The following is a 57671-nucleotide window of genomic DNA, read 5'->3' as shown; positions in this document are numbered from 1 at the left end:
TCCGAGTCCAGGCCGACCACGCCGGTGCGGCATTGCATCCGCTGATCGGATTCAAGGGACAGGAACCAGTCGGACTCTTCCCGGTTTTCGAGATCAGAAAGCAGCTCGTGACAACTGCGTTTTCGCCGCCGCCGCGCCTCCGCGTGCCATATCTCGGCCCCGCTTTCCTGAACATGGGGAAACTGAAACAGCGAAAGCGCGAGCGGCGGCGACAGCGGTTTCTGGACGGCTGCTTCGAGTGGATCAGTGCCGAACTGAACCCGAGGTACGGTCACGTCCGCACCGCGACGGCCGTCGATGACTCGCGCCCGTTCAAATGGAACGAGTACGACGCGACGCCGGAGTACACCTACGCGGTCGATCTCTCGAAAGACAAGGACGACCTCCTGATGTCGTTCAGTAGCGACGCGCGAAGTAACATCCGGAACGCCGACGAAGACGCTTACGAAATCGCCGTCGGCGGTCCCGAAGAGATCCGCCAGATCCACGACCAGGTCGAAAATCGGTACGAGTCACAGGGGATCAGCTTCGGCGTACCGGTCGAGTTCGTTCTCGACCTCGCCGACCGGTCGCCGAACGGCCACGTCCGTCCGTACAACCTCACCGTCGACGGTGAGTTCGTCGGTGGCATCCTGGCCCTCGAGTACGGCGACACCACCGGACGGTGGCTCGGTGGCGTTCGCACGGATGCCGATGTCGACCTACCGACGAACGATCTCCTCGACTGGGCGATCATGAGCGACGGCATCGATCGGGGTCTCGAGACGTACGACCTCGTCGGTGCCGATACGCGGCGTATCAACCGGTACAAGGCGAAGTTCAACCCCGAGCTGGAAACGTACTACGGCCTCGAGTACGGCTCGTGGGGCATGCGAACGGTCGCCTCGCTGTACGACAGCGTGAAGTGAGGATCTGTGCCTCGCGTAACGGATTCGGAACCGAACGCACTACGCTCCGGTTCGAATTACCACCGGTATGGGGTCGTTTCTCTCGTTGGACGAAGACGCTACAGGCAGTCACTCTGTGGCGTTGGATCGGTTCGAACACGATAAACGAGTCAACCCGCAGTAATTTCGTCTATAACCAAGGCTCGATAGCATGACGGTCCCGTCGATGGACGGCGAATCTTCCCTCCAGACGTTACTCGTCGGGATCGACGCAGCCTGCGATCGGATACTCGCACCGCTGTTCGACGACGGCGACGTCCCGACCCTCGAGTCGATCTACCGGGACGGAACGAACGGCCCGCTCGAGTCACAGATCCCGCCGTGGACGGCGTCGGCGTGGCCGTCGCTGTACACGGGAATGAATCCCGGAAAGCACGGCATATACGGCTTCCTCTCGTTCGACGGTTACGATTGGGATGTCGTCAACGCCACGGACGTCCGCGAACGAACGCTGTGGGAGCTGCTCGATCGCCACGGCATGACGAGCGTGGTCGTCAACGTCCCCGTCACGCACCCGCCGCGGGAGTTCGACGGTGCACTGATCCCCGGCTACACCGCACCGGAGAATCCGGACTGTCACCCCGCCGGGTTGCTCGAAGAGGTCAGAGAATCGATCGGGGAGTACCGCGTCTACCCCGACGAGGACGCGGCCGATCTCGGAAGTACATACAGTGACTGCGTGCGCATGCGAGGCGAAGCGTTTCGCTATCTCGCGGATCGGTTCGACCCCGATTTCGGCTTCGTCGAGTTCCAGGCGACCGATTCGATCTTCCACGAGCGACCCGATGACGACGCGGCGATCCGCGCCATTTACCGCGAGGTCGATCGACAACTCGGAGAAATCCTCGAGGCCCACGATCCGGCGACCGTGATCGTCGCGAGCGATCACGGAATGGGACCGTACGACGGACGAGAGTTCCGCGTCAACGAGTACCTCCGCGAGACGGGGATTGTCGAAGTCGAACGCGGCGGATCGGGAATGCCGACGTGGGCGACGGTTCGCGACGACAATCTCAAGCGAGGAGAGGATGCCACGAGGTACGAGCCCGGCGTCGCAGAGCGAGCGATGGCGACCGCCGCTGGGATCGGTCTCACGAGCCAGCGGATCGGAGCTGTCCTCGAGCGCCTCGGCATCGACGACTTCGTAGCAGCATACGCCCCTGCCGGGCTCGTCAACGCGGGCGCAACGCAAGTCGACTTCAGTGAATCGACTGCGTACGTCCGCTCGCGGATCGAACTCGGCGTTCGGATCAATCTCGAGGGACGCGAACCCGACGGCGTCGTCCCGCCCGAAGAGTACGAGACGGTCCGGACGCGAATCATCGACGCTCTGGGGTCGGTCACGACGCCCGACGGGGATCCCGTTTTCGAGACCGTTCGTCCTCGAGAAGAGTACTTTCACGGCCCCGAGAGTGAACACGCAGTCGACGTCGTTACCGTTCCGGCCGATTTCGATCACTTCCTCTCCGCGACGCTGCGAAACCAACAGTTCGGGCCGCCAAGCGAACCGTGGAACCACAAGCTCACGGGCACCGTTGCGGCCTACGGTGACGCGGTCGATCACGGCGTGTCTGTCGGGACTCCTCACCTCTTCGACATCGCTCCGACGGTCCTATCGACCCTCGACGTGCCGGTCGACGAGCGAATGGACGGCGAGCCGCTTCCAAGCGTCGACGCTGGCGAGACGCGCCGATATCCCCGGTTCGACGGGGATCGATCGATCGAAACGGACGACGAAGCGGTCGAAAAGCGGCTCGCTGATCTCGGCTACCTCGAGTGAGCCAGAGCCGGACGGTGCCGGATCGGGTACCGATCAGGGCTCCCGAACGGGGAGCATCGTCGAACCGACTGAACCGATCAGCGGCGATCCTTATTTGTCCGACCGGACGAGACGAAGGCCCGCTTTCGCCGCCGTCCAGGCCGGATACGCGGTGTTGTAGACCGCGTTCGGTGTGTTCCGTGCGCCCGCACGGAGGAGCCGATGGGAGAGCGGCGGCTCCGACGCCGAGATCAGGTCGTCCAGATCGACGGACTCGAGCCACTCGAAAAAGGTCCGTTCGGCGGGCGTCGCGGGCGCCGTGTCGCGGGCGCGCTCGCGAATGTCCGCCCACATATGTCGCTCGTCCTGCCCGAGGACCCACTCGCCGCGCTCGAGGGAGCGACGGAGGCGGTGGTAGTCGCCGTCGTCGAAGGGATACCCGTGATCGTCGGGCTCGAGGCCCGAGAGGCGGAGGCCAACTGCGGTTCGGTAACACTTCTCGCATGCGCCGCAGTTGCCGTCCATCCGATCGTTACAGGTCTGCAGCTGGAGCGTCGGCGCTTCGGTCCGGACGTAGTCGGCGATCCGATCGAGGCGCTCCTGGCGAGTGAGGTCGTAGCCGTCGTGGTGACACTGCGTCCCGGCCCACCGGACGCGGTCGTCGATGTCGGGACGAGAGCCCCACTCGAGGTCGATCCCCTCCCAGTGGGTCGCGGCGACGTAGAGGTCCGTCATCCCGCGTGCGTAGGCCATCGGCGCGCAGAGTCCGAGCAGCCCCAGACCGTGACCGACGGAGCTGTACCAGCCGCCGTCGACGTGGCGCTTGTAGTGGGCCAGCAACATCGGGTGGTCGAGGAAGGAGAGCATGTTCGACTCGACGAACGCCGTCTCGCAGTCGTGCTCGCGGGCGAAGCTCGAGACGCGCGTCCGGAGGGCGTCCCATTTCTCATCGTCGCCGGCGTCCGGGGTGATCGTCCAGCCCCGGACGCTGATCAGGGTCGGCGACTCCTCGCGGTGGCGAACGTACGAGTACGTCGAGTCGACACCGCCGGTGAAGAGCAGGCCGGTCTCGTCGGTTCCCTCGGGGTCCGGATCGATCGTGCTGCGGGCATAGAGCGTCCCACCGTCGATGAAGTCGTACATCGCGGACAGCGACTCCGCGACGTCCTCGAGCGCGCGGGCGAACGTCGCGTCGACCTCGTCGACGTAGACGTCGGCCCCGTTGGCCCACGCGACCGGACAGATCTGCGCGAGGACGGGAATCGCGAGCACGCCGTCGGGGACGTCCGCGATCGGGACGTCGTAGCTGGTTCGGAACGGTTCGTCGGTCACGAACCGCTCGAGGTCGGCCGAGGCGCGAACCGAACACTCGAGCGTCCCGTCGTCGGCGGTGAGCCGGTCGATAATAATCGATGACATAGATAGGGTCGTCTCGCTCTCGAGCGAGGGTATTACGATCGACTACAAAAACCACTGGAACCGTTGATCGGGCAGCGCTCGAGAAGTCGACCCGTAGCCGACCGTCCGGAGTCGATAGGAACACCGTACAGCGTGTCGACGGTTGCAGCGGTCGGTCGCTCGTGACTGGGGAGACCCCGCCCGTTCGTGTGGGACGGGTGACAGGGCCCGTGATTGTCCGATACTGCGGTTCACGATCCCGTTATCGACGCGTACTGCTGTTCTCGAAGGTAGGAGACGGATAACAAACCGCGGCAGTGACGACGGGTCGGGCAACACATGCGTTTCGAGAGTGGTTCGGTCGAAGGCGGTGAGACGGCATGAGACGATCGACGCTCGACGCGACGCTCACGTTCGGCTTTCTCGCGATCGCACTGGGCGTTCTCGCGGCGAGAGCGAACCCGGCAACTGCCTACGAGTCGTCGGTCTATACCGGATCACCGACGGTCACGTGGGCCCTGTTCGCACTCTCGCTCGCGATCGCGGTCGCGGCGACGCTTACCTGTCGCGGCCGACGGCAGGGACTCGGCATCGGGCTCGGTGCGACGACGGTGATCGCGATCGTGAGCCTCCCCGTGATCCGAAACTACCACTTCGCTGGGATGGGCGACGCGATGACGCATCTGGGCTGGACCCGGGACATCGTGTCCGGCGGGACCCCTCCCCACGAGCTGTTCTATCCCGGACTGCACACCATCGCGACGGTGCTTCACTTCGTCGGCGGCGTCTCGATCGAGCGCGGGTTGTTGATCGGCATGGTCGTTCTCTTCGTCCCGTTCGTCGTCTTCGTCCCGCTCGCCGTTCGCGCGATGGGGGCCGGTGAATCGGCCGTCGGCCTCGCCGCGATCACCTCCTGGATGGTGTTGCCGGTCAACAACATCGCGACGTTCATGGGCGTCCACACCAACTCGAACGCGCTCTTTCTCGTTCCCGCCGTGGTCTTCGCGTTCGTCGCCTACCTCCGACGGCGGTCGACTCGGGACCGACTCCCGCTCGGACTCTCCCCGTTCAGCGTTCTCGTCTTCCTGACCGGTCTCGCGCTCTTGCTGGTCCATCCACAACAGATGTTCAACGTCGTCATCCTCGTCGGCGCAATCAGCGGCGTGCAGTTCCTCGCCCGCTGGCGGTTCGACGACCATCCGATGCTCGAGCACCCGACGACGTACGTCCACACGATCGGGCTGGGCGCGCTGTTCGGCCTCTGGGCGCTGAGCAACGAACGGTTCCGAAGCGCCGCGGCCGGACTCGTCTCCGGGCTGCTCGCACAGGACATCGGTGCCGGGACCGAAGTCGCCCAGCGGGGAACGTCGCTGACCGATATCGGCGGGAGCCTCACCGAGCTCTTCGTGAAGATGTTCCTCGACGCGGCGATCGTCGGCCTGGTCGCGGGGCTGTTCGTGCTGGCCGTCTGGCTCGGTCGCTCGAGCCTCGACGCCGAGACCAGATCGTTCGTCAACTACCTCGCGCTCGCGCTCGTTCCGCTCGGCGCCATGTTCGCGGTGTACTTCGTCGGGACGCCGACGATGGCGTTCCGACAGGTCGGATTCATCTACGTGGTCCTGACGATACTCGCCGGTGTCGCGCTGGCACAGCTCGCGGGCGGCCTCTCGCGCGTGGTCACGAGGCCCGGCGCGAACGCGGTCACGGCGCTGGTACTCGGCGCCTGTCTGGTGCTCGGACTGATGACCGTGTTCACGTCGCCGCTGATCTACAATCCGAGCCAGCACGTGACTCCCGAAATGATGAGCGGGTACGAGGACGGTCTGGATCACGGTGCCGAGGACGTTCCCTACGCGGGCATGGGGTACGATCCCTACCGATACGACCACGGAATCAACGGGATCCCCGGCGGCGGTGGCAATATCGGTGGCGGGTCGGCAACGACCGGAACCGTCAACGCCAGCGTGTTCTCGGCGGGCAACTATAGCGGGGCCTACCCCACCGACGAGTACTACCTCACCGTCACGGAGTGGGACAGGACGAAGGAGTTCGACGTCTACGACGAACTCAACTACCGCGAGGCCGCATACGAGGGACTCGACACCGACCCGAGCGCGAATAAGGTGATTTCGAACGACGAGTTCGAGATGTACGCTATCAGCAGCGAGTCGTAGCGACGCGAATCGCTAGTCGCACGCTGACTCGCGCTACCGATGGTGCTGACGCGCTGTCCGGCGGTTCCTTCGGCCAACCCACCGGGACGCCGGAAGCGACAGTCTTCCACTCCGCTCGAGGAAGCAGCAGACTCAGTTTCGTGCGCACGCGTGTGAGCACGGGCCGACGAACAGACTCTGTCTCCCCGTTCCGCTCGAGGATCTGCCCGTGAAAACCACTCTCGTGGACCGGCCGAGCAACGATGAGATCCGGTGAAACCCCGGGTAATAGCTGATTACGGGCCCGGAAATACGTAACTGCGGCGTCGGAACGGTCGGTCCTCCCGGATCACTGCCGTTCTCACCGATCGCTGATCAGAGCCTCGTGCACGGTCTCTCGAGGCATCAATATCCGATTTCCGCGGCAAAGACGCGATTACGGGATCGGAATTCGTCACGAATTCGTTCGTAATTTCGTGACATTCTATCGGTAGATTGTGGCTCAATAACCAGTGTTAGAAAAATATTCTGTAAATTTAAGCCATAAGGGCAAGAAAAAGTTTATGAGTGTAAGGCGGAGTTACGCAAGTGTATGGCGCAGAACTCCCGTACGTCCGAGACGGAATCTACTCCGACTGCAGGCCGTAACAGCGAATTAACCCGCCGCAACTACGTTCGCTCGCTCGCCGCGGTGGCGACCGCGGCGACCGCGATCGGTGGCGCCGGCACCGCTGCGGCACAGGACGACTACGAGGTCATCGAGGCCCAGGGTCAGACGATCACCATCGGCGCCGGTGAGACCTGGGAGAACAAGCTCATCGACATGACGACCGGGCAGGACATCGTCGTCACCGCTCACAGCAGCGACTGGACGATCCGAAACATCGGCTTCAAGGGCGAAAACACGTCCGGAACCGGTAGCGCGACGTTCGGCGTCTCCGATACGAGCGGCGGCACCTGCACCGTCGAAAACGTCTACCTCGGTGACGGCTCGAGCGACGGGAACGGGAATCCGAACGGGCACGGCCAGACCGCGTTCTGGGTCGCGCCGGACCATAACGGACACATCGACTTCAAGAACGTCAACATCCAGAACTTCGCGGACAACGCGATCTACGGCTCCGCCCCCGGGAACAGCGGCGGCGGGACGATCCACATCGACAGCAGCTTCGCCGCGAACTGTTACGTCTCCCACTTCCGACTGGGCACCGAAGGGAGCAAGGTGACGAACTCCAGCGTCTACGTCGACGGTAGCGAGGGCTACGTCGGCCGCGGTATCTGGGCGTGGGCACCCGGCACGGTCGAGGTCGAGGGCTGCCAGATCGAGATGAACGGGCAGAACAACGCCATCGTCGCCGGTGCGAACGGGAACCCGACGGAGGTCACCGTCACGGACTCCGATTACGACGAGCAGGCCGGGATCTCCGAAGCGGCCGGCTCGAGCGTCCAGCTCGGCGACGGCGTCGGCACCGATCCCGAAGCAGTCATCCCCGAGGGCGTGCCGACGAGCCCCGAAGAAGCGGCATCCGGCTCCCAGAACTGAGCCGACCCTGAACGACTCCCCGCTGACGCAGGCCGTCCGACGCACCGCCCACGCAGACCCTCCGACGCCCCGCTGACGCGATCTGCCATCGGGCGATCGGATTCCTCCATCCACCATCGTACGCGTTTGCGGTTTTTTCTCAGCGTTCGATCGGCCAGCTACGGCAACCGACGGACACCGTGAGAACCCGCTTCGATACCGATAGCGCCGGGCCACCGGATATCAAAGGCGGAGTTGACGAGCCAGCGCACGGTGTTTCCGTTCGCGTCCGGAGATGGCGTCGCAGGCTGCTGCGCTTCGTGATCGGTATCCGGTGCGAGCGCGGATAGTCGACTTCCAGAGACCGGTGCAGTCGGCGGGGAAGACGGGACGAAGTGCCATCGATCCCCGAGAGGACCGGTATCGATCGGGTGGTCCCCACGAGCGCGAGCTCACTCCGGTGGCTCGAGCGGGAGGGCTCCGTTACCCTGTGCGAAGTATCACCGCAGACGCGACTCACGGAACTGTCTCCGCAGCCGGTCGACGACTCTCTCCGAGGAAAGCGACGACGACCGCCGCGTGAACTGGGCTGAAACGAACGAGTTCGGTCGAGAAACGTGACGTACCAAGTTCTCGAGCGCCGGGAACCGGGAGAAAGAGTCTGACTTCGGCAAACCGGAGGCGAGACGGCGCTCGGCTAACCCAATCTACTGCTCCCGCGCGTTGTACTGCACGTCGACCGTCGCGTCGCCGAGGATGGTGAAGTCCTCGATGTCGCCGTCGAACCAGTAGGCGTCGAGCCAGTTGCCGACGCCGCCGCGAACCGTCGTGTCCTCGACGACGTCGTCATCGTTTACCGACGCGTCGCGGTACTGAGCCTGGATGACCCTGCCGTCGACGCGGAACGAATACGTGCTCGGCTCGGACGTTTCGGTCCCGTCGAAGACGACCGCGTGAGGGAAGAGTTCGGGGTCGCCGTATTCCTCGAGGTCGATCTCCTCGTCGTCGACCGTGATCGTGGGCGTCCCGTTAGTCAGCGACACGTCGGTCACCGTTCCGGAGAATCGGAAGCGAAGACTGTCGTCGGTGACGGTGCTCTGTACCGTCGACCCCGAGATCGTCGTCGCCTCGTCTTCCGGGTCCTCGTTCCCTGCGAGTTCGATGTCGCCGTCCACCGTGATCTCGAAGCCGACCGGTTTTCCAGGGCCCCGTACCGCGAGAACGTGCGGGAGGTCGGCACCGAAGTCGGACGGATCGACCTGCTCGCCGTTCACGGAGACGGTTCCCGGGCCGTCGACGGTCAGTTGTTCGATGTCGCCGCTGTAGCGGAACGCGTCCTTCCAGTCGGCGACGGTCCCGTAGACGGTGCCGTCCTCGATGGCATCCTCGTCGTCGATCGAGGCGCCGTCGTAGCCGCTTCGTTCGGCCTCGCCGCTGACGGTGAATTCGTAGCGGGTGACGTCCTCGGAACTCCCGTCGATCAGGACGACGTTACCCAGGACGTCGTCGATGTCGGCGGGGTCGATCTCGACGCCGTTGACCCGGACGGTCGCGTTGCCGTCGACCGACAGGCGCTCGATCTGGCCGTCGAAACGGAACGCGTCGAGGTAGTCGGCGACGGTGCCGCTCGCAGTGGTGCCGTCGACCGTCGCCGCCTCGTCGATCGTCGCGTTCTCGTCGGTGCTCGGCTCGACCGCATCGCTGACCACGAATTCGTAGCTCGTGGTGTCGGTCGTGCCGTTCCCGTCGAAGACGATCGTGTTCGCGAGCGACGAATCGCCGGTCTCTTCGTCCGAGTCGTTACTTGAGGGAGACGGCGACGATCCGCCGCTCGCGGCCTCTTCCGCGGACGTCGGCACGCCCTCGGGCATCGAGAGGTCGGGATCCGATCCGAGCCCGCCCTCGCGTGAGAGCCGAACGTCTCCGCGCTGGCTGATCCCGTCGAAGCGCGTGTCTTCGATCGTGACCCGCGTCGTCTCACCGTTTCGACCGAGGTGGATCGCGTCGTTGTAGGACCCGGAGCTGAAATCACAGCCGGAGACGACCATCCGTCCCGGGTTCCAGCCCCAGAAACATCGCCCGTTGTATCGGCCGTTGCTATCGTTGTACGCGACGGAGTTCGTACACTTCGACCCGTCGGAGCTCAGCCGGAAACTCGAGACGTAGTTGTTCGCCGCGTAGCAACTGTCGATGTGGACGGTCCCGCCGCTCCCGTTGTAACCGGGTGCGGACGCGTAGATCCCGTTGTTCGGCCAGTCCTGAACGTTACAGTTTCGAATGTCGATGTGGCCGTTGTGCTCCGGCGCGACCCAGATCCCACACTGCCCGTGTGAACTGTAACTGCTCGGGCGTATACAACCGTCGCCCATGTAGACGTTCTCGATCGTCGACGTATTGCCGCCGACGTCGGCCACCGCGATCGCGTGATTGTCGTAGCGGTGAGTTCCGACGAACCCGACGTTCCGGATCGTCCAGTTCGTCGACTCTCGAGCGTAGAGTCCGAACCAGTTCCCGTTGGAGAAGTCGATAATCTTGTTCTCGAAGACCTCGCCGTCGTCGATAGTGTACCACTCGTTGGAGGCTTCGATAACTTCGTACTCCTCGGCGGCGGCGGTCGCACTTCCCGTCGCCAACCCGCCACCGACGACGGACGCCGCACCCGTCAGTTTCAGGTACGAGCGTCGATCGAGTAATTCGTTATTACCGCTATTATCACCGCTTTCGGGGCCGCTACCCGATGAAGAGTCGTCATCCGCTACCGAATTGTCGCGTGCCATGCGGTCGGGTAATACCAGCATGCGCCCATAAACTTTCCCCTTAATTCTGTATAAAATAAACAGACTTTCAGAGCTTTAGCCAATATATTCCATTATTTTATAGCATTTTAATACGTATGTTTTATACTGGAACTGCTAGGCGGCGACTGGGTAATACCGTATTACCGCTGTTCCGGCCGGGAATTCGGACCCTCTCCGTGACGATACGTTTCAACGGAACGGGAGGACCAGCGCTCGACGCGAGAGAGAGAGAGCGCAGTGCCCGAAGCGGATCGAACACGAGGACGGTTCGGATCGGCAACTCATCGCGAGAAACGAAAGACGAACAATGCAGAGCCGTGACGGCAGAATCGAAATAGTCCGTCCCGGCTCCGAGTCGTCAAACGAGTTGCCGAACCGAACGCGCGTCGGACGGATGACTGGTCCCTGGTCCGGCAGCCACCGAGGCGCTAGACGCGCGTCCCGATCTCGGAGATGTCGACGAGACCGCTCGCGACGGACAGCGCTGCCCACACCGTTACGCCGGCAGCAACCACGGCGAGCAAGGTGGCCGGCCCGGTGACGAACGGCTGCAACGCGACGACGGCAGCGGTCATCGCGACGGTCACGCCGGCGGCGGCCGCGATCGACGTCGCGAGACTGCGCCAGTGGAGGTCGAGTTCCCGATCGATGAGGAACACGTTGTAACAGACCATGAGCCCGTAACAGAGGGCCGTCGACGTCGCCGCGCCGACGACCCCGATCGACGGAATCAGGACGAGGTTCAGTCCGAAATTCAACGCGCCGGTGACCCCTTTGCCGATCGCCCGCTCCGTCGCCCGCCCCAGATAATCGAGGCTGTCGTTGGTGATCTTGTCGATCGCCTGAAACAGGACGAAGACGCTGAACACCTGCAAGACGGGCGCAGCACCGGCGTATGCGTCCCCGAAGACGAATCGAATTCCCGGGTCGGCCAGGAGCACGATCCCAGCCATCGCCGGCAGGTAGACGAGCAGGACGTACTCGAGCGATTGTTCGTACACCCGAGCGGCTCGATCGAGCCGTTCGTCGGATTTGCGTTCGCCGAACGTCGGTGCGAGCGTGAAGCCCAGCGAGTCGGCGGGCGCGATCACGAACGTCGAGACCTGTTTGGCGAGTTCGTAGAAGCCGACCGCGACCGGCGTCAGGAAGAAGCCGACCATCAGCGTGTCGACGCGCTTGTACAGGACGTTCGCACCCTGTGATGCGGTTAGGGGGAGGCTGTACCTGGCGATTCGCGTCGACAGGCCGGGTTCGCTCGAGTCGGCGGTCGGATACGACGACACGATCCGATAGAGGAGGACGCCGCCGACGACGACGGACAGGAGATAGCCCACGACGAAGCCGGCCAGCGCGCCGTAGGCACCGAAGCCGGCGATCACGAAGAGGACGATGAACCCGAGTCGGCCGACGCTCGAGACCGTACTGGTGGCCGCGGTCAGGGTGACTCTCCCGAAGCCCTGGAACGCGATCAGCAGGTAGCCCTGCGCCACCTTGACGACGATGTAGACGACCCCGAGCGCGAGCAACGGCTCCAACCGGGGTTCGCCGTACGCGGCGGCGATCGGGTCGCGAAAGCGGACGAAGAGAAGGCAGACGACGGTGACGGTGACTGCGTTGAACGCGATCGACGAACGGACGATGTGCGGGATCTGGGACTCGTCGGTCTCCCGGTACTCGGTGACGAATTTCGCCATCGATTTCGGGATCCCGAGGGTTCCGAACAGCGTTGCGATCGAGAAGACGGAGATGGCGAGGAAGATGAGCCCGTAGTCGTCGGGTGAGAGGAACACCCGCGTGAGCAACAGGATGATGGCCCCCTGTGCCCCGAGTCGGAGCAGCTGCGCACCGAACGTGGCCGTGACTCCGCGGACGATACGGTGTGAGAGAGACATCGGTAGCAGTGAGTGGCGCTATCGAGCCCGATTAGAGGTCGGCGGAGACCGACGACTCGTCGTCTCGCGTCTCCGACGGTTCTCCCGCGTCCGCCACGTCCGGCAGGTCGGCTCCCTCCTGCGGGCGAGCGGACTCCCGAATCGCTTCCATAATACGGATCGTCCATTTCGACTGCTCGAGCGGGACCGGCACGTCGGCGTCGCCCTCGATCGCGTCGACGAACCCGTCGAAGATCGCACAGTGGGAGTTCGTCTCGGTTTCCGCCTCCCAGCTGTCGTCGAACCGGGACGTCGCGACGGATTTCGCGTTCTCGAGCGTACTGGTGACCTGCGCCAGCGACACGTCGAGGCTCTTCTTCGACCGGGCGAGGACAGACGAGGTGTAGTCCTCGTCGACTTCGTAGAGCGACTGGTTGATCTCGTCGACGATCAGGGACTTTTCGGTCCCGGTAATCACGTGGAGGCGCTGTGGCAGCGTCCCCGAAATCATCGTCACGTTACAGAGCGCGCCCGCCTCGGAGACGTACTGTGCCTGTGCCTGATCGTACTCGAAGTCCTCCTCGTAGTCCGTCGAGAGGACGGTCTGTGCGGAGATATCGTCGCCGCGTTCAGGCCAGCCGCCGACGCCGAGAATAGAGTAGATCGGATGGGGGAGCCCCTCTTCGAACTCGCCGCCGGGGAGCTCGAACACCCACGAGCCGCGGTTGACCTGATCCGGGGGCGTCAGTCCCGCGTAGAGGACGTTCACGGACCTGATCTGCCCGAGTTCGCCGGCGTCGATCAGCTCGCGGGCCTTGCGGGGCGCCGGATAGAACAGGTGATTGTGAATGACCGTCGCCGGCGTTTCGTGTTCCCGCGAGAGGGCGATGAGCTCCTCGGCCTCCTCGACGGTGACGGTCGCCGGCTTCTCGATGATGACGGCGACGCCGGCTTCGATCGCCTGCCGAGCGATGTCGAAGTGCGTCTGTACCGGCGTACAAACGTGGAGACAGTCGAGTTCGTCGAGGAGATCGGTGAAGTCCGTCACGGCCATCGTCCCGAACTCCCGTGCCCGTTCCCTGGCCAGTTCCGCGTCGATATCACAGACCGCGACCAGTTCCATGTCGGGATTGTTCCGGGCACCGGCGAGGTGCGCCCGTGAAACCGTTCCTGCGCCGACAACTGCGGTTCGCACGACCATGTGGGGACCGTCACCTCACCCGTCATTAGTTTTAATCCGGTTACTTCACCGTGGATAACTCTCTCTCGGCGTACTGTCCGTATACGATACCGGTTACTGAGAGTAACGCCCATCCGTCCCGACGGATCCGCGCGTCGACGGGCGACGAGACGTGACTAGCGGCTTCCGGACCGGTGTCCTCCTCGAGGGAGTCGCGACTCGAGGCGGGCGTGGACGCCGCGGGTGGAGTAATGGGACTGATCGAGGAAACGGCTCCCGCGCCGAGAACAGCTGCTGGCACGCGACTGTTCCGGTAGTGGATGACGGTCGTCGGGAGCCGTTCGACTCTACGTAAGCGGACGCTAAAAAGCTTCTTTGCAGTCCGCGAGGAGACGGCGAGGCGATCGGATAGCGGGGATCAGGCGACGGTGACCGTACTCGGCGTGCGCGTAAGTGATCGAATCGCTGCTTCAGAGATCGACAACGGGCAGCGACCGCCGCACGAACGGACGACAGGGGGACAGTACTATCGGGGTCCGGTCGCCACACGATTGCACCGTCGCGATTGGCGGGTTACTCGATACGGGACAGTTTGCCGTCGACGTTGCGTTCGCGGGACCGGTTTCGGACGACGTGGGTGACTGAGAGACAAAAAAAGGCACCGACGACGACGCCGGCGAGGGCGATCAGCGGGAGGGATGACACCACAGGAACGCCGAGAACTGCCGCGCCGAGAAAGGCAGCGCCGATCACGCTGAGACCGGCGTACCACCGGTCCCACCGGTCCTGTCGATGCGTGTCCGTATCGAGGTACATCATCAACAGGTCGGCGTTATCGGCCAGCGAGATCAGCCCGCGATCCTGATCGTACTCGACGATTCCGGCGTCGTCCATCTTCGGCAAGTGGGTCTGATAGAGGGCGACGTAGACGCGCTTGCGCTGATCGGAGCTGAGCGCCTCTACCTCGGTCTCGTTTTCCCACGCGGCGATCTGTTCCGCGAGTTCACCGAGCGTCACCGTTTCGTCGGCTTCCAGCAGGTATGCGAGAACCTCGCGTCGGCGTCTGTTTTTCAAAAGTTCGAAAATGACGTCCTTCGAAAGGCGTTCGTCTCCGTCGGCGTCCGCGACGGATGCGATTTCGTCGGGCAAGGACGTATCGATCGAGGACATTATGACGACCCTCCTGTCGTATCGGTTCCATTCGAGCACGACGCCCCCTGGGCACGGTGCTCGACGTCACCGAAGCGTCGGCTTGACGGTGACCGCTGTACGTTCGAACGGCGAGTCGGGATCACGTTTGACACACCAGGTTGTACACCAACAGAGATACTCTTAAACACGGCCACGTTTCGCACCGTCTGCAAAGGGGGTACGCGGCGACTTCTCGAGGGGAGTATCGCGACGCTCGAGAACCGTCGCGACGGGCGGTTTCGGCTCCCGCGGACGCCGGTCGGTACTCGGTGATTGCGCCCGAATATCGACCTCGTACGGGTGATATCACCGGATGAAGACCGAACGCTGGCGCGGGGTGGAGGGCTGGTTACCAACACGGCGCTGATTCCAAAGGTCCGAAGCGACCAATATAAAGTCAACCAACAGTTCACGTGCGAACAACGGATTTACACCGTGAATCGGACATTTACGTCGGCTATTCGACGAAACGAGCGCCACGTTTCATGTGCCATGTGTGCGTTGCACACACTGGGTCGAAGCGACCGGACGGCGGTCGCTTCACCCGAACTGGACCGATGGGACACGGTCTCGACGCGACCGGCACACCGATCGCTCGGGGCGGATGGCGGTCGTATCGTCTGCCTTCCGTTCTCTCTTTCGCCGGCGACGTCGGACTCGTCTGGGACTGCGTTCCGTCGCTCGGAACTGGTCACGTGATTCCCCGCCATCGATGCGGCGGATCGTCGCAGTGACTGACAGCCGGCAGTGCAGTAAGTCGCTGTTTCCCGCGAAACCATGTGAGCCCCTTACAGTGCCGGCCGGGTTTCCTCCGGTAGTGATGACGCGGTCTATCATCGATCAACACAGCAGCGAATCACAGTCCGAGGAGGTCGAGACCGGATTGTGTCCCGACTGCGAGACCGACACGATCGTCCACGATCCGGACCGCGGTGAGCAAGTCTGTAAGGAGTGTGGGCTCGTCCTCACCGAAGATCCCATCGATTACGGACCGGAGTGGCGGGCGTTCAACGCACAGGAACACGACGAGCTCTCCCGCGTCGGTGCGCCGCTGACCCAGTCGATGCACGACCGCGGGTTAACGACCACCATCGACTGGCGGAACAAGGACGCCAACGGCCACTCGATGTCGGCGGACAAACACGGCCAGCTCCATCGGCTCCGCGTCTGGCAGGAACGAATCCGCACGAAAAACGCGGGCGAACGCAACCTCAAGTACGCCCTCTCGGAGATCGACCGGATGGTCAGCGCGTTGGGCGTGCCCAAGCCGGTCAAGGAGACCGCAAGCGTCATTTACCGGCAGGCGCTCGAGCAGGACCTCATCCGCGGCCGCTCGATCGAGGGCGTCGCGACCAGCGCGCTCTATACGGCGTGTCGGAAAGAGGGCATTCCCCGCAGCCTCGAGGAAGTAACGTCCGTTTCACGGGTCGACCAGCGGGAGATCGGGCGGACGTATCGCTATATCGCTGACGAACTGGACATCAATCTCGAGCCGACGAATCCCCGACAGTTCGTGCCGCGCTTTTGCTCGGAACTGGACGTCGACAAGGACGTCGAGACCAAGGCCATCGAGATCATCGATCGGACGACCGAGAAGGGACTCCACTCGGGCAAGTCACCGACCGGGTTCGCCGCCGCGGCCATCTACGCCGCCGGCCTCCTCTGCGACGAGACCATCCCGCAGCGAGCGGTCGCCGACACCGCCCAGACGACCGTCGTCACCGTCCGAAACCGGTATCGCGAGCAGCTCGAGGCGATCGACCAGCAGCCGACTACATGATCGACCGCTCGTCCTCGCCGCTGCCCCCGGTGTAGAGGGCCTCGTCGGCAAGCGCGTGAAGGTTGTCGTAGGGGACGAACGCGATGAACGCGTCCTCGTCGCCGTAGAGTTCGACGCCGTTCTCGGTCCGGTCGTATCGTTCGCACTCGATCTGTCCTTCGGGGAGGATCGCGCGGTACATACTGGGACTCGATGTCGTGCAGTCAAATATAGCTATCCGGGAACGGAGGACGCACTCGCCTCGCGAGAGAGCAGCCGGAGGCCGCCGAACGAAATCGGTTTACACGCACCGCCGTTACGAGTCGCCAGTGACCGACGAACGTTCTTCGGAGCCGACCGACGACGAGCGAAGCGAGTCCGAGGCGTCGGGCGGTGCGGAGCCGGCCGTCGCCGGCGACGAGAACGACACGGGCGAGGAGAACGACCCCGACGACGAGTTCACGATCGCCGATTTCCACGACGCCAGCCAGCAGGAAGGACGGCCGGTCCTCACCGCTGCGGCCGTCTCGCGTGCACTCGAGATTTCACAGGAACAAGCCGCCGACCGGCTCGAGGCGCTCGCCGAAAACGGTGACCTCGAGCGCCACGCCGTCTCGACGGATCCGGTGGTCTGGTATCCGAGCGAACTCGAGGATCTGACCGACCGCGAGCGGGTGGTCGTCTTCCCGAAGCGACGGGAGATTATCGTCGACCGACCCGACCAGTTCACCCGCGCACAGCTCTCCCAGTTCGCTCACCTCGCCGATGCGAACGGCGAGCAGGGCTACCGCTACGTCGTCCGCCCGGAGGACGTCTGGGGGACGCCACACGATTCCTTCGACGACCTCGCGCGAACGATGCGGCAAGCGCTCGGCCAGCGCTCCGAGGACCTCGAGGACTGGGTCGAGAGCCAGTGGGATCGCGCCCACCAGTTCCGGCTCGTGACCCACGAGGACGGCTACACCGTGCTCGAGGCCCAGAGCCCCGAGATCATGGGGAACGTCGCCCGGCAGAAACTCGACGAGGAACACGTCCACGCGCCGATCTCCGAGACCGAAGACTGGGTGCAGGAGGGCTCAGAGGCCGCGATCAAGCGGATCCTCTACGAGGCCGGCTATCCGGTGCAGGATCACCGCGAACTCGAGTCCGGCGAGGAGCTGCCGATCGATCTCGAGGTTCGACTGCGGGACTACCAGCGGACCTGGGTCGATCGGTTCGCGGAGGCCGGCGAGGGCGTCTTCGTCGGCCCGCCGGGGAGCGGCAAGACGGTGGCCGCGATGGGCGCGATGGCCCACGTCGACGGCGAGACCCTCGTCCTCGTCCCGAGTCGCGACCTCGCACAGCAGTGGGCCGACACCATCGTGGAGTACACCTCGCTCGAGCCCCACCAGATCGGCCAGTACCACGGGGGCCGGAAGGAAGTGCGGCCGGTGACGATCGCCACCTACCAGATCGCGGGGATGGACCGCCACCGCTCGCTGTTCGACGACCGCGAGTGGGGGCTGGTGATCTTCGACGAATGTCAACACGTCCCCTCGGACGTCTATCGGCGCAGTACGCACCTGCAGTCGAAGCATCGACTCGGCCTGTCAGCGTCGCCCATTCGGGAGGACGACCGCCAGACGGAGATCTTCACCCTCGTCGGCCCGCCGATCGGCACCGACTGGGAGGCGCTGTTCGACGCGGGCCACGTCGCCGAACCCGAACTCGAGATCCGGTACGTGCCGTGGGGCGACGACGAGCAAGCGAACGCCTACGGCTCGGCCGACGGGCAGGAGAAGTACCGGATCGCCGCGCGGAATCGCGGGAAGGTCGACGAGGTCCGCTACCTGCTGTCGGCCCACCCCGACTCGAAGGCGCTCGTCTTCGTCGACTACCTCGAGCAGGGCCGCGAACTCTCGGAGGCCCTCGACGTGCCCTTCCTCAGCGGCGAGACGCCACACCACGAGCGGCGGCGACTGCTCGACGAATTCCGGCGGAACGAACGGGATCTGCTGCTCATCTCGCGAGTCGGCGACGAAGGGATCGACCTGCCGACGGCCGATCTCGCCATCGTCGCCTCCGGTCTCGGGGGCTCGCGCCGACAGGGGACCCAGCGCGCCGGGCGCACGATGCGGCCCGCCGGCGGTGCGCTCGTCTACGTCCTCGCGACGCGGGGCACGCGCGAGGAGGACTTCGCCCGGAAGCAGCTCCAGCATCTCGGTCGAAAGGGCATGACGATCCGCGAGCAGACGGTCGATCGCGAGGACGAAAGGAGCCGCTGAAATCGGTTCAGGGGCTGCCGGCATCTGCTCTCGGTGGCGGGTCCGGTTCGACGCACTCGACGGTTTCGACGCCGACGCCGGCCTCGAGTTCCCGTCTCGCAATCGCGTCGAGATCGCCGTCCGCGGCCGGCTCGAGCTCGACGCGGATCCGGAGTTCGACGCGCGTGTCGTTGAGTCCGGGCGAAACCCGCCGGACGTCAGGATCTGCGATCGCATCGACGGCATCGATTCGGTTCACGATTCGAGCTGCGCCGTCGGCGAGGCTGCCCGTCGCGCCGAGGGGGACGCGCACGGTCAGCGTCGCCACGACTGGGTTCGCTGGTCGGTTCATACTCCCCCGTCGAGAGTCGAACTCGACGCTCGAGCCCGGTGCCCGCGTGTTGCCCAGTACACCACGGGGGAAAGCGATCCCCGCGCCGTCGTAACCCGTGCCGACCGACCGCCGAACTCGCCTGGCAGACGGAGGAGACGCGTCCCGAAAACCAGATCCGGTCGGCTCCGGCCGAGCACCGGTCTACGCGGCGCGGACGGAGCCGATTCCGACCGATCCCGGCCGCGATGACCGGCTCGGATTCCGTCCACCCCCGCCGTGCCCGGTTCCGTCCCCGTAGTCGTCTCCGGGGTCGGCCGTTGCGATCCGCGTCCCTGACGGACGCTGGTCAGGGATGCGGATCGGTGGGATGGATGGGATCATCGGTCGGCGAACGATTAGAGCATCAGACGACAGTAATATAATCCTTTTCAGCGTATGTTCACACATAACATGACCCGTCCCGTCTCCGCGAGCGAGTCGGGAACGGGAGATCAGTGCTCGCGGAGATCGAACCGACAGTACCGCCGACGCGTGACCGGCATGGCCGTCGACTCACCGGTCGTGACGAAGCCAATATTGAAGGTCACGTGTTCGGACTGTACTGATAGTATGAACGAGTCGCGCACGATCGGGGTGGGACGTCGGTGAGCGACGGCGCCCAGCAGCGCCAGATCCTCGTCGGCGAGACGGCCGACGGTGTGGATCTGAAGTTACCCGTGGTCGAACTGCTCACGGGTCGCGGGTTCGTCACCGGCAAGTCCGGATCGGGGAAGTCGAACACTGCGTCGGTCATCGCCGAAGAGCTGCTCGAGGCCGGCTATCCTCTCCTGATCGTCGACACCGACGGGGAGTACTACGGGCTGAAAGAGGAGTACGAGATGCTCCACGCCGGGGCCGACGAGGAGTGTGACATCCAGATCGGGCCGGAACACGCCGAGCAGATGGCCACGCTCGCGCTCGAGGAGAACGTCCCCGTCATCCTCGACGTCTCGGGCTACCTCGACGAGGACGTGGCCGACGAACTGCTCAGGGAGGTCGCCCGCAACCTGTTCGTCAAGGAGAAGAAGCTCAAGAAGCCCTTCTTGCTGGTCGTCGAGGAGGTCCACGAGTACATCCCGGAGGGCGGCGGCGTCGGCGAGACCGGGAACCTGCTGATCAAGATCAGCAAGCGCGGCCGCAAACACGGGCTGGGTATCGTCGGCATCAGCCAGCGCCCGGCCGACGTCAAGAAGGACTTCATCACGCAGGCGAACTGGCTCGTCTGGCACCGGCTGACCTGGGACAACGACACGAAGGTCGTCGGTCGGATCATCGACACCGAGTACAAAGAGCTCGTGTCCGATCTCGACGACGGGCAGGCGTTCGTCCAGACCGACTGGACCGAGATCGACGTCCGGAAGGTCCAGTTCCGACGGAAGCGAACGTTCGACGCCGGCGCGACGCCCGGCCTCGACGACTTCGAACGGCCCGAGCTCAAGTCCGTCTCGGACGCGCTGGTGGGCGACCTCCAGGAGATCTCCGAGCGCAAGGACCGCGAACAGGACCGGATCAACGAACTCGAGAGCGAACTCGAGAAGAAGGAGAAACGGATCGAGACGCTCGAAGACGAGCTCTCCTCCGCGCGGGACGTCTCGAGCGCGGCCAGGCAGATGGCCGACGCCCTGCAGAACACGGACACCATCCAGTCGGAGCTTCCGGGAACTGACGGTGATCTGCGCCGGCTTCACGAGGAGGTCACCGACCTCGAGAGCGAGCGCGACGAGCTGCAGGAGACGCTCGGGACACGCGAGGATCGGATCGCGGAACTCGAGACCGAACTGGCGACGCGAGCGGACGAGATCGATCGCCTCCGGAGCGAAAACAGGGAGTTGCGGAGCGTGGTCCGCGACCTCAGCCACGAGGAGAGCTACGGGGCGGACGGTACCGATACCGAGGACACGGCTACCGAGGAGAGTCCGGACGACGAGGGCTCGTCGATCGTTCACGCCGGCGGCGAGGACCACGAGTACGGGTACACTCCCGGCCCGGAGGAGTCCGACGCGGAGTCGGACTCGGACCCGGACGGGGACGAGGAACGGGAGTTCGTCGTCGCGGACGAGAAACGCGAACTGTCGGAGTTGCTCGACGTCCCCTGGATCAGCGATCGAGTGACGCGGGCCTGCGAGGGATCGCAGTGTTCGACCGACACGGCCGAGGAGATTCTCGGCGCGTTCGCGCGAAACGGGCCCCTCGAGACGACGGCGATCGCCGCGGAAGTGGATCGGTCGCGAGTCGCGGTCCAGAGTCTGGTCTCGGAACTTCGGACGGAAGGGTTGCTCGAGCGGTCGGGGGAACGGACCTACGAGCTGTGCGACGACGTCCTCGAAGAGTTGCCGGAGGCGGCGACCGCGAACACCGAGTAGCTGGATTCCGACGTACCGACAGTCGCGAGCACGCGGTCGGGGTCACCGCCGGAGTCGATCGCCCACCGCAGTTATCGTCGACGGGTCGATCCCCTGGTGGACGGGGAGCGCGACGAGTTCGTTCGCGAGTCGGATCGACGTTTCGTAGGTCTCGTCTTCGCGAACGGACCGACGGAGGATCGGCCAGGAGTGAGCGCCCACGACGCCGACGTCGTTCAGTTCCTCGAGGAACGCTGTCTGGTCACTGGCCCGGACCGCAAACTCGTAGGGACTGATGCCCTCGGGAAGGGCGTCGTAGAGCGGGGTTACGTCGTCGCGTCCGTCCAGTACCCGCTGCCAGGTGCGGAAGTTCTCGCGGCGGGCAGCCCGTATCGGATCCGGATCGGCGACGCTGGCGACGGCCCCCGAAACCCTCGACATGGGTATCTTGGCGTCATCGTACCGGCTTCGAGGGTCCACCGACGACGGATCGGCTTCATCGGAGAGGACGGCGTCGACCGACCGTTGAAGCGACGGAGCTGTTTCGAGGAGCCTCCTCGCGACTGACGTCGCCACGAACTGGCAGTCCGCGGTCCCCACCTGGTCCGACCTGCCGGCCAACGGCGACGGTTCGAACTGTGCCCGAACCTCGTCGCTGGTACGATACAGCACCGCTCCGTCGGGAACCGGAAGCAGTTTTCGCAGGGTCGTGACACCGAAATCGCCGTGGGTCCCCAGCAGCGTCCCGTCGTGGACGCTGATCGGGGCGTGCGCGTTGTCGTCGATGTGGTAACAGTCGTGCTCGTCGGTCAGCGCGGCGATCCGCTCGAGCCCCGGCTGCGGGAAGCCGAAGTAGTTGACCGACATGACGGCGACGGTGTCGTCGTCGATCCGCGCCTCGAGGTCGGCGAAATCCGGTTCGAACGTCTCCTCGATGGCGTAGAACCGGGACTCGAGGCCGAGTTCGTGGAACGGTTCGACGACCGCGGGCGAGAGATACGCCGGTACGAGGACGTTCTCACCGGGGTCGACGAGGCCGGCGAGACCGTCGCGGAGCGCGATTTTGCCCGAGCCGTAGTACGTGTACGTGCTGTCCGGAGCGTGTCGCTCGACGAACGAGCCGATTCCCTCCCCTGATTTCGAACGCGACGCGTCGAACACCGAAGGAGTTGCGCGGATCATATGGAGAAACGGTGCGTCGGGGCACCAGTAGAGCGAATCATCGACGTAATACAGTACTGACCGCGACCTTAGTGATAGGGTCGATACAGGCCGGGGACGCAGGGACAAGAGCTACTTACTCGTCTCGGCCGCAGTCGACAGTCTCGGCGTCTGAACTGGTATTCCGACCGTACAATCACCAGTACGAGCCTACACCACCCCAGCACGTCACATAACAAAGCACCGGCGAACGGATATCCCCGCTATGGCAGGTTCGACGGACGGAGAGGACCTTCGTCTGCTCGTCGTCGGGTTGGACGCCGGCTGTCGACCGGTACTCGAACCCCTGTTCGAGTCGGGCGACCTTCCGACCCTCCGGGGACTCTTCGAGGGCGGAACGTCGGGGGCCCTCGAGTCCCAGATACCGCCGTGGACCGCGAGCGCCTGGCCGTCGCTGTACACCGGACAAAATCCGGGCAAACACGGCGTCTACGACTTCCTCTCCTTCGACGGCTACGATTGGGACGTCGTCAACGCGACCCACGTCAGGGCGCGGCCGATCTGGGAACTGTTGAGCGATCACGGGGTCTCGAGTGTCGTCGTCAACGTTCCCGTGACCCATCCCGCTCGGCCGTTCGACGGCGCGTTGATTCCGGGACTGACCGCCCCCGAGGATCCGGACTGCCACCCGGCGGGGATCCTCGAAGACGTCAGGCTTGCGTGTGGCGGGGAGTACTGGCTCTACCCGCAGAGCGGGCCGTACCCGGACCGCTCGATCGAGGGGTACGAGCGCGCGATCGAACTCCGAGGGAAGGCGTTTCGATACCTCGCCCGGCGGTTCGACCCCGACTTCGGCTTCCTCCAGTTCCAGCAGACCGACTCCGTGTTTCACGAGCGGCCCGGCGACAAACGAGCGATCGAAGCGGTCTATCGCGAGGTCGATCGACAGCTCGCGGAGACGCTCGAGCGAACCGACCCCGAGAACGTGCTGGTCGTCAGCGACCACGGCATGGGACGAGTGACCGGTTCCGAGTTCCGGGTCAACGAGTTCCTCCGGGACCGCGGCTACGTGAGGGGCCGGAGCGGCGGCGACGGAATGCCCGACTGGTCGAGGACGTGGGAGAACGACCTGCTCGAGGGATCCGAGGCCGGCGATCGCGAACCGACGCCGCTCGAGCGGGCCATGAACGCGGCGGCGACCGTCGGACTCACGACCCAGCGCGTCGCGAGCGCGCTCGACCGAGTCGGGCTCAAGGAAGCGATCGGCACGCGGGTGCCCAACGACGCGATCCGGGCGGCGAGCGAGCAGGTCGATTTCCCCGAGTCGAAGGCGTACGTCCGCTCGAAGAGCGAACTCGGCGTCCGGATCAATCTCGTCGGGCGCGAGCCGAACGGTCGGGTTCCCGAATCGGCGTACGATGACGTCCGCAGGGAGCTCATCGAATCGCTGTCGGCGGTTCGAACCCCCGACGGGGAGCCGATGTTCGACGCCGTCGAGCCGAGAGAGACCTACTTCCACGGGCCACACGTCGAGGCGGCACCCGACGTCGTGACGGTTCCGCGCGGATTCGACACCGCAATCTCCGCCGACCTCGGGAGAGGGCAGTTCGGCGAGCCGATGGAGTCGTGGAATCACAAGCGAACCGGCGTCGTCGCGGCCGCCGGTTCGGCGTTCGGCGAGTCCGCCTCGCTCGAGGGGGCGACGATCTTCGATATCGCGCCGACGATCTGTTCGCTCTTCGACGTCCCGGTCGACGCGGCGATGGACGGCGACCCGCTTCCGATCATCGAGGGGAGTGCGGTGCGACCGTACCCGGCGTACGATCCGGCCCCCCGTCGGACGACCGACGACAGGGCCGTCGAAGAACGCCTGTCCGAACTGGGGTATCTATGAGCGTCGAGATACGCGTCTGTGACCCGCGATCCGACGCGGACGAGTGGAACCGTTACGTCGACCGCTCCGACGGGACGAACCCGTTTTTCCGCGCCGAAGCGCTCGAATTGCAGGCGGAAGACACCGGATCGACACCGCACCTGCTCGCCGGGTTCAAGGGACAGGAGCCGGTCGGCGTCTTCCCCGTCTTCGAGTACGCAAGGGGTCCCGTCACCGGGGCCTTCTCTCCCGCCCCCCACTCGTGGACGGCGTACCTCGGGCCCGCGCTCCTGAACGTCGACAAACTCAAACAGCGCAAGGCCGATCGCCGGATCAAACGCTTCCTCGAGGGCTGTCTCGGGTGGATCGACGAGGAAATATCGCCGTTGTACAGCAAATTCGTCACGGGCGAGTTCGCCGACGTCCGGCCGTTCGTCTGGAACGGGTACGACATCGAACCCGGCTACACTTACGTCGTCGATCTCGACGGGAGCGAAGACGAGCTACTGGACGGGTTCAGTAGCGACGCGCGGAGCAACATCCGGAACGCGGACGACGACCGGTACGCGATCGAAGAAGGCGACGCCGACGACGTCGGCCGCATCGTCGAACGGGTCAGAGAACGCTACGAGAGCCAGGGCCAGCCGTTCGGTCTGAGTGCTGACTTCGCGCAGTCGCTCTACGAAACGCTTCCCGACGGTGCGATTCGCCCCTACGTCTGTCGCGTCGACGGCGAGTTCCTCGGGGGCATTCTGGTCGTCGAGTCCGACCGGACGCGCTACCGCTGGCAGGGGGGCGTCAAACCGGACGCCGACGTCGACGTCGCGATCAACGACCTGCTGGACTGGCACGTCATGCGCGACGGGCTCAGCGAGGGTGCCGACGAGTACGATCTCGTCGGGGCCGGCGTGCCCAGCATCAACCGATACAAGGCGAAGTTCAACCCGCGGCTGGTGACGACCTACGAGATCACGGCCGGCGCGTTCGGAATCGACCTCCTGGTCGACCGGTATCAGAAACACCGGTAGGGATCCGCTCCGTGGTGTCACGTCGTCGTTCGGTCATAGATGGGACGCTCACCTTCTCTAGAGACACTCCTCGAGCGCCCGCCGGTGGAACGCGATCGACTCGTCGACCGCGAGCTCCGGATACCGCGGGTTGGTCACGTCGCCGCTCGAATCGACGGCGCTGTCGGCGATCGCGGCCGCGCGCTCTGCATCCGACACGGTCGGGTACGGTCTGATTCCCGCGTAGCCGGCCCGAAAGGCGTCTCTGAGGGGAGCCGGGTCCGAAACGTACCAGTCCGCCGCGAGGTACTCGGCTTTCGCGACGGACAGCGGCGCCGGGGCGGCCAGCGGTGCCTCCCAGTCTACCAGTGCAGTCACGTTGCCGTCAGCGACGAGCGCGTTTCCGGGCCGGAGATCCCACGGGTAGAGCCGCGTCGGGGGCGCGGATTTCCGCGGGCGGTCAGCGACCAGTTCCCGCAACTCGGTTCGAATCGGGTCGAAGGACCGCGGTAGTCGTCCGACAGCCCGTTTCGCATAGTCGCCGAACCACGCATCCCACGCCGCTCCCTCGGGAGTGAGCGTGTCGCCCGCCGGAACGAGCGCGCCGCAGGCGGCGAACCGGAAGGCCTCGTGGAGCCGGGCGAGAGAGGAACCGAACGACTCGACGACCGACCGTCTCGTCTCCGGTGTCAGTTCGCGAAAGCGCTCGTGGAGATCGTCACCCGGAACGTACTCCGTGAGCAGAGACGCGACGTCGTCGTGGCGACCGAATGCCAGCACGGGCGGGACCGGAACGTCGGTTCGCTCCGCGATCTCGGTCAGAAGCGTCGCTTCGGTTCGCAACCGCGCCGGCTCGTCGCACACCTGCACCACGATCGGGGGGTGCTCGCGAAACCGGATGACCACCGTTCGCTTTCGATTGCCGCGGCGTATCGGTTCTACTGTTCGAGGTCGGTCGTCGATGCACTCGAGTGCGGCCGCAGCGCCGGCCCGCAGTTCGTCGTCGAACGCGTCCGTCCACGGCTCGCCGGTCATCGCCGCTCGACCAGAAGATCGGGGAGGTCGGCCAGCGAGTCGATCGCGTACTCCGGATCGTATGGTCCGGGGTCGCCGTCCGGCCCGCGAAGCCACGCGACCGGGAGACCCGCGTTCTGTGCGCCCGCGACGTCGTACTCGAGCGAATTTCCGACGTACAGGGCTCTCTCGGGCGGGACCGCGAGATCGGCGAGCGCGCGCTCGAACGGCGCTGCGTGGGGCTTCTTTCGCGGGAGGTCCGCGGCGTAGACGACGACGTCGAACCGGTGTGCGACGTCGAGCGCCTCGAGTTTCGCCCGCTGGCGTGTTTCCGGGCCGTTCGTGACGAGCCCGACCGGTCCGAGATCGGCCGCCCTCTCGAGGGCGCGCGCCGCACCGGCGGCCGGCGAGACCGCGGCGTCGTCGACGCCCGCCTCCAGCGCTTCGGCGAGCGCGATCGGATCGACGTCCGTCCGACCGTGTCGGGCGGCGAGCCGGGCGAACCCGGCACCGATGTAACCGGGCCAGTCGTCGTGATCCGGCGGCCCCTCGAGCGCCGCCCAGAGCGCCCGCGGGTTGCCGAAGGGCTCGACGCCGGCGCGATCGAACGCGGCGGCGTACAGTGCCTCCGTATCCCGGTCGGGATGGCACAGCGTTCCGTCGAGGTCGAAGAGGACTGCATCGAATGCGGGCACGGGGACTAGTTCGCCGGATGGCGCAAAAACCTCGCGGTGCGTCCGAACCGGTGGCCAAGCGAATTCGGTCAGTGACGAGGTCGAACACGACGGACTCCGTCGCGCCCCGATCGATCGCCTACTCCGTGTCGTCTTCGATCCCCTCGAGGACGGCAGCGGAGACCGGACAGCCACACGGAGAGGCCTCGTGGGTGATCGGACCGTAACTGACGACCAGCCCGATGGGCGTGTCACAGCGAGGACACCGAGGTGGGTCGCGCCCCGCCGGTGAGTTCCTCGCAGCGGTCGAGGAGGGGTCGGCGCTCGGGTCGCCGTCCTCCTCGTCTTTGTCGCTCATCGATCCCTCCCGACGTCGTGCCGCAGTCGCCGGAATCGAGACTCGAGCGTGACCGGTGTTCGCACGGGATTCTGTCGCCGTTCGAGGAGTTTATATTTCGCCGGGCGTAAGTGGAACATGGCTTGCAAACGGCTCGTGTTTGGAAGCCAGCTCCCGGGTGTCCCATCACCCGGGGCATTTCACTGCATGCCCGCCGCTTCGTTGGAACTGCCTTCCGGATAAAAATTCTACAGGTGTTAACTTATATCTAGTGAAAGATTCGAATGAAGAGGTTCTCGAAGCCAACACTGTCGTGGTCCCGGCTGTGGTTTGACACGTACCACTCGAGTACCGGCGCGGAAACTCGGAGCCGCCTCGTGGTGGACTCCCGGAACCGCGGTCCCGGTTACGGCCGTTCTACTCGGCGATCCGGTATTTCGACTGGCGAGCGTCCTCGAGGCACGCGCGACTGGTCACGAGCCCCCGGTCCTCGAGTTTCCCGAGCGCGTAGCGGACGGTCCGGGGACAGAGCCGGGATTCGGCCGCGATCCCTTCCTGGGTCAGCTGGGCCTCGTACTCGAGGACCTTGTAGACCAGTTTCGCGCTGGGCGGAACGTCGGAGACTGAGCCGTCCGAGCCCCCACCGTCGCCGGTCTCGTCGGACTCGGCGGCGTCGTCGACGTCGGCGTTCGGTTCGGTCGCGCTCATAGGCGGTTATCCGTCCGGTCGATCCGGGGCGGTCCGGTCGGCAGTACTCGAGGTGGCGATCCGTCGGTACTCGTCGCGTCCGGCGGCCGGGGCCGTCTCGTCGATCCGACGACCGCCGGGGGCCGCCGAGAGGTGGCGGGATGCGTCGATAGCATTCTCACTCGAGCGTACCGGTGTGAGACGTATATACGGCACCGACAGTTCAGAACGACAGGGAGGAACTAACATTCGGTCGACGCGGCAGAGAGCCGCTTCGAACGCCCGCTCGATGCCGTGTGTCGTCCGGAGCGGTCATCGACCATCGGCGCTCGAACCGCGCCACAGTGGCGTTCCCGTGAACGATAGCCGACCGCATCGGACGGCCGCAGTAACCCGTGCATAGTAAGGCGATCGCCATACTGAGAGGAGAATATGTTCGGAACCAGCGGCATTCGCGGGCGAGTGGGCGACGAGGTGACGGCAGCGGTGGCGCTGTCCGTCGGTCGAGCGGTCGCCTCGGAGGGGGACGAGCGGGTCGTCGTCGGCCGCGACGTCCGCGAAAGCGGGTCGATGCTCGTCGACGCGATCACCGCGGGGCTGTGCGAGTGCGGGACGGACGTCGTCACGGTCGGCGTCGAAGCCACGCCGACGATCGCTCGAGCGATCGCCCACCTCGACGCCGACGCGGGGATCGTGGTGACCGCCTCGCACAATCCACCCGAAGACAACGGTATCAAACTCTGGAACCCCTCGGGGAAGGCGTTCGGTCCCGACCGGCGGGCGGCGATCGAGCGACGAGTTCGCGAGGACGACTACGAACTGGCAGCGTGGGACGAGGTCGGCCACCGAACCCGCCGCGAGGACGTCCGATCCCACCACGCCGACGCGCTCCGGAACGCGGTCGCCCTCGAGCGGTCCCCGAGCGTCGTGGTCGATATCGGCAACGGTGCCGGGGGAGTGACGGCGTCGGTACTCGACGACCTGGGTTGTCGCGTCCGCACTCTCAACGGCCAGGAAGACGGCTCCTTTCCCGGCCGACCGAGCGAACCGACCGCGGAGACGCTCGAGACCCTCTCGACGCTGGTCGCGGCGACCGATGCGGAACTCGGCGTCGCACACGACGGCGACGCCGATCGGATGCTGGCGGTCGACGAGACCGGGACGTTCGTCCCGAAAGACGCGTTGCTCGCGCTGTTCGCACGAGAAGCGGCGGGCGAGGGCGACCGGGTAGCCGCACCGGTCGATACCAGTCTCGCCGTCGACGACACGCTGGCCGGCGTCGGGGCGTCGCTAACGCGGACGCAGGTGGGAGACGTGTACGTCGCGGAACGGACGACCGAACCCGACGTCGTCTTCGGCGGCGAACCGAGCGGCGCCTGGATCTGGCCCGAGGAGACCCGCTGTCCGGACGGCCCGCTGGCGGCCTGCAAGCTCGTCGAACTGGTCGCCGAGCGGGGACCGCTGTCGGACCTCGTCGGCGAAATCGAGGCGTATCCGATTCGGCGGACGTCGATCGAGGTCGCGGACAAGGCGGCAGTGATGGGCGACGTCAGCGAACTAGTGTGTGGCCGGTACGAGACCGTCGATACGCTCGACGGCGTCCGCGTCGAGACCGAAGACGGCTGGTTCCTGCTTCGCGCGAGCGGCACGCAGCCGCTGATCCGGGTCACCGCGGAGGCGCGATCGCCGTCCGACGCCGAGACCCTCTTCCAGACTGCACGGGACCTCGTGGCGGGTGCTGCTACGACGGAGCCCTGAGAGAAAGAGAGAGGCGACTGATACCATCGGACCGGTTTCGCGTAGGATACGGGTCACGGCGGTGCGCACGGAACGGCCGTCGGTCGGTGCGATCGGGTTATCTAGCTTCCTCGGGGATGAAATCGGACGTCTTCATTTCACGGTACGTCGCACAGTCGGGGCAGGCGTGGACGACGTCGCGATTGTCACCGAAAACGCGGGCGAACTGGCGCGTCACCTGGTTGCCACAGTTGACACAGCGCGGCGCAGTCGTGTGCTGTTCGGCCGTCATTGGCGTCCACTTCGCGGATTGGTCCGTCGACATCAACAGGCCATAGCGATAGAACGGTATTTACTATAGACAGCATAATAGACGAGCCCCGCGTTAGTCCGATATTTCGGGTGGTAGCAATTGACACGAAAGACAGTCCGGATATCGGGACTTTCAGCGACTCATTCGGAAGAAATGGGATATTTCGGCGCGGTAATACAGTATTTTGTGACCGGAAATCAGTCCGGCCGACTCCACGATCGCCCTCGGAACGCGATCTGGTCTCCGGTCCGACCGTCGCAGTGATTTCCGCTGAAATTCGAAATCCCTCCCGGCCGGTCCGTCACCGGTGGCGTCCGTTCCTCACTCGACGGTCACGCTCTTCGCGAGGTTTCGCGGCTTGTCGATGGGGCGATCGAGGAGGTCCGCAGCGTAGTAGGAGACCAGCTGGAGCTGGACGTTCGCGAGCAATCCGGCGAGGTCCGGAACGGTCTCGGGAATCGCGAGGTGCTCGTCGGCGGCGTCGACGGCCGGATGCCCGTCGGGACAGACCGCGATCACGGGCGCGCCGCGAGTCTGTGCTTCCTCGGCGTTTTTCAGCGTCTTCTCGTCTTCCTGTCCGGTGAAGATCGCGAACACCGGCGTCTCGGGCGTGACGAGCGCCAGCGGGCCGTGTTTGAGCTCGCCGGAGGCGAAGCCCTCGGCGTGTTCGTACGTGATCTCCTTGAACTTCAACGCGCCCTCGAGCGCCACGGGGAAGCCGAGTCCCCGGCCGATGAAGAAGTACGACTCGCTGTCACTGTACCGGTCGGCGATCCCTCGAGCGGTCGACTCGTCGAGCAATCGCTCGATTCGACCGGGCATCGCCTCGAGTTCCGCGAGGAGGGCCTCGAGATCGGCCGGTGGATCGCCCAATCGGTCGGCGGCGATGCGCTGGGCGAGCAGCGTGAGCATGACGGCCTGGGAGGAGAACGTCTTCGTCGCGGCGACGCCGATCTCCGGTCCGGCGCGGATGAAGAGCGCGTCGTCGGCCTCCCGAGCGGCCGTCGACCCGACGACGTTCGTCACCGTCAGGGTGTCCGCGCCCGCGGCCGTGGCCTGCCGGAGCGCAGCGAGCGTGTCGGCGGTCTCTCCGCTCTGGCTGACCGCGATCACGAGGGTGTCGTCGTCGACCGGCGGGGCCGAGACGCTGTACTCGTTCGCCAGCAGGGCGGTCGACCGGATGCCCGCTTGATTCAACACGAGCGAGCCGTACAGCGCCGCGTGATACGACGTGCCACAGGCGACGAACTGGACGCTGTCGACGTCGGCGAACGTGCCCGGCTCGAAATCGGCCAGCGCGATCCGGCCGTTCGCCGAATCGATCCGCCCCTCGAGCGCCTGCGCCAGCGAGGTCGGCTGCTCGGTGATCTCCTTGAGCATGAAGTGATCGTACTCGCCTTTCCCCGCTTGCTCGGGGTCCCACTCGACCGTCTCGGGCGTGCGCGTGATCGGGTCCCCCTCGCAGTCGGTGAACTCGACGCCGTCCTCGTCGACGATGACGACGTCGCCGTCCTCGAGGTAAACCACGTTGTCGGTGTACTCGAGGAACGCCGGCACGTCGCTCGCGAGGAAGTACTCGCCGTCTTCCATCCCGACCACGAGCGGCGACCCGCGCCGGGCACCGTAGAGGACGTGCTCGCCCGAGACCATCACGGTGACGGCGTAACTGCCCTCGAGTTCGTCGATCGCCTGCCGAAAGGCCGTTTCGCTGTCGAACCCGGCATCGAGGTAGTACTGGACGAGATGCGGGATGACCTCGGTGTCGGTGTCGCTCGTGAACTCGTAGCCGTTCGCCGCCAGTCGCTCCCTGAGTGCGGCGTAGTTCTCGATGATCCCGTTGTGGACGACCGCGACGTCCTCGCTCTCGTCGGTATGCGGATGAGCGTTCGCGTCGGTCGGCGGCCCGTGGGTGCTCCAGCGGGTGTGACCGATGCCGACCTCGCCCTGAAGGGGATCGCGGATCGATTCTTTCAGGTCCTGGACCTTGCCGGAGCGTTTTTCGACGTTGATCCCGGATCCGTTCTGGACGGCGATACCGGCCGAATCGTACCCGCGGTACTCGAGGTTCTCCAGTCCGGTCAGCAACGGCTCGATCGCGTTGCCGTCGCCGACGCGTCCGATGATTCCACACATCGGCTGATCACCGACCGCCGGAGCGGCCGAGACGGTCGTCTCGCCCGGGGAGCGTATCGGTTTTCGCGGACGGCACGTCGTCGAATCGACCGTGTCTCGGGGTGGTCGAGAGACGACGTGAGGTGTCGTGCTGATCGGTGGCCGGTCGTCGAGCGGGGAGACGGTACGCAACCATAAGCGGAATTCAAACCATGCGAACCCATTACTATAGACGGACTACTGAATCCCGTAGTCACCAGGTACTCCGCCGCTGATTCGCGGTGGTGACGCTTTCGAGTCCGACGGCGGACGGCGTATCTCACCGCTGTGTTCGACAGTCGTTGGATTAGCGCCGCTCTTTTGGGTCCTTTCCAGTGATCGCGGCGTTCATTTGAAAAGTACGATAAACGAACGGCCGATCGGCGTTCGGGACCGGTGTCCCGAACGGTCGGTACGAGCCCCCAACTATCGGTAGGGACGGGAAACAACCGATGCAGATCGCGGCGGTGCAGACTGGAGCGGCGATCGACCGGTCCGCCGTCTGCTGACCGCGCCTCGATCGAGTCGAAATAGACCGAATCGGCACACCTTTTGCGGTGGCGACGAAGGGTTACGTATGGGCTTTGGTAGCTACGACGAATCCGAACAAAAAGAGCAGACGACCGACGAGGAAGATGTAGATGCCGTCAACGTTCACGAAAACGACCATCACGGGGAGATGTCGTTCGAGTCCGACGTGTCGACGGACGAACTGGTCGACCAGCTCGGCTCGATGAAAGACGACGACGAATCCGAGGAGTAAGCTGCCGATCGGGGCCGATACGAGTCCCCTCGCTCGAGCCCCAGTGCCCCGAAACGATCCGATTCCGACCCGGTCGCGACATCGATTTTTCGCCCGGCCCGATCGACGGGAGATCGCGTGCCGTCGCTCGGAGAACGGAAGTACTGACGGAATCGCGGGTTCAGGAAAGGGTCGCGTCGCAGAGTTCGCCGATCGCCCGTCGCAATCGCTGGGACACGGCCGACTTCGAGACGCCGAGTCGATCCGCGAGTTCGTTCTGTGTGATTCCGCGGGGGACGTCGAAGTACCCTTCGTCGTGGGCGACGGTGAGCAACTCCTGTTGTTTGTCGGTCAGCGCGACGACCCCGTCGTTCTCGTCGTCGGAGACGCGGAGGTGATCCACCGTGACTGAAATATCCAGCTCGCGACAGTATTCGTTGAACGAGACGAGTCGGTCGCGGTCGGGGAACCGAAGCTGGACGAGCCACCCGTCACGAGAACTCGAGAGGTCGAGCAGCCGGCCGCCGAGGTCGGCAGTTTTGGCGGTGAACGTGATCGCACGGTCGGTACGGACGAGTCGATAGACTCGTCTGTCGGGGTAGCGATCGACGAGCACCGGTTCGGCGACCGTCGGGTCCGACTCGAGAGCGGTTTCGAAGCCGTCGAACTCGTCCCCGTAGGCGGTGACGAACACGAGCGTCCGCCCCGGTTCGACGGTGGTCCAGTACTCCGGTTCGACGGTGACGGCCGACGCGCGTCGAAGCGTCGAGCGCATGAACAGGTCCGAATGATCGAGCCGAAGTTGGGCGACGATTCCCCCCTCGGCCTGCGACCGGACTTCGGTCCGATCGTCGCCCGTTTCGACGGTCCTCGTGCCCTCGGTCTCGACCGCGTCCTCGGTGTCGGCGATATCGATGCTCACAGACCGATCCGCCATCCGGAGGGATGACCGCCGTAATCGTGACTTACCTCGAACGCACTCATTACCTGTCCTATTAGGAGCCGTCTACATGATCGTAGACGCTATACACCAAATCCGATTCCGTTTCGCACTCAATACTGATTCATCTGTTAGCAGTCCAATCGTATTTTTCCGAACAGTCCGATCGTCATTCTCGGCGTGGAAAGATCGGATTACCTGTCGAGAACGAGCGAGTAATACGGTACTACCGACCGAATTGACCAGCGCGAGCGGTCGGAGAAACCGGACGACCGGTGGCCCGCGTCACTCGTCGCGGGACTCGTCGAACAACAGCGCGAACAGTTTTCGCTGGGCGATCCTGAGATGGCGGCTGAACGTGGGCTGTGAGATCCCGAGGGATTCGGCGACTTCCTCGCCCGTGTGCTCGCGGGGCCAGTCGAAGAAGCCGCTGTAGTAGGCCGCCTCGAGCGTCCGCCGTTGTCGCTCGGACAGGTGCTCGACCAGCGTATCGAACGGCCGGACCGAACGCGGTGACCGATCCCGCTCCCGGCGCGCGACCAACTCCGGGTCCGGATGGGACTGCTCGAGCGCCCGGAGGAACGGACGGACGCCGACCGACTGTCCCAGTTCGATCGCGAGCCTGGTTCGGTCGTCGACCGGCGTGAGCGACCGGAGGACGCCGCCGTTCTCCGCGACCGATCGGGCGATGTGCGGGTCGGCGGCTTCGGTCAGTCCGATCTCGAGGACCGTCTCTCCGTTCCCGCCCTCGGCGACCGAGATCCGATCGACGGCCGGTAGCGATTCGATCGCGTCCCGAATCGCGTCCGAATCGGCGTCGTCGACGGAACAGAACACCGTCGATCCGCCCGAGGACCGTGGGATCACGGCCTGCACGTCGATCCGTCGGTCGATGCGGTGCGCGATCGACGACAGCGCGTCCGAGTCGTCCCGGACGACGACCTCGAGTTCGGTGATCCGATCCGCGAGCAGCGCGCGCTTCGTCTCGATCGCGCCGATCACTGCCCCGGCGATCGTCGCGAGGTGTTCGCAGGCCCGTCGAGTGGTGTCGTCGAACGCCGCCGAGTCGCTCGCGTACGCAGTACACGTTCCGTAGCAGAACTCGCCGGACTCGAGCGGGAGACTCAGTACCGACTGAAAGCCGCGTTCGAGGAGGTGCCGCCGCCATCGGTCCCCCTCTCCGTCGTCTCCCCGACCGGCACCACCGGTTTCGAGATCCTCGCAGAGGACCGATTCGCGGGTGGCCGCCGCGGTGACCGTCGGCGACGCCGCGGACGAATCCAGCGAGAGCGGCGTCTCCTCGAGGAACGCGCCGTCCCGGCCGGCCCACGTCTCCGGGACGACCGTCTCTCGAGCCGAATCCAGACGGCCGACCCAGGCGAGTTCGATCCCGTCGGCCGACTCGAGCGGAGGCAGCGACACGATGGCCTCGCAGAGCTGCCGTTCGACCACCTCGCGCGTGTCGGCGTCCACCATCGACTCTGCCGCGTCCCATACCCGTTCGACCTCGGCCACAGTGGTCTGCAATCGATCGCGATCGTGTCGACAGGTTCGAAGGCCGTCGGCGTACTCGAGGCGCTCGAGTGCCACGACGGCAGTCGCCGAGAGCGTTTCGAGCGGTCCCGTATCGACACCGTCGAACGCCATCGGCTCCGTGCTGGTCGCGAGGACGATCCCGCGATCGGCGATCGGGACCGCCAGAACCCGTTCGGCCCGGAGGCCGATTCGCTCGAGGGCGTCGTCGAAGTCCGGCCGGTCGCGGACGCTCGGCTCCGCGCTGTCGAGGAGGTCCGCCAGCGGAATCGCGTCCGGACGGAGCGACGGGGGCTCGATTCCCGGCTGCTCGCTGTCGGAGACCTGCGCCGCCGTCGTCACTGCGGCCGGACGGAGGCGGTCGTCGACCCGATACCAGATCGCGGCATCCGCGCCGACGTACTCGCGAATCGCACCGGTGACCGACTCCCTGACTGCGGTCGGCGTGTCCGCGTTTCGGAGGGCGGTTGCGGTCCGCTGGATCGTCGATAGCGCGGCGCCGCGGGAGCCCCGCCTGTCGCGGACGATACAGAGCGTCCGGTCCGGATCGGGGAGCGGCGCGACGAAGACGTCGACCGGGCGCGACCGGCTCGCGTCGATCGCGAGCTCGCCCGTACAGGGATCCATCCACCTGACGACCGGCGATTCGGCCCGCTCTCGAACCGTCTCCGCGAGCGCGTCGTCGAACAACTCCTCGAGGGGCCGGCCGACCAGCGCGTCCGTCTCGGCGAGTTCCAGCAAGGTACGGTTCGCCAGCTCGACCGTCGAGCCCTCGAGGACGGCGATGCCGTCGTCCAGCCCGTCGACGACCGACTCGAGGAGGGCGAGCCGGTCGCGGTCCGCGGCGGTTGCGGACGTCCCGGTCGCGGGTGAGCGCTCTTTCGCGTAGACGGAAACGCCATCGTCGCCGGGATAGACGGCGACGTCGAGCCGCGTCTCGAGCGGGGGAACGGGCAGTTCGAACTCGACGACCGACTCCGTCGTCTCGGCCTCGCGGATCCGGTCGGCTACCGTCGCGCCGATGTCGTCGGGGAGCAGCTCCCAGACGATCGTTCCCGTCGGGATCTCGTCGTCGGCCTCTCGGCCGCTGACGGCTGCGAAGACCCGTCTCGCTGCTCGATTAGCGTACCGGATTTCGCCCTGCGGACCGAGCGTGAAAAACGGATCCGTGAGCCGGTCGATCCCCGTTCGGGCGGCGTCGTCCGCGGCCGCGCCAGTCGGCGCTCCCGCGTCCGTCCGTGTAACGACGATCCCGTCGACGGTCGGGTCCTCGAGCCGGTTCACGACGGTCAGTTCCGCGACGTGCCACGTGCCGTCGGCGTGGCCGAGCCGGAGGGAAACGCGCTCAGACGTTCCGACCGGGGCCGCGGCGACGGCTGCGAGCGTGTCTCGGGCGGCCGCGCGATCGTCCGGGTGGACGAGCCTCGAGATCCCCGTTCGCTCGAGTTCGGTCGGCGTGTACCCCATCCGCGACTCGACTGCGGGACTCGCGTACTCGATCTCGCCGGTCGGATCGAGGACCCAGACGACCGCCGCGGCGTGTTCGAGGATCGATCGGTACCGCTGGTCCGATTTCTCGGCGGCCAGTCGGTACCGTTCCCGCTCGGCGGCGTTCCTGATGCGAGCGGTCAGCAGGTCGGGGGAGTCGTCCGGATCGACGACATCGCTCGCGCCGGCCTCGAGCGCCCGCGAAGCGTATTCGTCGTCCGTGAGCGCGATGATCGGCCGTTCGTCGGCTCCCGCCGCGAGTCGCTCGAACGTCGGCTCCGACGTTCCCCCGTCGCCGACGTCGAACGGACAGACGAGACAGTGCACGTCGCGGTCGGCGAGTCGGTCGCGAGCGCCCTCGAGCGTCCGTTCCCTGAGCAACGACACGCCCTCGAGGCGAGCGGCGAGTGCGCTCATCGCCTCGTCGGCGGGCTGGGAATCGCCGACGACCAGCACGCAGATGGCATCGCCGACGACGGTTTGGGTGGCGTCGCTCATCGGACGGGGGTTCCGAAGAGAGACGTGCGTTCGGCTGGTTCTGTTCGGAACGGATACCGGTCCGCCGGACCGTCCCCCTCCGGATCGGTTTCTACCCCGACGAATGCACGACCGAGACGACCGAACACGATGGGAGTCGGATCACCGCCCTGAACTATAGGTATCTGTCTCGTACTCGCGCGTCGCAGGGGGATCGGAATCGGCGGCCCCGCGGAGGGAGGAATCCACCGCCGCACGGACGTATAGGTCCGGGCTACCAGAGGGAGAGTCCGGACCACAATTTCAGGAGTCCGCGCTACTGGAACGGGAGCACATCAGGAGTCGTCCCGAACCGTGAGCACCGGAATCGGTGCGTTCCGGACGATTTCCTCGGCGACGCTGCCCGAAATCAGGTGGTCGAGGCCGGACCGTCCGGCGGTCCCGACGATGATCATATCGACGTCGTTGGTCTCCGCGTAGTCGACGATCTGCTCCTGTGGAACTCCGTGGCGGACGTCGGTCGTCGCGTCGACCCCCTCGCGATCCGCCGACTCTTTGGCGTGTTCGGCGGCCGCCACGGCCTCGTCCTCCGGATCCGATCGTAATCTGTCCTCTTTCTCCGCGGCCTGCGGACCGTCCTCCGAGACGGACAGGACGTGGAGGTCAGCCTCGAGCCCCCTCGCGAGTTCGATTCCGTGCTCGGTCGCGCGGCGGGCGGCGTCGCTCCCGTCCGTCGCGAGCAGCAAGTCCTGGTACATTGCGTGTCCGCTCCTTCGAGAGACGGCGGGATACATCCCGGACCTGCCGTTGCCTGCCAGCCGTCGAATCGGTCGCCGTCAAAAGATCACGTCCCACTCGTGCCCGCAGTCCCGACACTCGAACCGCCGCCGCAACCCGGCATCGGTCACCGATCGATCGATCTCCGCCGCCGACTCCTCGAGGCAGTTCGGACACTGGTGTCGGCTCACGATACGGACGCAACACGCTCTCGCGGATAAAAATTACACCATAACGATTTGGATTGAACGTAATTATTATTAGACTATGCGCGATCCGGGGAACGACCGCAGGCAGGTACTGAGAGCGGAAGCGACATAGCGGTCGCAGGCAGGTTCGGAGAGCGGAAGTGATGCAGCGCTCGCAGGCCGGCTCAGAGCACGTCGAGGACGACGATCGCGAGGTACAGTTGGCCGACGCCGGCGACGATCATGACCGCGCCTGCGAGCCGCTTGAGAGTCTCGGAGTACGCGCTGAATCGTCCAGCGTTCGCGACGAGGCCCATTCCCGTCGCGACGGTCAACGAGACCATGAGGACGACGAAACTTCCGACGTACGTTCCGAGGAGGATCGCCGCCGAGGTCGCCGGCAGCGAGAGCGCGCGGGCGACCACGCCGAAGAACACCGCCGCGACACAGCCCGCCGCCGCCAGCGCGTAGCCGACGCCGAAGACCGCGAATCCGAGCACGCTCGAGCGTCGCTTCGGGAGAGCGACCGACGGAGACGGGGCGCGGTCGAAGACGATCAGGAGGCCGAAGGCGATCAACATGACGCCGGCGACCACTTCGAACCACGTGATACGCGACAGCGTCTCGTTCCCGACCCAGAACGTCGCCCCGAGCAGGGCGGCGAGGGTGACGAGCGCGCCGATACCCGCGACGAGTCCGCGGCTCAGTGCGCCGCCGAGCGATGCGTCCTCGCCGTCGGTCTGACTGACGTAGAAGCCGACGTAGCCCGGAAGGAGCGGGTAGGAACACGGCGAAAAGAAGGTTCCAATTCCCGAGACCAGCCCGAACACGATCGTGGTCGCGAGCGTCGCGTCGACCATTCTATCCGTCCCCGCCGTCGGTCTCGCCGGTCTCGAGGGCGCGTTCGATGCCGGCGACGAGTTCGTCTGCGGACTTCCTGCCCGCTTCCGACCACTGAACGCGCCCCGACGAATCGATCGCGACGGCGTAGGGCACGCCGCCGATGGAGTATTCGGCGCTCAGTTCCGCGGTCGGATCGATCCCGAGGAGCCAGTTTCCGTCGTATTTCCGCCACCAGTCGGCGAGTTCTTCCCTCGTCACGGACCGACCGACCGCTTCGTTCGTGACCGAAATGAAGCGCACCTCGTCACCGATTCGGTCGTTCGCCTCGACGAGCGCGGGCATCTGTTCCTTACAGGGGCCACACCACGTCCCGAAGAAATCGAGGAACGTCGCCCGGTCGGAAGCCGGGATTCGAACGTCCCTGGCCTCGCTTCCCGGTGCGTCGACCGTCTCGATCACGAGCGGGTCGGCGGTCGGTTCCGTCTCCTCAGTACCGTCGTCGAACGACGGGGGACCGCGTATCGCCAGGGCTCCTGCACCGCCGATGACGCCCACGCTTCCGATTCCAGCGAGCACGTCCCGCCTGCGCATCTATCCCGTCACCACCGTTTCGAAGTCGTCGACGAGCCGCGAAATCTCCATGGTCGATCCCCGCGGGTACGTCCGCTCGACGAACCCTCCCTCGTTTACGAGGAAGATGTAGGGATAGTGCGGAAAGGTGTACTCGAGTTCCTCGTACTCGTTGTCGAACTCCTTCTTGAAGGGAAGGCCCAAATCTTCGCTGACGATCTCTTTCCCCGTCTCGTACTCCGTCGGTCGCAGAAAGTGCCAGTTCCCGGCATCGAGATTGACCCCCTGTTGGTCGGCGAACGTTCGCAGTTCGTCTTCGCCGTCCCGCTCCGGATCGAACGTCATCGCGAGGAACGCGGCGTCGTCGCCGTACCCTTCCTCGGCCGCGACCGCCTGTGCGCGCCGTAATCGGAGAATCAACTGCGGACAGACGCCATCCGGGCACATCGTGTAGAAGAGGGTCATCAGAACGGTCCGATCCCCTTCGAACTGATCGGTCGAGATCGTTTCACCAGTCAAGGGGTCGGGTAGACTGATCGCGGGGAACTCCTCGCCGTAACTCGGATGGGTCGCCTCGCTCAGGTCTTGCTCCGGAGGTCCGAGCACGGTATCGGGGTTACCCGTGTCTCCCCTGAGAGCCTCACCGAGACAGCCGGCACCACTCGAGAGTCCTGCGATTCCGACTGTACCGAGGTATGTCCGCCGGTCCATATACGAACGGTAGGAACGCCCGATCAAAGGTTCATTGGTTCGGTTCACGAATAGCGGTGAGGGCGAAACCCACAGACGAAGGGATCGACCGAACGGACGCTTCTCGCAGACCTATCGCCGCAGCTCTCGAGAAAGTGACTACTCGACTCGAACGGCTTCACTGATCTCGGGCGGGCGGTTATCGTGCGCTCGCGAATCCGGCCACCGTTCGCTGACGGATTCCGCGCGCGTTCGATTGACGAACCAACAGGTGTTTTGTCACCGGATTCTAAATCCGGTCCAATGAACCGTCGGCGTTTCCTCCGCGGAACAGCAGCGATCGGGACTGCCGGTATCGCCGGCTGTCTCGAGGGACTCGGGTTCGAAGAAGAGTCCGCACTGGCGAACCCGCCGCTCGTCGAGAACCGCCCAGATGCCGTCTACCTCCCGGCCTCGCGCGAGGAGATGGGGATGTACGGCTCCGCGACCGACGGCGATTACGCCATCGCGTTCTCGTATACCTTTCCCCACCGGTTCTGGACCGTCGAAGCGACCGCCGACGGGAAACAACTCGTCGAGGTCGAGGCCGACGACAGTCTCCACCTCATGGCCACGCTCTGGGATCGGGAGACGGGCACCGTCCTCCCGGTGGACATGCGACTCGAAATCCGGCGGGACGGCTCGCCGATCGACGGCGGGACCCTCTCACCGTGGCCCATGATTTCCCAGCGGATGGGCTTTCACTACGGCGACAACGTCCGGCTTCCCGGAGAGGGCGAGTACACCGTCCGCGCTCGAGCGGGGCCGCTCACGCTCGATCGAGTCGGCGCGTTCGAGGGTCGATTCGAATCCGCGGCCTCGCTCGCAGTGACGTTCGAGTACGCTCGATCGGACGTCACCGGCCTCTCGTTCGACTCGATCGAACCGGATCGGCGAGGGAGCCCCGATGCGCTCCCGCTGATGAACCACGGCGGGGGAGAACAGGGCGGGAACGGTGACGGCGGCTCCGGTCACGTACCGACAGGACAGGGGCCGTCGATCGAGAGCCTCCCCGGCGACCACCTCGGAACCGACCGGAGCGGTGACGCGAAGCTCTCCGCGATCGCGACCGACGCCGATCGATTCACCGACGGCGGCACCTATCTGGCGATTACTCCCAGAACGCCATACAACGACATTATCCTCCCATTTACGTCCCTCTCCGCGAGCATCGAACGCGACGGTTCGACCCTCCACGAGGAGTCACTCACCGAAACGCTGGACGGCGAGTTCGGCCATCATTACGGGCTCGAGGTCGACGAACTCACCGACGGTGATCGCGTGACCGTCACGGTCGACTCGGCGCCACAGGTATCGCGCCACGACGGGTACGAGACGGCCTTTTTCGAGTTCGAGGCGCTGACGTACACCGTCTAGTCCGGCCGACCTGAGTGACTCACACCCGCGTCGAGGAAACCGACTCGAGCGGCGAGCGCAGTCCGATACCGAGACCTCGCGATCCAGTTCCGAGAGCTGGTGCGACGGAGCGCGACGTTCCGCCGGCGGTTTCGGCCGTAAATCGGACTCTAAAGCGTACGAACGAACCGAAACGGTTGCCAGCGGTTCCGTACGGCTTCGATAACTATCAGGGATCGACGGTCACGTTCGAGTGATGTCTCGAACAGAGTTTGCGGATATGCATATCGGCTGCCCGGAGTGTGACGCAACCGTCACCACCTCCGTTCCCCCCGGACCGGGGATCCACGAGGAGAGCGACTCGAATCAACTTCTCGGAAAGGAAACCCAGTGTCGAAACTGCGGTCACGAGCTCGAGCTCTACTACTATTGACTCCGGATCGATCGATCGCTACTATCGAACCGATCGACCCTACCGTTGCTATCTGGATCGCTTCCCTCGTCTCGCTCCTCTCGATGGACCGATGCGAGTCGACTGCACGAACCGTGCCGGTCGACCGGCCGACCGATACGAGAGCCGAGCACTGGGCAGCGCGTCCAGGACGGCAGTGAATCCTCACCCGAGTATCGCCCGGGACCGAATCGCGCACACCGTGTTTCCGGTGAATCTCGTTCGGAACGGCGGAGCGGTTTCGGAGAAATCGCGACCGTGTGACACACCGTGTTTCCGGTGAACGGGTCAGCAGACTGGGACCGGCCCGATGGACGAATTTCGCGCACACCGTATTTCCGGTGAATTTGCCACGCGACGACCTGCTGGGAAATCGTTCGAACTGAGAATATATCGACCGGCACTGTCTAGTCGAGCCGATTTGAGAAACGAGCGGGTCGTTGAGCGAATCGGTCAGGATGGTCATAGACCTGCTCAGCGAGAGTTACGAGGGGGATTTAGAAGCGTCTTGGGTGAACGAGCGGACGACGACGGCGGTCTACTCTTTACCGACGGGCCGAGGACGTCACCTATCGGAAGGTGCAGGAACGACTGTGGAACGTAGATGGCAGTTACGAGCGGACCCAGCTGAACCGCCGAGACAGTGAACTCTGACCCGGGGAGAGGACAGCGACGGATAGGCTAAGAAAGACGCCGAGAGAAAGTGGGCGACGACGACAGTTCTGCTGACGGACTTCGGACTGCCGTGACGATATCTCGATATACGCCACCTATCCACATCGGATAATCGCTGTTCAGAACACGAACACGTCCTTGCGAAGGTTTTACCATCTGGTAAGGCAATGACTCACCACGGATGTGTACTAACCACACGCTCGCTTCGAATAGCGGTCGAGAGCAGACCGCATCGTCCGCTTCGATACTTCACTGGATGGAACGCGAAGACGCGAACGGCACACTGATAGGGGAAGTATGACTGCCGACAAGAAGATCCTGGAAGGCGTCAAGGTAGTCGATCTCTCTACGTTCGTCACCGGCGGCTTCTGCTCGGCGATGCTCGCTAATCAGGGGGCAGAGGTCGTCAAGGTCGAACAGCCGGGCTACGGTGACGCCGTCCGACACTCCGGCCCGCCGTTCATCGACGGCGAATCGCCGTACTACTGGACGCTGAACTACGGGAAGAAGAGCCTCGAACTCGACCTGAAGAACGAGAGAGCGACGGAGGCGTTGTACGAACTCGTCGCAGAGGCCGACGTCTTCATCCAGAACTTCCGACCCGGGACTGCAGAGCGCCTCGGCGTCGATCACGAGACGCTCTCGGAGTACAACGAGGACCTCGTCTATCTCGCTATCTCCGCGTTCGGACAGACCGGACCCTGGAGCGAGCGATCGGGGTACGACCTGCTCATTCAGGGGATGAGCGGGATCATGGACGTGACCGGAGAAGAGGGGCGACAGCCAGTCAAGGTCGGCTTGCCGATGACGGACCTCATCACGGCCATGTGGGCCGCTTTCGGCACGATGACTGCGCTCTATCGCCGCGAACGGACCGGTGAGGGAGAATACATCGACCTCGGGATGCTCGAGGCGACGCTGCCGTGGCTGACGAAACAGGCCGGCATGGTGTTCGCCGGCGAGGAGACGCGGCGGATGGGGACGAAGGATCCGGTACTCGCGCCGTACCAGACCTTCGAGACCGAGGACGGACACCTGAATATCTGCATCCTCAACGAGAAGCTCTGGGGCGAGCTCTGTGAGGCGCTCGACCGGCCCGATCTCCCGGCCGACGATCGCTTCGAGACGAATAAGGACCGCGTCGAGCACATCGGCGAGTTGGAAGCCGAGATCGAGGACACTCTCAGCGAGAAGACCACGGACCAGTGGATCGAGATCATCGCGGAGGACGCCGGTGTCCCGGCCGGCCCGGTCTACGACGTCGAAGAGGCGTTGCACAACCCACAGATAGACGCGCGAGGGACGATCACCGAGGTCGAACATCCGGAGCTCGGGGAGATTCCGGTCATCGAACACCCGCTCCGGTACGATAACGCAGAGAGCGGGTTCGACTCCGCGCCGCCGCTGCTCGGTGAACACAACCGAGCGGTGTTCCGCGAACTGGGGTACTCCGAGGAGGAGGTCGAGGCGCTGGCAAACGCCGGCGTGTTCGGCTCGGGAGACGACGAGGAATGAACTCGAGACCGGAGAAGTGGCCGCGAAGACGACCGTCGAGATGACGCCACCGGACATCCGATTACCGAACTACCTCGTACTCGCCCGGTTCGGCGGGGTACAGGTAATCGCTCAGCTGGCCGACGATACAGTGAGTGTGGACGATGCGGTCGAGTTCGCCGGCAAGCATCGGCTTCGAGCGGAACAGCGAACTGAGAAGCCCCGTCTCACAGCGGTCGAGGATCCGGCCGATTAATCCTCGGTCTGTGACGCGTACAACGAATCGAGAATGAACTCGTCGATGGCCTTTCGAGCTTCTTCCGGTGCGTCCTCGTGACCCAGCGAGATCCGACGGCCGCGGGCGGCGTGGATGACGTCGGTGATGAGCTGACCCATGCGGTCGGCGTTGACGGGTTCGAACGTTCCCTCTTCGATGCCGTCTTCGACGACTTCGACGATGCTGCCGCGAATCCGGTCGTAGTGGTCGTCGAATATCTCTCGGTGCTCGCCGTCGTTCTGGGCGTACGTGTACAGTTCGTGGTACACCTTCATTCGCTCCCAGTGACTGAAGTCCTCGAACTCCGGGCCGAACAGACACTGGTCGATCCGGGCGTTGAGTTCCGTTCTGACCTCGGCGTCCTCGTTGACCTCGACGCTTCCCTCGTACTGATCGATGATGTACTCGAGAAACGACGACAGGAGGTCGTACTTGCCGTCGAAGTGGTAGTGGATGACTTGCCGAGTGAGTTCCATCTCGTCACCGATGTCACGCATGCGAAGGTCCTTGTACCCGTGCTCGCTCAGGGCACGGAAGGTCGCTTCCATGATGACCTGCCGGGTGTCTTTGGAGGAGACCTTGTCGCGGGATTCGCTCATACGGGTAATCGTAGCGAGAGATATATAATACGATTGCTCCGAAACCCGCGACGGACATTGTTTACCGGACGGTAAATTTTTAACCTTATGGTCAAACATAGCAGTTGATCATGTCACGAACGATCATACGAAACGGGACCGTCGTTTCCCTCGATCCGGAGATCGGACAACTGGACGAGGCCGACGTTCTCATCGAAGACGGAGAGATAATCGAGGTCGGCCGCGGACTCTCTCCATCGAACGCCGAGGTCATCGACGCGGACGACCACATCGTCGTACCCGGCTTCGTCGACTCGCACATCCATCTCGCACAGACTCAAGTACGGGGAATCGCCGGGGACTGGTCGCTCATGGGCGAATACTTCGATGACATGCTCGGCAATATCACCGGGCTCTACCGGCCCGAAGACATGTATCTCGGCGGCCTCTTCGGTGCGCTGGAGAAGCTCTATACGGGAACGACCACGGCTCTGGACTGGTCGTATCCCAACTCGCTCGAACACGGCGAACGGGCCGTCGACGCGCTGCAGGACGCCGGGATGCGCGCGGTGTACACCTACGGCCCGCCGGGTGACGACGCGGCGAAGTGGTGGTACGAAAGCGACGTCGGCCTCCCCGAAGGGAAGATCCGCGAGCTCCACGAGGAGAAGATCCGCGACGACGACCTGCTCAGCTTAGCCCTCGGGCTCCGAGGGCCGGATTTCTGTACCGATGAAACCGCCCGCAGCGACCTGGAACTGGCACGAGAGTTGGGAGTCCTCAGTACGATCCACATGGGTGCCGCGCTGTGGTCGTCGTCGGTGTACGGCGACGACTACCAGGGCTTCGGGGCCCTCCACGATATGCTCGGCCCGGACGTCAACGTCGCTCACGGGAACCACTTCGCCCAGGAAGACATCGATCACGCCGTCGAGCAGGGCGTCTCCTTCTCGTCGACGCCGGAGGTCGAAATGCAGATGGGCCACGGCATCCCCGTCACCGGAAAGGTGCTCGAAGCGGGCGGACGCCCGGCGTGGGGCGTCGACGTCTGTTCGAACATCAGCGGCGACATGGGCAGCCAGATGCGGATCGGGATGCAGCTCCAGCGGATGTTCGACAACCAGGCGGTCCTCGAGAACGACGAGGAGGTTTCCGAGGTGAGTATTTCGGCGCGAGACACCCTCGAGATGGCGACGATCGAGGGGGCGAAGGCACTGAACATGGCGGACGAGATCGGCACACTCACGCCGGGCAAACGCGCGGATATCGTGCTGATCGACACCGACGACTTCATGACGGCGCCGTCGCACTCTCCGATCGAGACCGTAGTGTTCCAGTCCGATCCGTCCCACATCGAGACGGTGCTCGTCGACGGCGAACCGGTCAAGCACGACGGCGAACTCCTGAACCCGAAGGTGGACGAGGAGTTCGAGCGGTTCGTGGCGTCCGGACAGCGCCTGATCGACGAAGCCGGGCTGGATCTGTGAACACCTGCAGCGCGTGAGACGACGATACAAATTCAGTACATCAAATGCGACTCGGACAATATCAGACGACGGAAGCGGACGAACCGTGGTGTGGCGTAGCGATCGATGACGAGACAGTCGTCAACCTACCGGAGGCAGGCGCTGCCACCGGCGTCCACATCGAGAACGAAACGAGCGCGCTCTTGGCGAACTGGGAGTGGCAACGGAAGGCCGAACTGGCGATCGAATACGCCGAGGAGACCGGCGTCGGCGTCTACGATCTCGCGGCCGTCGAGCGGACCGCGCCGGTCACCGATCCGGAGAAGATCGTCTGTGTCGGGCTCAACTACCAGGACCACGCCGAGGAGGGAGACAATCCGATCCCGGACGAGCCGGTGCTGTTCTCGAAGTTCCCCACGACCGTCACCGGGCCCGAGAGCACTATTTCCTGGGACCCGGAGCTGACCGAAAAGGTCGACTACGAGGCCGAGCTGGTCGTAGTGATCGGCGAGGAAGCGCGACGCGTCGACCGGGACGAGGCACTCGACCACGTCGCCGGGTTCATGATCGGCAACGACGTCTCCGCCCGGGACCTTCAACACGGCGACGGCCAGTGGGTCCGCGGGAAGAGCCTCGACTCGTTCGCCCCGACCGGGCCGGAGCTCGTGACGACAGACGAGGTCTCCGACCCGCACGACCTCGAGATCTGGGCGGAGGTGAACGGTGAACGGTTACAGGAGTCGTCGACGTCGAACCTCATCTTCGGCATCGACGAGCTCGTGTCGTTCTGCAGTCGAGCGTTCACGCTGAAACCCGGCGACCTGCTCTTCACGGGGACGCCGCCGGGCGTCGGCGTGTATCGAGAGCCGCCGGTCCTGCTCGAGGACGGCGACGACGTGACTATCGGTGTCGAAGAGCTCGGAGAGCTTCGGAACAGCTGCGAATACGACTGACGGCGCGCTGAGCGTCGTTTCGATCCGCCGTGGGTCGGCAGTCCGGAACTCAGGCGTCGAAATCGAAGACGTCGCGCGGGTTCTCGAGGACGACTTTCCGGATTGCCGCTTCGTCGATTCCGTAGCGATACAGTTCGAAGATCGCTCGCTTCAGCGCGAAGGGGTCCGTTCTGAGGACGTTCGCACAGTCCGTGTCGATCATGATCCGCTCCGGACCGTACTCGTCGATGGCGTCGGCCACGTCGGCCGCGGTAACACCGATGAGCCACGAGTGGCCGATGGTGTAGCTCAGATAACAGTCGGTGTTCTCCATCAGGTACTCGGTGTTGTTCCCGTCGGCGTGAGAGGCGACTACCCGTCGGTCGGATAAGCCGGCGTCACGCATCGCTTCGATATCCCGCTTGACCGACTCGAGCGCGGGGTTATCACTGTCGATGACGGGGTCGGCACCGAGGCCGGTGTTCTTTTCGTATCCCGGAATCCCGATCCCGTCACGGTACGATCGCCTCGAGTCGGTAGACTGGTTCGGCGTGTGCAGGAGGACCGGCAGATCGTGCTCGTCGGCGAGTTCCATCTGCCCCTGAACGATCGCCTGCTGCTGGTCGACGTCCCAGCGACTCACGTGCTGGGAGGGCGTCACGCCCGTCTCGCCGATCGCGATCACTTCGTCGAGCTCGCAGTACGCGTCCATCGCGTCCAGAAGCTCGTCCGGATTCTCGATACGGACCCCCGTGTGAATCCCGAGGCCCAGTTTGGCCTCGAAGAAGTGGTTTCGCTGGATCGCTGCGCGTCGATTGATCGCGTCGTCCCAGAGGAACCGGATATCGTCGGCCTCGACCGGCTTGTACGGAGTCCAGTGATAGCCGGAGGCGACCATCATCATCGACCGACAGCCGGCGAGCGCGTACCGCTCCCGGTCCTCCCACGAGAGCGTGTGCGCGTGGTTGTGGATGTCCACCCACGGGAGATTGAGGAGTTCCGGCGGCAGGTCGACGTCGGAATCATCGAGATGCGCTGCGTCTGTCGGTCGCTTCGTCGGGTGTGATGCGGTCATGGTGAGTTGGCGGACCCTGTGGGAGATAGCGGGCCACAGTGAGCGGTCGTATCCCCGTTTCCGCCGCTCCCACTTAGCGTTTTACAGCTTGGTAAAACTTTATTATGAGCCCGCCGTACACGGTACGTATGACACTGTTAATCGGGACAGATGACGGTCTATACCGAGCGGAGGGCGTACCGTTCGAACCCGGCGACCTCGAACAGGTCCTCGACTGTGAGGTCGTGACCGCCGTCACGTCGTGGGACCACACAGAGGGCGTGTTCGTCGCGTCGTCGACGGGTGCGTATCGCTCGCTCGACGGGGGTCGGACGTGGGAGGATCTCGGCGTTCCGCTCGGCGACCGCTTCTGGCACGCCGGACAGAGCGAGGTGTGGTCGATTCTCGCGACCGCTGATGGCGTGCTCTACGCCGGAACGAACGACCCGTACATCTTCAGGTCCGTCGACGACGGCGAGACGTGGTCCGAGCTGAAGGGGTTCCGCGAACTCCCGTCCCGCGGTCACTGGGAATCGCCGATCGACCCACACTACGCTCGGCTTCGAGCCCTCGAGGTCGTTCCGGGGCGGCCGGAGCAGTTGATCGCCGGCGTCGAAGCGGGCGGCATCCATCTGAGCAATGACGGCGGCCAGACGTGGACCGACCGGCGCGACACCATCGTCGACGACGTCCATCAGGTCCTCCCGATCTCCGAGGACGTCTGGCTCGCGGCGACCGGCTATCTCGACCACGATCTGGAGAACCTCGGCCTCGGCCACGCCGTCGGGGAGGGCGGACTCTACCGGACGACCGACGCCGGCGACTCCTGGACGCGGCTCGACCGCGGCAGCGACTTCTCGTACATCCGACGCGTCTTCGTCCACGACGGGACCGTGTTCTTCTGCGGTGGCGAGGAGGCACCCCCGGCATGGGTCGACGACGACCACGAGGTGGCGCTGTTCGAGTCGACGAACTTCGGTCGGGACTTCGAGCGCGTCTCGTTCCCGGGCGAGCCCCACGAGGTCATCGAGACGTGGGACGTCTACGACGGAGACGTGATCTGTGGGTCCGGGCTCTTCGACGTCCCCGACCAGCGCGACGACGTAGAGGGACGGATCATGCGTCGGATGGACACGGGTGAGTACGAGACGGTCGGCCGGGTCCCGACGAACGTCAGTCGGATCGAGGTGGTGAACGCATGACTCCGTCTGAGACAGCGGACACGCCGCCGTCGTTCCTCGGACGGGCGCTGTACGGTGGTATCCTCGCGTACATGGCCGTCGACGGGTTCAAGAACAACGACAAACGTGTCGCTATCGCCGAGGAAAAGGGCGTCCCGATGCCCGACGTACTCGTCCCGTTCGTCACCGGCATGCTCTTCGTCGCGAATCTCGGAGTCATTCTCTGGAAGTTCCCGCGGGCGTCGGCCGGCGCACTGATCCTGTTCTTCCTCGGCACGACGCCGTTCATTCACAACTTCTGGGCGATGGAGGGGACGGAACGACAGGGTAACAAGATCAACTTCCTCAAGAACCTCGCACTTCTCGGCGGTGCAATCATGCTTCTCGACGAGGCATCGAAACGGTAACTGAGAGCGGAGTCACCGCTGTTCTTTCTGCGTTCCACACCGCTGCCCAGAGAGATCCAGTGATGCGTATCGCCCCAGAAGGGGTGAAGGGGCTGTTCTGTTGTTCCCTTCGGAGTCAAGGATGGCAGCGAGAGACGTCTATACGACGGCGTTCGACGAAAACGTCCAGACGACTACGACTGCGTGTCCCGATTGTGGTGGCAGTGTTCGACAGGCTGACCGTGAAACGACCTGTGAGGACTGTGGACTCGTTCTCGAGGAGAACCAACTCGATCGAGGGCCGATTGGGGACGGAGTGACGGGCAGGTATCGAAGAAACGGACTGGCACACCACTGACGCCAACGCGTCACGATCGGTGTCTGTCCACCGAAACCGGCTATCACCGAGATGGGAACGGAAACACGCTCTCGAGTCAGAAGCGACGGCAGCTGAATCGACTGCGTCGCGTATCGTATCAGCAAAGATCGCAAAGAACACATCCACTGGAGAAGTAGCGAAAGGCCGGATCATCAAACGGTTCCGAACCGAAAACAACGTTCCAGAGGGGGTACAAGTAGAACAACTCGATACCGAAAGTATCGGAACGGCTACGATCGCAGGATCTGCAAAATTCGAAAAGTTCTCGACGGAAGCGTGCCAGTCGGGGAGGGGCAGAACTAGACAGTGCCAGAGACGGAATCGTGACTGATCACACCCACACCGTGTTTCCGGTGAAATCACATCGAGAGGGGCGTACACTGCAATCGAATCGGTCCCGTACACTACCGAGCGGAGGCGACGACCAGTAGGATTTCGACGGAGACAGAAGTTTTGATAGAGGCAGACGCCTTCCGTTGAATCGGACGGTTTGTCGAGAGCTGGCAGACGCGACGAGCACGGGGTTCTCGGCGGATTTCGAGACTCTGACAGGCCTCTGGAACATCTCGACGGTGGTCGGGAACCCACTGGGTACAGCACGCTCGAGATGATTCCAAGATTCGATCAACACTACGCCACACGATCTCACACCGTACGAGTTACACACTTACCGGACGAGTACGCCACTGGACGAGTATCCACCACACACCCACCGGATCACCGGATCAGTATCCACTACACACCGGATTTCCGGTGAAAGAAAGAATCACTGGCCATCGACGAATCACTGTATCCGTCGCTTCGGGAGAATGAAGCAGTGGCTCGAGACCCGTCTCTACATTCCTAACGGATCCCTCTACCAACGGATGTCTCTATTCCCAACAAATCTGTTGCATCTGACACATGTCAGTGACGTATCTGTATGTTATAGGAATATATAAATGGGTGTTGTGAGTACAACTCGCCGAGTGGATCGAAGTCAGTACGCCTGCGGATCGAAACGGGACCGGATACTCCGACCACCCGTTTCGACGCCGATCGTGCTGACGATTTCCAACTAACGAGTGAGAGCACCCCACACACCGCATTTCCGGTGGAGCGCTCCAATTACCCCCTGCCCCTCACACCCTCCGTTCTCCGTTTCACCGGAAACACGGTGTGTGTGTTCACCACCGATCGGTTCCCGAACCGGTCCACCGAGGAAAGGAGTCCGGGACTGTACCAGAACGAATCCTACTCGGAATATCTCTTTGCACCGTCAGTAACGGCACTCTCCGGTTCAGGACCGACTCCCCAGTCACAAACGGAAACACTATTTCACCGGAAACACGGTGTTCGAGCATGTCCGGTTCCGGCGACGATCTGTTCACTCGCGACGATCCGATCTTCGAGAACAAGGAACTCCTCGAGATCAACCACCTCCCAGCGGAAGGGCGAATCGTCGGCCGGGACGACGAGATTTCGGAACTCGCGAACGCGGTCAATCCGGCGATCTTCGGCCAGAGTCCGAGCAACCTCCTCATTTACGGCAAGACGGGAACGGGAAAGTCCCTCTGTGCGAAGTACATCTCGGAGCGGGCCGTCCGCGTCGCGGGGGACGAAGACGTCACGTCGGCCTTCGCCTACGTCGACTGCGCTCAGGATAACACGGAGACGCAGGCCGTCCAGACGATCGCCCACTCGTTGAACGAACCGGCGGTCACCGACGTCCGAATCCCCGACAAGGGGCTCAGCACCTCGACGTACTACAAGCGCCTCTGGACGGTGCTGGATTCCCAGTACGACGTCGTCCTCGTCATCCTGGACGAGGTCGACAAGCTCGACGACGACGACATCCTGATGCAACTCTCGCGCGCGGGCGAAGCCGGCAAGCTCGAGTCGTGCAAGATCGGCGTGATCGGGATCAGTAACAAGATCAAGTACAAGGATCGGCTGGACGAGCGGGTCAAGTCCAGCCTCTGCGAGCGCGAGTTCGTCTTCCCGCCGTACGACGCGAACCAGCTCCGGACCATCATGGAGGCCCGCAGCGACGCGTTCAAAGACGGCGTGCTCGAGCCCTCTGTCATCCCGCGGGCCGCGGCGCTGGCCGCCCGCGAGCACGGCGATGCGCGGAAGGCGATCGACATCCTCCGGTACGCCGGCGAGATCGCCCAGTCGAAGGGGAGCGATACCGTTCGAGAGGAGTTCGTCGTCCAGGCCCGCGAGCGAGCCGAGACCGACCGCTTTCGGGAGCTCATCCGCGGCTCGACGCCCCACTCGAGGCACGTTCTGCAGGCGCTGGCGGTCCTCTCGCTCAACACCGCCGACGAGGACGGGTTCCGGACGACGAAGATCTACGACGTCTACGAGGAGATCTGTCGACAGGAGCGGTCCGAGCCCCTCTCCCTGCGCCGGGTGCGGGATCTGCTGAAGGAGCACGCCTTCCTCGACATCCTCGAGCAGGCCCGCCGAAGCGGGGGAAGTGCGGAGGGAAGTTACACCGAACACCAGTTGCTCGAGGACCCGGACGTCGTGCGGAAAGTCCTCGTCGAAACGGACGACGCGTAGCTATCTCAGCGCCGAAACGGATACGGAGAGCCATCGCAGAGCCCAAACGGGTCATTGGGGGCCATCGGAGCGTCCGAACGGACGATAGAGAGCCATCACAGCGCTCGGACGGTTCCAGTACGTCTCCCGCTCGATGTGTCAATTCCGCCGCGTCAACCGGCAACGAGGCGACATTTCACTGGAAACCCGGTGTCCCCCGTTCCCCGCTATTCTGCCGATACGACCCTCACTCGGCGTCCGTCTCCCACCCGCGTGGCGTCTCGTTCAGCCGCTCGGCCCCGTCCTCCGTTACGACGACGAGGTCCTCGATCCGGACCCCGAACTCGTCCTCGAGGTAGATCCCCGGTTCGACGCTGAAGACCATTCCCGGTTCGAGTTCGCGGTCGTTGCCCGCCACGATGTACGGCGGCTCGTGGACCTCGAGGCCGACCCCGTGACCGGTTCGGTGGACGAACGCATCGCCGTAGCCGGCCTCCTCGATGACCGAGCGGGCGGCGCGATCGATCGAGCCGGCCGTGACGCCCGGCTCGACGGCGTCGACAGCCGCCCGCTGGGCCGTCAGAACTGTCTCGTGGACGCGTTCGTACTCGGCGGGCGGCTCGCCGACGACGATCGTCCGCGTCTGGTCGCCCGGATACCGACCCGTCCCCGATTCGAGCGCAGCCGGGACGAACGCACCGAAGTCCAGCACGATCGGGTCGCCGGCGGTGATCTCTCGCGAGCCGCTGTGGTGGTGCGGTCGCGCCCCGTTCGGGCCGGCGGCGACGATCGTTTCGAACGCCGGTCCCTCGCCGCCCGCCGCGGCGAGCGACCGTTCGATTTCGGTCGCCAGTTCCGACTCCGTCGTCCCGATGAGGTCGTCCCCGCGCTGGCGAATCTCGAGCGAGACGCGATCCGCGACCGCGCCCGCCCGCCGGAGGGCCTCGAGTTCGACGTCGTCCTTTCGGATCCGGAGCGGCTCGAGGACGGTACTCGCGAGCCCGAAGTCGGCGCCGGGAAGCAGTTCCCGGAGGTCCTGTGCGAACGTCGCCCACAGCCGGTCGTCAACGAGGACGGTACCCGAGTCCGAACCCGCTCCTCCCATCGAGTACTCCTCGAGTACGCCTGCGACGACCTCTCGGGGATCGTCGGCGTCGTTCCACAGTCGCGGTTGCAGGGACGGGACCGGAAGCGCGGCCAGCTGGTCCTCGTACATCGTCGGCGCGACGAGCGCGGGATCGTCCTGTTCGGGAACGAACAGCAACAGGTGTCGTTCGGACGGGGACTCCTCGAAGCCGGTCAGATAGGTCAGGTTCGGACTCGGGAAGCAGACGAGCAGGTCCGCGTTCCCGTCCGCGAGTCGTCGCTGGCAGGCCGCGATCCGGCGCTCGAACGGCGATGTCATACCCTCGGGTTGGTTCGAGCGAGAAATCAACGTTTGGTCGCGGTTGCGTCCTTGGACGTGCCCGCAGCGCTCGCTGGGAGAGCGCGCATACGACCGGCAGCTGACAGTCCGAACGCGCGTCCATCGGCCCGTAACTATCTCGGCACCCGAACAGTCCGGTTCTCACGACTGCTGCCGGTAACGTATTAACGCCCCGGCGGTCGCAAGCGGCGAAGCAACCCGTCGGGACGCTGTGGGTTTTCAGCGAATGCGAGTTACCGAGCGGTTGTCGTCGACGACTGTCCGTGATCGACAGCGACGGGCTGACGGCCGCGGACGAACGGCCGACGGATCCGCGTCCGACGGCCCCAGCTGCCCCGGTTCGTTGATCGTCGTCTCGAACCGGGAGCCGTATCGCCACGAGTACGAAGACGATGCTCCGGAGCCGGCGGCCGGCTCACCCGGGTCCGACGGGAACCCACCGACGGGAACGGACGGTGGCTCCCGTTCGATGACCGGAGAGCGATCCATCACGGTCGACGAGCCGACCGGCGGATTGACCGCGGGTCTCGATCCCGTCGTCCAGCGAACTGACGGCACCTGGATCGCCTGGGGCGACGGCGATGCGGACTTCGACGTCACGGACGACCGGAACTGCGTCGCCGTCCCGCCCGACCAGGAGGCGTACACGCTTCACCGGCTTGAGCTCTCCGACGAGGCCGTCGACTGCTACTATTACGGGTTTAGCAACCGCGTCCTCTGGCCGCTCTGTCACGGCTTTCCCGACCTGATCGAGCACCGATCCAACGACTTCGAGTGGTACCGGACGGTCAACGAGCAGTTCGCCGAAGCGGTCGCCGATCACGCGACGGCCGACTCCGTGATCTGGATTCAGGATTACCACCTCGCGCTCGCGCCGCGGATGATCCGTCAGTCGATCCCCTCCGGCGCGACCGTCGCCCACTTCTGGCACATCCCGTGGCCGACGCCGGGAACCTTCCGGCACTGTCCGGTCGGCGGTCAGATTCTCGAGGGGCTGCTCGGCAACGATATCGTCGGGTTCCACGTGGGTCGGTACGCGGATCGATTCCTGGAGTGCGTCGATCGGTTCCTCCCGGACGCTACCGTCAACCGGGCTCGCCGAACGATCCGCTACGACGGACGAACGATTCGCGTCGTCGCGACGCCGATGGGCGTCGACGCCGAGTCGTACGATCGAGACGCGCGATCGACCGATCCCGGTCGACTCTCCGCCCTGTTCGAGGAGTACGGAATCCCACGGGAAACGACTCTCGGCCTGGGCCTCGATCGGCTCGATTACTCGAAGGGGATTCCCGAGCGGCTGGCGGCGCTCGAGCGCTTCTTCGAGCGGAATCCCGGCTGGCGCGGCGAGTTCACGTTCCTCCAGAAGGCGACGCCCTCGCGGACGGAGATCGAAACCTACCAGCAGTACGGCGAACTCGTCCGGAGCGAAGTCGAGCGGATCAACCGTCGCTTCGGGACGGGAGGCTGGCGGCCGATCGTGTACACGGAGGACGTGCTCCCTCGAGCCGACATCTGTGCGCTCTATCGCCGCGCGGACGTGATGGTCGTAAGCCCGCTCGTCGACGGGATGAATCTGGTCGCACAGGAGTACGTGGCGGCGAGCGTCGACGGCAACGGTGCGTTACTATTGAGCGATCGAACCGGCGCACACGAGCGCCTCGGCTCCCACGCTCTGACGATCGATCCGACCGACTCCGACGGGTTCGCGGCCCAGCTCGGGTACGCGGTATCGATGTCACCGTACGAACGGCGACGGCGGATGAACACGCTTCGACAGCGGGTGTTCGACGGCGATCTCGAGTCCTGGATGGCCACGCAGTTCGACTGGATCCGACGCGTTCACGACGGCTCCGACAGCGAGGACACGAACACGGATACCGACCCCGATTCGCGAGAATCGACACCCCCTGTGTAGTCGATGACGGTGGCACAGTCACCGCCGCGGCCGCTCGACGACGGATTGCCACAGCTCCGGGCGACGCTCGAGGATGCCGACGGCCTGCTCCTCTGCCTGGATTTCGACGGCACGCTGGCTCCGATCGTCGACGATCCGAACGCGGCGGTGCCGAGCGAGCGCAACCGGGAGGCAGTGGCTTCGCTCGCCGCCGCACCGTCGGTGACGACGGCGGTCGTTAGCGGCCGCGCTCTGAGTGACGTCCGTGAGCGTATCGACGGCCCGTCGATCTACGCCGGCAATCACGGGCTCGAACTCGCTCGCAGGGGATCAATCGCGGTCCACCCGGTCGCGCGCAAACGCGCGGCTCGAGTCGACCGGGTCTGCTCGGCCCTCGAGGATTCCCTGGCGTCCGTCCCGAACTGTCGGATCGAAAACAAGCGCCTGACCGGGACGGTTCACGTGAGATCGGTTCCGCCTGCTGCCGAATCTGTCGTCCGCCGGCGGACGCGCGAGGCCGTCGACCGATTCGGTGGCGACGCCCTCGAGATTTCGCTCGGGAAACGAATCCTCGAGATCGGGCCGGACGTTCCCTGGGGAAAGGGACAGGCGGTCGAGCTGATCGCTGCCGATGTATCACCCGAAACGGTCGTCGTCTATATCGGGGACGACGTCACCGACGAGTCCGCGTTTCGAGCCGTCGAACCGGACGGCGTCGGCGTCCGAGTCGGTAACGACGATCCCTCGAGCGCCTCCTACCGGGTACGGGCACCCGCAGACGTTGCAGCGTTCCTCTCGTGGCTCGGATCCACCGGC

46 protein-coding genes (2 of these 46 running past the window's edge) are annotated in these 57671 nt (G+C 64.6%); 22 read left to right on the top strand and 24 right to left on the bottom strand.

The window, feature by feature from the left end:
* Both NDI89_RS10345 and NDI89_RS10340 read left to right on the top strand, forming a co-directional pair.
* On the top strand, positions 1 to 908 hold the 3' portion of the coding sequence (locus NDI89_RS10345; protein WP_277521490.1) for a lipid II:glycine glycyltransferase FemX. The gene continues 103 nt to the left of window position 1, outside the view; the window shows 908 of its 1011 coding nt (coding positions 104-1011); the start codon falls outside the window, past its left edge; its stop codon occupies positions 906 to 908.
* Between the two features lie 205 nt (positions 909 to 1113).
* Positions 1114 to 2727, top strand: a complete 1614-nt coding sequence (locus NDI89_RS10340) for an alkaline phosphatase family protein (protein ID WP_277521833.1) — start codon at positions 1114 to 1116, stop codon at positions 2725 to 2727.
* A 90-nt stretch (positions 2728 to 2817) separates the two neighbouring features.
* Here the strand turns inward: NDI89_RS10340 and NDI89_RS10335 are convergent, their stop codons facing one another.
* Positions 2818 to 4125 carry a hypothetical protein gene (locus NDI89_RS10335; protein WP_277521489.1) on the bottom strand — a complete coding sequence of 436 codons (1308 nt, stop codon included), beginning with the start codon at positions 4123 to 4125 and terminating at the stop codon, positions 2818 to 2820.
* A gap of 359 nt (positions 4126 to 4484) precedes the next feature.
* On the opposite strand from NDI89_RS10335, the gene NDI89_RS10330 reads away from it, so the two are divergent.
* Together NDI89_RS10330 and NDI89_RS10325 are read left to right on the top strand one after the other, a co-directional pair.
* Positions 4485 to 6278 (top strand): hypothetical protein, encoded by a 1794-nt coding sequence (locus tag NDI89_RS10330; RefSeq protein ID WP_277521488.1) that lies wholly within the window; start codon positions 4485 to 4487, stop codon positions 6276 to 6278.
* A gap of 571 nt (positions 6279 to 6849) precedes the next feature.
* Entirely contained in the window at positions 6850 to 7800 is a 951-nt protein-coding gene (locus NDI89_RS10325) for a hypothetical protein (RefSeq protein ID WP_277521487.1), read from the top strand.
* Between the two features lie 686 nt (positions 7801 to 8486).
* Here the strand turns inward: NDI89_RS10325 and NDI89_RS10320 are convergent.
* From NDI89_RS10320 to NDI89_RS10305, 4 genes are all read right to left on the bottom strand, one after another.
* On the bottom strand, positions 8487 to 10556 hold the full coding sequence (locus NDI89_RS10320) for a right-handed parallel beta-helix repeat-containing protein (RefSeq protein WP_277521486.1): 2070 nt from the start codon (positions 10554 to 10556) through the stop codon (positions 8487 to 8489).
* Positions 10557 to 11005: 449 nt separating this feature from the next.
* Entirely contained in the window at positions 11006 to 12469 is a 1464-nt protein-coding gene (locus NDI89_RS10315; RefSeq protein WP_277521485.1) for a flippase, read from the bottom strand.
* 31 nt (positions 12470 to 12500) lie between these two features.
* The gene (locus NDI89_RS10310) at positions 12501 to 13649 is read right to left on the bottom strand and encodes a Gfo/Idh/MocA family protein (protein ID WP_277521484.1); all 1149 of its coding nucleotides are present in this window, start codon (positions 13647 to 13649) and stop codon (positions 12501 to 12503) included.
* A 552-nt stretch (positions 13650 to 14201) separates the two neighbouring features.
* On the bottom strand, positions 14202 to 14798 hold the full coding sequence (locus tag NDI89_RS10305; protein WP_277521483.1) for a DUF7344 domain-containing protein: 597 nt from the start codon (positions 14796 to 14798) through the stop codon (positions 14202 to 14204).
* 841 nt (positions 14799 to 15639) lie between these two features.
* On the opposite strand from NDI89_RS10305, the gene NDI89_RS10300 reads away from it, so the two are divergent.
* Positions 15640 to 16599, top strand: coding sequence for a transcription initiation factor IIB (locus NDI89_RS10300; RefSeq protein WP_277521482.1), 960 nt, complete (start codon positions 15640 to 15642; stop codon positions 16597 to 16599).
* On the opposite strand, the gene NDI89_RS10295 is transcribed toward NDI89_RS10300, so the two are convergent.
* Positions 16592 to 16780, bottom strand: a complete 189-nt coding sequence (locus NDI89_RS10295; RefSeq protein ID WP_277521481.1) for a hypothetical protein — start codon at positions 16778 to 16780, stop codon at positions 16592 to 16594. The two genes, NDI89_RS10300 and NDI89_RS10295, sit on opposite strands and share 8 nt — an antisense overlap.
* 127 nt (positions 16781 to 16907) lie before the next feature.
* On the opposite strand from NDI89_RS10295, the gene NDI89_RS10290 reads away from it, so the two are divergent.
* A complete protein-coding gene (locus NDI89_RS10290) occupies positions 16908 to 18842 on the top strand; it encodes a DEAD/DEAH box helicase (RefSeq protein ID WP_277521480.1) in 1935 nt (644 codons plus the stop codon).
* A gap of 7 nt (positions 18843 to 18849) precedes the next feature.
* On the opposite strand, the gene NDI89_RS10285 is transcribed toward NDI89_RS10290, so the two are convergent.
* A complete protein-coding gene (locus NDI89_RS10285) occupies positions 18850 to 19173 on the bottom strand; it encodes a hypothetical protein (RefSeq protein ID WP_277521479.1) in 324 nt (107 codons plus the stop codon).
* A 626-nt stretch (positions 19174 to 19799) separates the two neighbouring features.
* Between NDI89_RS10285 and NDI89_RS10280 the strand changes: the two genes are divergently transcribed.
* On the top strand, positions 19800 to 21557 hold the full coding sequence (locus NDI89_RS10280; RefSeq protein WP_277521478.1) for an ATP-binding protein: 1758 nt from the start codon (positions 19800 to 19802) through the stop codon (positions 21555 to 21557).
* Between the two features lie 42 nt (positions 21558 to 21599).
* Here NDI89_RS10280 and NDI89_RS10275 read toward each other — a convergent pair whose 3' ends face one another.
* Positions 21600 to 22718: an aminotransferase class I/II-fold pyridoxal phosphate-dependent enzyme gene (locus tag NDI89_RS10275; RefSeq protein WP_277521477.1), complete on the bottom strand. Its 1119-nt coding sequence runs from the start codon at positions 22716 to 22718 to the stop codon at positions 21600 to 21602.
* A gap of 244 nt (positions 22719 to 22962) precedes the next feature.
* On the opposite strand from NDI89_RS10275, the gene NDI89_RS10270 reads away from it, so the two are divergent.
* Positions 22963 to 24591, top strand: coding sequence for an alkaline phosphatase family protein (locus NDI89_RS10270; RefSeq protein WP_277521476.1), 1629 nt, complete (start codon positions 22963 to 22965; stop codon positions 24589 to 24591).
* A complete protein-coding gene (locus NDI89_RS10265) occupies positions 24588 to 25598 on the top strand; it encodes a lipid II:glycine glycyltransferase FemX (protein WP_277521475.1) in 1011 nt (336 codons plus the stop codon). Before NDI89_RS10270 ends, NDI89_RS10265 begins: the two co-directional genes overlap by 4 nt.
* Positions 25599 to 25655: 57 nt before the next feature.
* Here the strand turns inward: NDI89_RS10265 and NDI89_RS10260 are convergent, their stop codons facing one another.
* The 4 genes from NDI89_RS10260 to NDI89_RS10245 all read right to left on the bottom strand — a co-directional run bounded on the left by NDI89_RS10260 (position 25656) and on the right by NDI89_RS10245 (position 28310).
* Positions 25656 to 26612 (bottom strand): phosphotransferase family protein, encoded by a 957-nt coding sequence (locus tag NDI89_RS10260; RefSeq protein WP_277521474.1) that lies wholly within the window; start codon positions 26610 to 26612, stop codon positions 25656 to 25658.
* A complete protein-coding gene (locus NDI89_RS10255) occupies positions 26609 to 27286 on the bottom strand; it encodes an HAD family hydrolase (RefSeq protein ID WP_277521473.1) in 678 nt (225 codons plus the stop codon). Before NDI89_RS10255 ends, NDI89_RS10260 begins: the two co-directional genes overlap by 4 nt.
* 118 nt (positions 27287 to 27404) lie before the next feature.
* A complete protein-coding gene (locus tag NDI89_RS10250; RefSeq protein ID WP_277521472.1) occupies positions 27405 to 27623 on the bottom strand; it encodes a hypothetical protein in 219 nt (72 codons plus the stop codon).
* A gap of 396 nt (positions 27624 to 28019) precedes the next feature.
* On the bottom strand, positions 28020 to 28310 hold the full coding sequence (locus NDI89_RS10245; protein ID WP_277521471.1) for a MarR family transcriptional regulator: 291 nt from the start codon (positions 28308 to 28310) through the stop codon (positions 28020 to 28022).
* 411 nt (positions 28311 to 28721) lie between these two features.
* Between NDI89_RS10245 and glmM the strand changes: the two genes are divergently transcribed.
* Positions 28722 to 30047 carry a phosphoglucosamine mutase gene (gene glmM, locus NDI89_RS10240; RefSeq protein WP_277521470.1) on the top strand — a complete coding sequence of 442 codons (1326 nt, stop codon included), beginning with the start codon at positions 28722 to 28724 and terminating at the stop codon, positions 30045 to 30047.
* A 97-nt stretch (positions 30048 to 30144) separates the two neighbouring features.
* Here glmM and NDI89_RS10235 read toward each other — a convergent pair whose 3' ends face one another.
* Positions 30145 to 30351 (bottom strand): DUF7563 family protein, encoded by a 207-nt coding sequence (locus NDI89_RS10235; protein ID WP_277521469.1) that lies wholly within the window; start codon positions 30349 to 30351, stop codon positions 30145 to 30147.
* 309 nt (positions 30352 to 30660) lie between these two features.
* Complete coding sequence (gene glmS / locus NDI89_RS10230) at positions 30661 to 32472, bottom strand: glutamine--fructose-6-phosphate transaminase (isomerizing) (protein ID WP_277521467.1); 1812 nt, start codon at positions 32470 to 32472, stop codon at positions 30661 to 30663.
* A 595-nt stretch (positions 32473 to 33067) separates the two neighbouring features.
* Between glmS and NDI89_RS10225 the strand changes: the two genes are divergently transcribed.
* The gene (locus tag NDI89_RS10225) at positions 33068 to 33253 is read left to right on the top strand and encodes a DUF5786 family protein (protein WP_277521466.1); all 186 of its coding nucleotides are present in this window, start codon (positions 33068 to 33070) and stop codon (positions 33251 to 33253) included.
* Between the two features lie 160 nt (positions 33254 to 33413).
* On the opposite strand, the gene NDI89_RS10220 is transcribed toward NDI89_RS10225, so the two are convergent.
* The 7 genes from NDI89_RS10220 to NDI89_RS10190 form a co-directional block, all read right to left on the bottom strand.
* The gene (locus NDI89_RS10220) at positions 33414 to 34169 is read right to left on the bottom strand and encodes a helix-turn-helix domain-containing protein (protein ID WP_277521465.1); all 756 of its coding nucleotides are present in this window, start codon (positions 34167 to 34169) and stop codon (positions 33414 to 33416) included.
* A gap of 288 nt (positions 34170 to 34457) precedes the next feature.
* Entirely contained in the window at positions 34458 to 37691 is a 3234-nt protein-coding gene (locus NDI89_RS10215) for a bacterio-opsin activator domain-containing protein (protein ID WP_277521464.1), read from the bottom strand.
* Positions 37692 to 38005: 314 nt separating this feature from the next.
* A complete protein-coding gene (locus NDI89_RS10210) occupies positions 38006 to 38428 on the bottom strand; it encodes a universal stress protein (protein WP_277521463.1) in 423 nt (140 codons plus the stop codon).
* A 78-nt stretch (positions 38429 to 38506) separates the two neighbouring features.
* Positions 38507 to 38638, bottom strand: a complete 132-nt coding sequence (locus NDI89_RS10205; protein ID WP_226007339.1) for a transposase — start codon at positions 38636 to 38638, stop codon at positions 38507 to 38509.
* 182 nt (positions 38639 to 38820) lie between these two features.
* Complete coding sequence (locus NDI89_RS10200; RefSeq protein WP_277521460.1) at positions 38821 to 39495, bottom strand: cytochrome c biogenesis protein CcdA; 675 nt, start codon at positions 39493 to 39495, stop codon at positions 38821 to 38823.
* A 1-nt stretch (position 39496) separates the two neighbouring features.
* The gene (locus tag NDI89_RS10195; RefSeq protein WP_277521459.1) at positions 39497 to 40069 is read right to left on the bottom strand and encodes a TlpA family protein disulfide reductase; all 573 of its coding nucleotides are present in this window, start codon (positions 40067 to 40069) and stop codon (positions 39497 to 39499) included.
* Positions 40070 to 40759: an SCO family protein gene (locus NDI89_RS10190; RefSeq protein ID WP_277521457.1), complete on the bottom strand. Its 690-nt coding sequence runs from the start codon at positions 40757 to 40759 to the stop codon at positions 40070 to 40072. It abuts the gene before it with no gap.
* Positions 40760 to 41041: 282 nt separating this feature from the next.
* Here NDI89_RS10190 and NDI89_RS10185 point away from each other — a divergent pair, with 282 nt between their 5' ends.
* The 3 genes from NDI89_RS10185 to NDI89_RS10175 all read left to right on the top strand — a co-directional run bounded on the left by NDI89_RS10185 (position 41042) and on the right by NDI89_RS10175 (position 45009).
* Positions 41042 to 42154 (top strand): iron transporter, encoded by a 1113-nt coding sequence (locus NDI89_RS10185; protein ID WP_277521456.1) that lies wholly within the window; start codon positions 41042 to 41044, stop codon positions 42152 to 42154.
* A 1402-nt stretch (positions 42155 to 43556) separates the two neighbouring features.
* Positions 43557 to 44774: a CaiB/BaiF CoA transferase family protein gene (locus NDI89_RS10180; RefSeq protein WP_277521455.1), complete on the top strand. Its 1218-nt coding sequence runs from the start codon at positions 43557 to 43559 to the stop codon at positions 44772 to 44774.
* Positions 44775 to 44790: 16 nt separating this feature from the next.
* Entirely contained in the window at positions 44791 to 45009 is a 219-nt protein-coding gene (locus tag NDI89_RS10175; protein ID WP_277521453.1) for a hypothetical protein, read from the top strand.
* Here NDI89_RS10175 and NDI89_RS10170 read toward each other — a convergent pair.
* Entirely contained in the window at positions 45006 to 45629 is a 624-nt protein-coding gene (locus tag NDI89_RS10170; protein ID WP_277521452.1) for a TetR/AcrR family transcriptional regulator, read from the bottom strand. The genes NDI89_RS10175 and NDI89_RS10170 overlap by 4 nt on opposite strands.
* Positions 45630 to 45739: 110 nt before the next feature.
* Between NDI89_RS10170 and NDI89_RS10165 the strand changes: the two genes are divergently transcribed.
* Positions 45740 to 47095, top strand: coding sequence for an amidohydrolase family protein (locus tag NDI89_RS10165; protein ID WP_277521450.1), 1356 nt, complete (start codon positions 45740 to 45742; stop codon positions 47093 to 47095).
* A 44-nt stretch (positions 47096 to 47139) separates the two neighbouring features.
* Positions 47140 to 48027, top strand: coding sequence for a fumarylacetoacetate hydrolase family protein (locus NDI89_RS10160; RefSeq protein ID WP_277521448.1), 888 nt, complete (start codon positions 47140 to 47142; stop codon positions 48025 to 48027).
* A gap of 49 nt (positions 48028 to 48076) precedes the next feature.
* Here NDI89_RS10160 and NDI89_RS10155 read toward each other — a convergent pair whose 3' ends face one another.
* Positions 48077 to 49081, bottom strand: coding sequence for a TatD family hydrolase (locus NDI89_RS10155; RefSeq protein ID WP_277521446.1), 1005 nt, complete (start codon positions 49079 to 49081; stop codon positions 48077 to 48079).
* A gap of 128 nt (positions 49082 to 49209) precedes the next feature.
* Here NDI89_RS10155 and NDI89_RS10150 point away from each other — a divergent pair, with 128 nt between their 5' ends.
* The 4 genes from NDI89_RS10150 (at position 49210) to NDI89_RS10135 (ending at position 53553) form a co-directional block, all read left to right on the top strand.
* The gene (locus NDI89_RS10150; protein ID WP_277521444.1) at positions 49210 to 50262 is read left to right on the top strand and encodes a WD40/YVTN/BNR-like repeat-containing protein; all 1053 of its coding nucleotides are present in this window, start codon (positions 49210 to 49212) and stop codon (positions 50260 to 50262) included.
* Complete coding sequence (locus tag NDI89_RS10145; protein ID WP_277521443.1) at positions 50259 to 50648, top strand: DoxX family protein; 390 nt, start codon at positions 50259 to 50261, stop codon at positions 50646 to 50648. Before NDI89_RS10150 ends, NDI89_RS10145 begins: the two co-directional genes overlap by 4 nt.
* 121 nt (positions 50649 to 50769) lie before the next feature.
* A complete protein-coding gene (locus NDI89_RS10140; RefSeq protein WP_277521441.1) occupies positions 50770 to 50985 on the top strand; it encodes a TFIIB-type zinc ribbon-containing protein in 216 nt (71 codons plus the stop codon).
* A gap of 1362 nt (positions 50986 to 52347) precedes the next feature.
* The gene (locus NDI89_RS10135; RefSeq protein WP_277521439.1) at positions 52348 to 53553 is read left to right on the top strand and encodes a Cdc6/Cdc18 family protein; all 1206 of its coding nucleotides are present in this window, start codon (positions 52348 to 52350) and stop codon (positions 53551 to 53553) included.
* A gap of 226 nt (positions 53554 to 53779) precedes the next feature.
* Here the strand turns inward: NDI89_RS10135 and NDI89_RS10130 are convergent, their stop codons facing one another.
* Entirely contained in the window at positions 53780 to 54937 is a 1158-nt protein-coding gene (locus NDI89_RS10130) for a M24 family metallopeptidase (RefSeq protein ID WP_277521438.1), read from the bottom strand.
* A 247-nt stretch (positions 54938 to 55184) separates the two neighbouring features.
* Between NDI89_RS10130 and NDI89_RS10125 the strand changes: the two genes are divergently transcribed.
* The gene (locus NDI89_RS10125) at positions 55185 to 56876 is read left to right on the top strand and encodes an alpha,alpha-trehalose-phosphate synthase (UDP-forming) (protein WP_277521436.1); all 1692 of its coding nucleotides are present in this window, start codon (positions 55185 to 55187) and stop codon (positions 56874 to 56876) included.
* Positions 56877 to 56879: 3 nt separating this feature from the next.
* Positions 56880 to 57671: the 5' portion of a trehalose-phosphatase gene (gene otsB, locus NDI89_RS10120; RefSeq protein WP_277521435.1), read on the top strand. The gene runs 18 nt beyond the window's last position; only the first 792 of its 810 coding nucleotides appear in the window; it begins with the start codon at positions 56880 to 56882; its stop codon lies off the right edge, out of view.

This window comes from Natrinema salsiterrestre, assembly GCF_029502005.1.
Classification (GTDB): Archaea; Halobacteriota; Halobacteria; order Halobacteriales; family Natrialbaceae; genus Natrinema; species Natrinema salsiterrestre.
This window is presented reverse-complemented; position numbering and strand designations above follow the sequence as displayed.

Excerpts from the sequence above, each read along its gene's own strand:
- NDI89_RS10340 (WP_277521833.1), top strand. The coding sequence starts at position 1,114 with ATGGACGGCGAATCTTCCCTCCAGACGTTACTCGTCGGGATCGACGCA.
- NDI89_RS10335 (WP_277521489.1), bottom strand. The coding sequence starts at position 4,125 with ATGTCATCGATTATTATCGACCGGCTCACCGCCGACGACGGGACGCTC.
- NDI89_RS10330 (WP_277521488.1), top strand. The coding sequence starts at position 4,485 with ATGAGACGATCGACGCTCGACGCGACGCTCACGTTCGGCTTTCTCGCG.
- NDI89_RS10325 (WP_277521487.1), top strand. The coding sequence starts at position 6,850 with ATGGCGCAGAACTCCCGTACGTCCGAGACGGAATCTACTCCGACTGCA.
- NDI89_RS10320 (WP_277521486.1), bottom strand. The coding sequence starts at position 10,556 with ATGGCACGCGACAATTCGGTAGCGGATGACGACTCTTCATCGGGTAGC.
- NDI89_RS10315 (WP_277521485.1), bottom strand. The coding sequence starts at position 12,469 with ATGTCTCTCTCACACCGTATCGTCCGCGGAGTCACGGCCACGTTCGGT.
- NDI89_RS10310 (WP_277521484.1), bottom strand. The coding sequence starts at position 13,649 with ATGGTCGTGCGAACCGCAGTTGTCGGCGCAGGAACGGTTTCACGGGCG.
- NDI89_RS10305 (WP_277521483.1), bottom strand. The coding sequence starts at position 14,798 with ATGTCCTCGATCGATACGTCCTTGCCCGACGAAATCGCATCCGTCGCG.
- NDI89_RS10300 (WP_277521482.1), top strand. The coding sequence starts at position 15,640 with ATGACGCGGTCTATCATCGATCAACACAGCAGCGAATCACAGTCCGAG.
- NDI89_RS10295 (WP_277521481.1), bottom strand. The coding sequence starts at position 16,780 with ATGTACCGCGCGATCCTCCCCGAAGGACAGATCGAGTGCGAACGATAC.
- NDI89_RS10285 (WP_277521479.1), bottom strand. The coding sequence starts at position 19,173 with ATGAACCGACCAGCGAACCCAGTCGTGGCGACGCTGACCGTGCGCGTC.
- NDI89_RS10275 (WP_277521477.1), bottom strand. The coding sequence starts at position 22,718 with ATGATCCGCGCAACTCCTTCGGTGTTCGACGCGTCGCGTTCGAAATCA.
- NDI89_RS10270 (WP_277521476.1), top strand. The coding sequence starts at position 22,963 with ATGGCAGGTTCGACGGACGGAGAGGACCTTCGTCTGCTCGTCGTCGGG.
- NDI89_RS10265 (WP_277521475.1), top strand. The coding sequence starts at position 24,588 with ATGAGCGTCGAGATACGCGTCTGTGACCCGCGATCCGACGCGGACGAG.
- NDI89_RS10260 (WP_277521474.1), bottom strand. The coding sequence starts at position 26,612 with ATGACCGGCGAGCCGTGGACGGACGCGTTCGACGACGAACTGCGGGCC.
- NDI89_RS10250 (WP_277521472.1), bottom strand. The coding sequence starts at position 27,623 with ATGAGCGACAAAGACGAGGAGGACGGCGACCCGAGCGCCGACCCCTCC.
- NDI89_RS10245 (WP_277521471.1), bottom strand. The coding sequence starts at position 28,310 with ATGAGCGCGACCGAACCGAACGCCGACGTCGACGACGCCGCCGAGTCC.
- glmM (WP_277521470.1), top strand. The coding sequence starts at position 28,722 with ATGTTCGGAACCAGCGGCATTCGCGGGCGAGTGGGCGACGAGGTGACG.
- NDI89_RS10235 (WP_277521469.1), bottom strand. The coding sequence starts at position 30,351 with ATGTCGACGGACCAATCCGCGAAGTGGACGCCAATGACGGCCGAACAG.
- glmS (WP_277521467.1), bottom strand. The coding sequence starts at position 32,472 with ATGTGTGGAATCATCGGACGCGTCGGCGACGGCAACGCGATCGAGCCG.
- NDI89_RS10225 (WP_277521466.1), top strand. The coding sequence starts at position 33,068 with ATGGGCTTTGGTAGCTACGACGAATCCGAACAAAAAGAGCAGACGACC.
- NDI89_RS10220 (WP_277521465.1), bottom strand. The coding sequence starts at position 34,169 with ATGGCGGATCGGTCTGTGAGCATCGATATCGCCGACACCGAGGACGCG.
- NDI89_RS10215 (WP_277521464.1), bottom strand. The coding sequence starts at position 37,691 with ATGAGCGACGCCACCCAAACCGTCGTCGGCGATGCCATCTGCGTGCTG.
- NDI89_RS10210 (WP_277521463.1), bottom strand. The coding sequence starts at position 38,428 with ATGTACCAGGACTTGCTGCTCGCGACGGACGGGAGCGACGCCGCCCGC.
- NDI89_RS10200 (WP_277521460.1), bottom strand. The coding sequence starts at position 39,495 with ATGGTCGACGCGACGCTCGCGACCACGATCGTGTTCGGGCTGGTCTCG.
- NDI89_RS10195 (WP_277521459.1), bottom strand. The coding sequence starts at position 40,069 with ATGCGCAGGCGGGACGTGCTCGCTGGAATCGGAAGCGTGGGCGTCATC.
- NDI89_RS10190 (WP_277521457.1), bottom strand. The coding sequence starts at position 40,759 with ATGGACCGGCGGACATACCTCGGTACAGTCGGAATCGCAGGACTCTCG.
- NDI89_RS10185 (WP_277521456.1), top strand. The coding sequence starts at position 41,042 with ATGAACCGTCGGCGTTTCCTCCGCGGAACAGCAGCGATCGGGACTGCC.
- NDI89_RS10180 (WP_277521455.1), top strand. The coding sequence starts at position 43,557 with ATGACTGCCGACAAGAAGATCCTGGAAGGCGTCAAGGTAGTCGATCTC.
- NDI89_RS10170 (WP_277521452.1), bottom strand. The coding sequence starts at position 45,629 with ATGAGCGAATCCCGCGACAAGGTCTCCTCCAAAGACACCCGGCAGGTC.
- NDI89_RS10165 (WP_277521450.1), top strand. The coding sequence starts at position 45,740 with ATGTCACGAACGATCATACGAAACGGGACCGTCGTTTCCCTCGATCCG.
- NDI89_RS10160 (WP_277521448.1), top strand. The coding sequence starts at position 47,140 with ATGCGACTCGGACAATATCAGACGACGGAAGCGGACGAACCGTGGTGT.
- NDI89_RS10155 (WP_277521446.1), bottom strand. The coding sequence starts at position 49,081 with ATGACCGCATCACACCCGACGAAGCGACCGACAGACGCAGCGCATCTC.
- NDI89_RS10150 (WP_277521444.1), top strand. The coding sequence starts at position 49,210 with ATGACACTGTTAATCGGGACAGATGACGGTCTATACCGAGCGGAGGGC.
- NDI89_RS10145 (WP_277521443.1), top strand. The coding sequence starts at position 50,259 with ATGACTCCGTCTGAGACAGCGGACACGCCGCCGTCGTTCCTCGGACGG.
- NDI89_RS10140 (WP_277521441.1), top strand. The coding sequence starts at position 50,770 with ATGGCAGCGAGAGACGTCTATACGACGGCGTTCGACGAAAACGTCCAG.
- NDI89_RS10135 (WP_277521439.1), top strand. The coding sequence starts at position 52,348 with ATGTCCGGTTCCGGCGACGATCTGTTCACTCGCGACGATCCGATCTTC.
- NDI89_RS10130 (WP_277521438.1), bottom strand. The coding sequence starts at position 54,937 with ATGACATCGCCGTTCGAGCGCCGGATCGCGGCCTGCCAGCGACGACTC.
- NDI89_RS10125 (WP_277521436.1), top strand. The coding sequence starts at position 55,185 with ATGCGAGTTACCGAGCGGTTGTCGTCGACGACTGTCCGTGATCGACAG.